This is a genomic window from Halovivax cerinus (assembly GCF_024498195.1).
Lineage (GTDB): Archaea > Halobacteriota > Halobacteria > Halobacteriales > Natrialbaceae > Halovivax > Halovivax cerinus.
In genome coordinates, this window is sequence record NZ_CP101824.1 from 1142172 (window position 1) to 1198214 (window position 56043).

At 66.2% G+C, this 56043-nt stretch carries 55 protein-coding genes and 1 pseudogene (2 of these 56 running past the window's edge); 23 read left to right on the forward strand and 33 right to left on the reverse strand.

What is annotated here, in order from left to right; translation table 11 throughout:
• The 3 genes from NO366_RS05315 to NO366_RS05325 all read right to left on the reverse strand — a co-directional run.
• A protein-coding gene (locus NO366_RS05315; protein WP_256533292.1) for a universal stress protein crosses the window boundary here: on the reverse strand, nucleotides 1-312 show its 5' portion. 117 nt of this gene lie to the left of the window's left edge; the window shows 312 of its 429 coding nt (coding positions 1-312); its start codon is at nucleotides 310-312; the stop codon falls past the left edge of the window.
• An 88-nt stretch (nucleotides 313-400) separates the two neighbouring features.
• Nucleotides 401-1579: an inorganic phosphate transporter gene (locus NO366_RS05320; RefSeq protein WP_256533293.1), complete on the reverse strand. Its 1179-nt coding sequence runs from the start codon at nucleotides 1577-1579 to the stop codon at nucleotides 401-403.
• 139 nt (nucleotides 1580-1718) lie between these two features.
• A complete protein-coding gene (locus tag NO366_RS05325) occupies nucleotides 1719-2747 on the reverse strand; it encodes an SLC13 family permease (RefSeq protein ID WP_256533294.1) in 1029 nt (342 codons plus the stop codon).
• Between the two features lie 107 nt (nucleotides 2748-2854).
• Between NO366_RS05325 and hisA the strand changes: the two genes are divergently transcribed.
• Entirely contained in the window at nucleotides 2855-3586 is a 732-nt protein-coding gene (gene hisA / locus NO366_RS05330; RefSeq protein WP_256533295.1) for a 1-(5-phosphoribosyl)-5-[(5-phosphoribosylamino)methylideneamino]imidazole-4-carboxamide isomerase, read from the forward strand.
• Between the two features lie 264 nt (nucleotides 3587-3850).
• On the opposite strand, the gene NO366_RS05335 is transcribed toward hisA, so the two are convergent.
• On the reverse strand, nucleotides 3851-4114 hold the full coding sequence (locus tag NO366_RS05335; RefSeq protein ID WP_256533296.1) for a DUF8028 family protein: 264 nt from the start codon (nucleotides 4112-4114) through the stop codon (nucleotides 3851-3853).
• Between the two features lie 311 nt (nucleotides 4115-4425).
• Here NO366_RS05335 and hisB point away from each other — a divergent pair, with 311 nt between their 5' ends.
• Nucleotides 4426-5016: an imidazoleglycerol-phosphate dehydratase HisB gene (gene hisB / locus NO366_RS05340; RefSeq protein WP_256533297.1), complete on the forward strand. Its 591-nt coding sequence runs from the start codon at nucleotides 4426-4428 to the stop codon at nucleotides 5014-5016.
• Nucleotides 5017-5353: 337 nt separating this feature from the next.
• Here the strand turns inward: hisB and infB are convergent, their stop codons facing one another.
• On the reverse strand, nucleotides 5354-7159 hold the full coding sequence (gene infB, locus NO366_RS05345) for a translation initiation factor IF-2 (RefSeq protein WP_256533298.1): 1806 nt from the start codon (nucleotides 7157-7159) through the stop codon (nucleotides 5354-5356).
• 261 nt (nucleotides 7160-7420) lie between these two features.
• On the opposite strand from infB, the gene NO366_RS05350 reads away from it, so the two are divergent.
• Nucleotides 7421-7666 (forward strand): PRC-barrel domain-containing protein, encoded by a 246-nt coding sequence (locus tag NO366_RS05350; protein ID WP_256533299.1) that lies wholly within the window; start codon nucleotides 7421-7423, stop codon nucleotides 7664-7666.
• A gap of 24 nt (nucleotides 7667-7690) precedes the next feature.
• On the forward strand, nucleotides 7691-8149 hold the full coding sequence (locus tag NO366_RS05355; RefSeq protein ID WP_256533300.1) for an NOB1 family endonuclease: 459 nt from the start codon (nucleotides 7691-7693) through the stop codon (nucleotides 8147-8149).
• A gap of 72 nt (nucleotides 8150-8221) precedes the next feature.
• Here the strand turns inward: NO366_RS05355 and NO366_RS05360 are convergent, their stop codons facing one another.
• The 3 genes from NO366_RS05360 to NO366_RS05370 form a co-directional block, all read right to left on the reverse strand.
• Entirely contained in the window at nucleotides 8222-8722 is a 501-nt protein-coding gene (locus tag NO366_RS05360) for a hypothetical protein (RefSeq protein ID WP_256533301.1), read from the reverse strand.
• Nucleotides 8723-8832: 110 nt separating this feature from the next.
• Nucleotides 8833-10179 carry a CPBP family intramembrane glutamic endopeptidase gene (locus NO366_RS05365; protein ID WP_256533302.1) on the reverse strand — a complete coding sequence of 449 codons (1347 nt, stop codon included), beginning with the start codon at nucleotides 10177-10179 and terminating at the stop codon, nucleotides 8833-8835.
• Nucleotides 10180-10253: 74 nt separating this feature from the next.
• Entirely contained in the window at nucleotides 10254-11564 is a 1311-nt protein-coding gene (locus tag NO366_RS05370) for a glucose-6-phosphate isomerase (protein ID WP_256533303.1), read from the reverse strand.
• An 87-nt stretch (nucleotides 11565-11651) separates the two neighbouring features.
• Between NO366_RS05370 and NO366_RS05375 the strand changes: the two genes are divergently transcribed.
• Entirely contained in the window at nucleotides 11652-12143 is a 492-nt protein-coding gene (locus NO366_RS05375; protein ID WP_256533304.1) for a DUF5812 family protein, read from the forward strand.
• Between the two features lie 25 nt (nucleotides 12144-12168).
• Here NO366_RS05375 and NO366_RS05380 read toward each other — a convergent pair whose 3' ends face one another.
• Nucleotides 12169-12603: a DUF7968 family protein gene (locus tag NO366_RS05380; RefSeq protein WP_256533305.1), complete on the reverse strand. Its 435-nt coding sequence runs from the start codon at nucleotides 12601-12603 to the stop codon at nucleotides 12169-12171.
• A gap of 203 nt (nucleotides 12604-12806) precedes the next feature.
• On the opposite strand from NO366_RS05380, the gene NO366_RS05385 reads away from it, so the two are divergent.
• The 3 genes from NO366_RS05385 (at nucleotide 12807) to NO366_RS05395 (ending at nucleotide 15765) form a co-directional block, all read left to right on the forward strand.
• Nucleotides 12807-13745, forward strand: a complete 939-nt coding sequence (locus tag NO366_RS05385; protein ID WP_256533306.1) for a protein translocase subunit SecF — start codon at nucleotides 12807-12809, stop codon at nucleotides 13743-13745.
• Nucleotides 13742-15418, forward strand: a complete 1677-nt coding sequence (locus NO366_RS05390) for an MMPL family transporter (RefSeq protein WP_256533307.1) — start codon at nucleotides 13742-13744, stop codon at nucleotides 15416-15418. The genes NO366_RS05385 and NO366_RS05390 overlap by 4 nt, the downstream gene beginning before the upstream one ends.
• Before the next feature lie 191 nt (nucleotides 15419-15609).
• Nucleotides 15610-15765, forward strand: a complete 156-nt coding sequence (locus NO366_RS05395; protein WP_256533308.1) for a hypothetical protein — start codon at nucleotides 15610-15612, stop codon at nucleotides 15763-15765.
• A 32-nt stretch (nucleotides 15766-15797) separates the two neighbouring features.
• On the opposite strand, the gene truA is transcribed toward NO366_RS05395, so the two are convergent.
• The gene (gene truA / locus NO366_RS05400; RefSeq protein WP_256533309.1) at nucleotides 15798-16745 is read right to left on the reverse strand and encodes a tRNA pseudouridine(38-40) synthase TruA; all 948 of its coding nucleotides are present in this window, start codon (nucleotides 16743-16745) and stop codon (nucleotides 15798-15800) included.
• A gap of 137 nt (nucleotides 16746-16882) precedes the next feature.
• Here truA and NO366_RS05405 point away from each other — a divergent pair, with 137 nt between their 5' ends.
• On the forward strand, nucleotides 16883-18403 hold the full coding sequence (locus NO366_RS05405; protein ID WP_256533310.1) for a sulfatase family protein: 1521 nt from the start codon (nucleotides 16883-16885) through the stop codon (nucleotides 18401-18403).
• A gap of 108 nt (nucleotides 18404-18511) precedes the next feature.
• Here the strand turns inward: NO366_RS05405 and NO366_RS05410 are convergent, their stop codons facing one another.
• The gene (locus NO366_RS05410; RefSeq protein ID WP_256533311.1) at nucleotides 18512-18838 is read right to left on the reverse strand and encodes a hypothetical protein; all 327 of its coding nucleotides are present in this window, start codon (nucleotides 18836-18838) and stop codon (nucleotides 18512-18514) included.
• A 412-nt stretch (nucleotides 18839-19250) separates the two neighbouring features.
• On the opposite strand from NO366_RS05410, the gene NO366_RS05415 reads away from it, so the two are divergent.
• The gene (locus NO366_RS05415) at nucleotides 19251-19526 is read left to right on the forward strand and encodes a PadR family transcriptional regulator (protein WP_256533312.1); all 276 of its coding nucleotides are present in this window, start codon (nucleotides 19251-19253) and stop codon (nucleotides 19524-19526) included.
• Nucleotides 19527-19823: 297 nt separating this feature from the next.
• On the opposite strand, the gene NO366_RS05420 is transcribed toward NO366_RS05415, so the two are convergent.
• From NO366_RS05420 to NO366_RS05430, 3 genes are all read right to left on the reverse strand, one after another.
• Nucleotides 19824-21731: a hydantoinase B/oxoprolinase family protein gene (locus tag NO366_RS05420; protein WP_256533313.1), complete on the reverse strand. Its 1908-nt coding sequence runs from the start codon at nucleotides 21729-21731 to the stop codon at nucleotides 19824-19826.
• A complete protein-coding gene (locus NO366_RS05425; RefSeq protein WP_256533314.1) occupies nucleotides 21728-23794 on the reverse strand; it encodes a hydantoinase/oxoprolinase family protein in 2067 nt (688 codons plus the stop codon). The genes NO366_RS05420 and NO366_RS05425 overlap by 4 nt, the downstream gene beginning before the upstream one ends.
• A gap of 214 nt (nucleotides 23795-24008) precedes the next feature.
• Complete coding sequence (locus NO366_RS05430) at nucleotides 24009-25478, reverse strand: sulfatase family protein (protein ID WP_256533315.1); 1470 nt, start codon at nucleotides 25476-25478, stop codon at nucleotides 24009-24011.
• A 247-nt stretch (nucleotides 25479-25725) separates the two neighbouring features.
• Between NO366_RS05430 and NO366_RS05435 the strand changes: the two genes are divergently transcribed.
• A complete protein-coding gene (locus NO366_RS05435; protein ID WP_256533316.1) occupies nucleotides 25726-25935 on the forward strand; it encodes a hypothetical protein in 210 nt (69 codons plus the stop codon).
• 60 nt (nucleotides 25936-25995) lie between these two features.
• Here the strand turns inward: NO366_RS05435 and hisS are convergent, their stop codons facing one another.
• On the reverse strand, nucleotides 25996-27294 hold the full coding sequence (gene hisS, locus NO366_RS05440; RefSeq protein ID WP_256533317.1) for a histidine--tRNA ligase: 1299 nt from the start codon (nucleotides 27292-27294) through the stop codon (nucleotides 25996-25998).
• A gap of 244 nt (nucleotides 27295-27538) precedes the next feature.
• Between hisS and NO366_RS05445 the strand changes: the two genes are divergently transcribed.
• On the forward strand, nucleotides 27539-28573 hold the full coding sequence (locus NO366_RS05445; protein ID WP_256533318.1) for a sensor histidine kinase: 1035 nt from the start codon (nucleotides 27539-27541) through the stop codon (nucleotides 28571-28573).
• Between the two features lie 13 nt (nucleotides 28574-28586).
• Here the strand turns inward: NO366_RS05445 and NO366_RS05450 are convergent, their stop codons facing one another.
• Both NO366_RS05450 and NO366_RS05455 read right to left on the reverse strand, forming a co-directional pair.
• On the reverse strand, nucleotides 28587-29105 hold the full coding sequence (locus NO366_RS05450; protein WP_256533319.1) for a DUF8154 family protein: 519 nt from the start codon (nucleotides 29103-29105) through the stop codon (nucleotides 28587-28589).
• A complete protein-coding gene (locus tag NO366_RS05455; protein WP_256533320.1) occupies nucleotides 29095-29784 on the reverse strand; it encodes a nucleotidyltransferase domain-containing protein in 690 nt (229 codons plus the stop codon). The genes NO366_RS05450 and NO366_RS05455 overlap by 11 nt, the downstream gene beginning before the upstream one ends.
• A 66-nt stretch (nucleotides 29785-29850) precedes the next feature.
• On the opposite strand from NO366_RS05455, the gene NO366_RS05460 reads away from it, so the two are divergent.
• Nucleotides 29851-29973, forward strand: coding sequence for an ATP-binding protein (locus NO366_RS05460; protein WP_256533321.1), 123 nt, complete (start codon nucleotides 29851-29853; stop codon nucleotides 29971-29973).
• A 405-nt stretch (nucleotides 29974-30378) separates the two neighbouring features.
• On the forward strand, nucleotides 30379-31620 hold the full coding sequence (locus NO366_RS05465) for an ABC transporter substrate-binding protein (RefSeq protein ID WP_256533322.1): 1242 nt from the start codon (nucleotides 30379-30381) through the stop codon (nucleotides 31618-31620).
• Between the two features lie 6 nt (nucleotides 31621-31626).
• Here the strand turns inward: NO366_RS05465 and NO366_RS05470 are convergent, their stop codons facing one another.
• From NO366_RS05470 to NO366_RS05505, 8 genes are all read right to left on the reverse strand, one after another.
• Complete coding sequence (locus NO366_RS05470) at nucleotides 31627-32331, reverse strand: ABC transporter ATP-binding protein (RefSeq protein ID WP_256533323.1); 705 nt, start codon at nucleotides 32329-32331, stop codon at nucleotides 31627-31629.
• A complete protein-coding gene (locus NO366_RS05475) occupies nucleotides 32328-33170 on the reverse strand; it encodes an ABC transporter ATP-binding protein (RefSeq protein ID WP_256533324.1) in 843 nt (280 codons plus the stop codon). The genes NO366_RS05470 and NO366_RS05475 overlap by 4 nt, the downstream gene beginning before the upstream one ends.
• Entirely contained in the window at nucleotides 33160-34467 is a 1308-nt protein-coding gene (locus NO366_RS05480; RefSeq protein ID WP_256533325.1) for a branched-chain amino acid ABC transporter permease, read from the reverse strand. Before NO366_RS05480 ends, NO366_RS05475 begins: the two co-directional genes overlap by 11 nt.
• Nucleotides 34464-35564, reverse strand: a complete 1101-nt coding sequence (locus NO366_RS05485; RefSeq protein WP_256533326.1) for a branched-chain amino acid ABC transporter permease — start codon at nucleotides 35562-35564, stop codon at nucleotides 34464-34466. Before NO366_RS05485 ends, NO366_RS05480 begins: the two co-directional genes overlap by 4 nt.
• A 368-nt stretch (nucleotides 35565-35932) precedes the next feature.
• Entirely contained in the window at nucleotides 35933-36322 is a 390-nt protein-coding gene (locus NO366_RS05490) for a hypothetical protein (protein ID WP_256533327.1), read from the reverse strand.
• 262 nt (nucleotides 36323-36584) lie between these two features.
• On the reverse strand, nucleotides 36585-37178 hold the full coding sequence (locus NO366_RS05495) for a DUF7411 family protein (RefSeq protein ID WP_256533328.1): 594 nt from the start codon (nucleotides 37176-37178) through the stop codon (nucleotides 36585-36587).
• Complete coding sequence (locus tag NO366_RS05500) at nucleotides 37178-37525, reverse strand: DNA-binding protein (protein WP_256533329.1); 348 nt, start codon at nucleotides 37523-37525, stop codon at nucleotides 37178-37180. The genes NO366_RS05495 and NO366_RS05500 overlap by 1 nt, the downstream gene beginning before the upstream one ends.
• 90 nt (nucleotides 37526-37615) lie before the next feature.
• Nucleotides 37616-38071 carry a 30S ribosomal protein S19e gene (locus tag NO366_RS05505; protein ID WP_256533330.1) on the reverse strand — a complete coding sequence of 152 codons (456 nt, stop codon included), beginning with the start codon at nucleotides 38069-38071 and terminating at the stop codon, nucleotides 37616-37618.
• 270 nt (nucleotides 38072-38341) lie between these two features.
• On the opposite strand from NO366_RS05505, the gene thiL reads away from it, so the two are divergent.
• A complete protein-coding gene (gene thiL / locus NO366_RS05510) occupies nucleotides 38342-39280 on the forward strand; it encodes a thiamine-phosphate kinase (protein ID WP_256534003.1) in 939 nt (312 codons plus the stop codon).
• 27 nt (nucleotides 39281-39307) lie between these two features.
• Here the strand turns inward: thiL and NO366_RS05515 are convergent, their stop codons facing one another.
• From NO366_RS05515 to NO366_RS05530, 4 genes are all read right to left on the reverse strand, one after another.
• Entirely contained in the window at nucleotides 39308-40426 is a 1119-nt protein-coding gene (locus tag NO366_RS05515; RefSeq protein ID WP_256533331.1) for a site-2 protease family protein, read from the reverse strand.
• A 184-nt stretch (nucleotides 40427-40610) separates the two neighbouring features.
• Nucleotides 40611-40850, reverse strand: a complete 240-nt coding sequence (locus NO366_RS05520; RefSeq protein WP_256533332.1) for a DUF7123 family protein — start codon at nucleotides 40848-40850, stop codon at nucleotides 40611-40613.
• A 516-nt stretch (nucleotides 40851-41366) separates the two neighbouring features.
• Nucleotides 41367-43154 (reverse strand): NosD domain-containing protein, encoded by a 1788-nt coding sequence (locus NO366_RS05525; RefSeq protein WP_256533333.1) that lies wholly within the window; start codon nucleotides 43152-43154, stop codon nucleotides 41367-41369.
• Between the two features lie 366 nt (nucleotides 43155-43520).
• On the reverse strand, nucleotides 43521-44348 hold the full coding sequence (locus NO366_RS05530; protein ID WP_256533334.1) for a molybdopterin synthase: 828 nt from the start codon (nucleotides 44346-44348) through the stop codon (nucleotides 43521-43523).
• A gap of 1012 nt (nucleotides 44349-45360) precedes the next feature.
• Between NO366_RS05530 and NO366_RS05540 the strand changes: the two genes are divergently transcribed.
• Nucleotides 45361-45963, forward strand: a complete 603-nt coding sequence (locus NO366_RS05540) for a TIGR00296 family protein (protein WP_256533335.1) — start codon at nucleotides 45361-45363, stop codon at nucleotides 45961-45963.
• A gap of 494 nt (nucleotides 45964-46457) precedes the next feature.
• On the opposite strand, the gene NO366_RS05545 is transcribed toward NO366_RS05540, so the two are convergent.
• The gene (locus tag NO366_RS05545; protein ID WP_256533336.1) at nucleotides 46458-47645 is read right to left on the reverse strand and encodes a nicotinate phosphoribosyltransferase; all 1188 of its coding nucleotides are present in this window, start codon (nucleotides 47643-47645) and stop codon (nucleotides 46458-46460) included.
• A 105-nt stretch (nucleotides 47646-47750) separates the two neighbouring features.
• Nucleotides 47751-49433: an Hvo_1808 family surface protein gene (locus NO366_RS05550; RefSeq protein WP_256533337.1), complete on the reverse strand. Its 1683-nt coding sequence runs from the start codon at nucleotides 49431-49433 to the stop codon at nucleotides 47751-47753.
• A gap of 236 nt (nucleotides 49434-49669) precedes the next feature.
• On the opposite strand from NO366_RS05550, the gene NO366_RS05555 reads away from it, so the two are divergent.
• Nucleotides 49670-50242, forward strand: coding sequence for a cysteine hydrolase family protein (locus tag NO366_RS05555; RefSeq protein WP_256533338.1), 573 nt, complete (start codon nucleotides 49670-49672; stop codon nucleotides 50240-50242).
• Nucleotides 50243-50391: 149 nt separating this feature from the next.
• Entirely contained in the window at nucleotides 50392-51345 is a 954-nt protein-coding gene (locus NO366_RS05560) for a dimethylarginine dimethylaminohydrolase family protein (RefSeq protein WP_256533339.1), read from the forward strand.
• A gap of 43 nt (nucleotides 51346-51388) precedes the next feature.
• On the opposite strand, the gene NO366_RS05565 is transcribed toward NO366_RS05560, so the two are convergent.
• Nucleotides 51389-51853: a PaaI family thioesterase gene (locus NO366_RS05565; RefSeq protein WP_256533340.1), complete on the reverse strand. Its 465-nt coding sequence runs from the start codon at nucleotides 51851-51853 to the stop codon at nucleotides 51389-51391.
• A gap of 103 nt (nucleotides 51854-51956) precedes the next feature.
• On the reverse strand, nucleotides 51957-52211 hold the full coding sequence (locus NO366_RS05570) for a hypothetical protein (protein WP_256533341.1): 255 nt from the start codon (nucleotides 52209-52211) through the stop codon (nucleotides 51957-51959).
• Between the two features lie 523 nt (nucleotides 52212-52734).
• On the opposite strand from NO366_RS05570, the gene NO366_RS05575 reads away from it, so the two are divergent.
• The 5 genes and pseudogenes from NO366_RS05575 to NO366_RS18620 form a co-directional block, all read left to right on the forward strand.
• Complete coding sequence (locus NO366_RS05575; RefSeq protein WP_256531445.1) at nucleotides 52735-53595, forward strand: IS5 family transposase; 861 nt, start codon at nucleotides 52735-52737, stop codon at nucleotides 53593-53595.
• Nucleotides 53596-53810: 215 nt separating this feature from the next.
• A pseudogene (locus NO366_RS18550) lies at nucleotides 53811-54545 on the forward strand (eCIS core domain-containing protein); the annotation flags it as partial.
• A gap of 392 nt (nucleotides 54546-54937) precedes the next feature.
• Complete coding sequence (locus NO366_RS05585; protein WP_256533343.1) at nucleotides 54938-55501, forward strand: hypothetical protein; 564 nt, start codon at nucleotides 54938-54940, stop codon at nucleotides 55499-55501.
• Between the two features lie 11 nt (nucleotides 55502-55512).
• Nucleotides 55513-55788: a hypothetical protein gene (locus NO366_RS05590; RefSeq protein WP_256533344.1), complete on the forward strand. Its 276-nt coding sequence runs from the start codon at nucleotides 55513-55515 to the stop codon at nucleotides 55786-55788.
• A gap of 22 nt (nucleotides 55789-55810) precedes the next feature.
• Nucleotides 55811-56043, forward strand: partial view of an HNH/ENDO VII family nuclease gene (locus NO366_RS18620; RefSeq protein ID WP_382274552.1) — the 5' portion only. It continues 52 nt past the right edge of the window; 233 of the gene's 285 nt are visible here — the first part of the coding sequence; the start codon lies at nucleotides 55811-55813; its stop codon lies beyond the right edge, outside the window.

Here is a 56043-nt window from a genome sequence, read left to right on the forward strand (position 1 = left end):
GACGTCGTAGTCGTCCGCGTCGCGAACGATGACTCGCGCCGGATGGCCCAGGCCGACGACGGTGTCGATCTCTCGGTCGTGTTCGGCCGCGATGGTGCGGGCGCGCTCGAGTACGGGGTCGGCGTGTTCCCGCGACGCTTCGTCAAGATCGGTTTCCAGTGCGAGACTGACTGCGTCGCCCATCAGCATCGATGGCACGCCGACGACCGTGAGGACGGTCACGTCGGCGTCGGGATGCGTGTCGAGCGCGTACTCGAGGGCTCGCTCGGCCATCTCGGAGTCGTCCATCGGGACGAGGACGCGACCACTCATGCGAGACACAACGTCGAGCCGATCAATAAGTGCGGGGGTCAGACCTGCCGCGTTCCGGATCGGACGGTGCCACTGTCGCGTGATCGGCTCACGCGACGCCGGGGGCGAGTACGAAGAAGCCGTAGGCCAGAGCGGTCGACATCGTCGGTCCGATTATCCACATCGAGATGTACTTGATGATGGCGCCCGGGTTGAACAGGTCGCGCGCGTCTAGCACCTCGCTCCGCTCGGCTTCGCCGATCGGGCGCGGTTCGGCGCCCGCCGTCTCCTCGGCGGTGAGCGCTCCCATCGCGATCTCCGCCTCTCCTGCCCCGCCTGCGACCGCCTCGCGGACGGTAACCGGTCGGGTCGCCCGGCCCCAGCCGAGCCCGACGATCGTCATGACCGACCCCATCACGAGGCTGATCGGGATGCCCATCGACGAGAGGACGGTCGTGATCGTCGAGGCCGTGACCATGACGATCAGCGCTGCGAGCAGGGGAATGTCGCTCAGCTCGCCCCCCACGGACTCCATCGTTCGGCGGGCGATCGTAAAGCCACCCAGCCCGATCGCCAGCGTCGCGATCAGGATCGCCTGGTTCTCCGGCAGGGCGTCGGACGCGACGAGCGGAGCGACGGCGTTTGGCACGTTGCTGGCGCCCGCGCTGAAGGCCATATAACAGCCGACGACGAAGACGACGACCGTGCTGACGAACTCGCGTTGCGTCGTGTTCGGTCCGAGCGCCGGCGTCGGTACCCCGCCGTCGCGTCGGTCGAACGTGAGCAGCGGTCCCGGCGAATTCTCGATGCCCACCCGTCGGTTCAACTCGGGGTAGACGTACCGGCCCATCACCGCGCCGACCCAGAAGCCGATGATCGGCGTGACGATCCACCACGAGAGGATCCAGGCGATCGTCTCGTAGTTTAGCGTTCCCGTCGCCAGTCCGAGCCCGGCGATCGCCCCTACCGTCGTCATCGACGTCGGCACCGGGACGCCGAAGACGTTCGCGACGAGGATGCCGAGACCGATGAAGAAGAGGACGGCGACGCCCGCCGTGAGCGAGAGTTCACCAGTGACGATGCCCCCGGAGAGCGTGTCCATCACCTCCCGACCGACGGTCCACCCCCCGAGGAAGACGAAGACCGTCATCAGTGCCGCCGCCGTCGTCTTCTTCAACAACCCGGCGCCGACCGCTGGCCCCCACGCGATTCCGGTCGAGGAGCCACCGATGTTGAACCCGACGAAGAGCGAGGCGATCACACCGACGATCACCACCGTCTCTACCATACTACCGGGAAATGCCGTCCGCCCTGATGTAGGTATTGCCTTTTCCACAGGCGTCCGCTCCTCGTCGTCAGCAGTCTGGCCGCTACCTGTCGTCCCCAGCCCGGCCGATAATCGCGGCGAGGCGCTCGGCCCGTCGCGGTTACACGTCCCAGATCACCACGATTCCGAGCGTCGTCACGACGGCGAGCACCACCTGCAGCGGGGCGCCAACCCGTGCGAAGTCGCCAAATCGATAGCCGCCGGGACCGTAGACCATCAGGTTCGTCTGGTAGCCGACGGGCGAGAGAAGTGGCGTCGAGCAGGCGAAGACGACCGCGAGGTCGAAGTCGTAGGGATCCGCACCCAGGCGAACGGCCACGTCGAACCCGATCGGGATCATGAGGACGGCACTCGCGTTGTTCGAGCGCAGTTCCGTCAGCAACGCCGTACAGAGATACAGCAGGCCGAGGACGAGGACGACGTGCAAATCGCCGACGGCGGCCACCGCGTACCCGGCCAGAAAGGCCGCGGCGCCGGTCACCTCCAGCGCGATACCGAGCGGGATGAGCCCCGCGAGCAGGACGATCACGCTCCAGTCGACGCCGTCCCAGAGTTCGCGGGGCTCGAGGATGCCGGCGGCGACCATCGCGCCGGCACCGGCGATCGCCGTCACGAGGATCGGCTGGACGTCGAGAGCTGCGAGTCCGACGACGCCGGCGACGATTCCGAGCGCGAGGGGGAGCTTCTCACGCCGGTAGGTCGACCGGGTGAACTCCTGGGCGACGATGACGTTTCGGTTCCGTCCGAGGCGATCGAGCGCGTCGTAACTCGCCTGGACGAGCAGGGTGTCGCCACCGCGAAGCGGGCGCAGGTCAATCCGCGTGTTGAACACGTCCGGCCCGAGTCGCAGAGCGAGCACCGTCGCACCGTACCGCTGTCGGAAACTCGTCGATTCGAGCGTCTCTCCGACGAGATCGCCGTCGGGGGCGACGATCACGCCGAGTGCGGTGACGTCGAGTGGCACCGGCTGGGTGACGAAAAGGACGACTGCGACCACGACGATCGCGACGACGACGAGCATCGCCGGCGACAGGGGCGACGGATCGACGGGCTGTGCGGCGAGCGGTCGGGCGTCTACCACCACCGTCCGGGGATCGGGTGCCGCCACCGTCTGCAAACCAGGGCCCATCACAGTCCGCGGACGATGGACGGCCGTGGTCCGTCAGGTGCGTGACTGCGGCGATCCGCCGATCGCGGACCAGCACCCTTACTTCGGCGCCGCTCGCCTCCGTACGTATGGACAGTTTCTCCACGTTCGAGGTGATCCCCGCGGTCGATATACAGGACGGCGAGGTCGTGCAACTCGTCCAGGGCGAGCGCGGCACAGGGAAGCGCTACGGCGACCCCGTCGAGGCGGCCGAACGCTGGATCGACGCGGGCGCCCGGTCGCTGCACCTCGTCGACCTGGACGGTGCCTTCGAGGGCGAACGGGCGAACGCCGAGACCATCGAGACGCTCGTCGACGCCGTCTCCGTCCCCGTCCAGCTCGGCGGCGGTATCCGCACCGCAGCGGAAGCCATCTCACTACTCGACCGCGGTGTCGACCGGGTCATCCTCGGAACGGCTGCCGTCGAGAACCCCGATATCGTCCGCGAGATCAGCGAGACGCACCCCGACTCGGTCGTGGTGAGCCTCGACGCGAAGGACGGCGAAGTCGTCGTCGAAGGCTGGACCGAGGGGACGGGCCTGACTCCGACCGCAGCGGCCGAGCGCTACGCTGAACTGGGTGCCGCCGCGATCCTCTTTACGAACGTCGACGTCGAGGGCCGACTCGACGGCATCGCCGCGGCGCCCGTCCGCGAACTCGTCGCGACGACGGACCTGCCGGTGATCGCCAGCGGTGGCGTCGCGACCCTCGACGACGTCGGGACGCTCCGGGAGGCCGGTGCGGCCGCTGCGGTCGTCGGCAGCGCACTCTACGAGGGGCGGTTCTCGCTCACCGAGGCGTACGAGTACGTAGACGTGTGACCCCGTAGACGAGTGGCGCTGGCTGGTGGCCGAGTGTCGCGTGACGCTCGGGTGGAGCCGAAAGTCGACTACCGAGGCTGGTGACGAAAATTAGGCGTCGACACGACTCGAGCACCGAAGTTGGTGACGGCGCTCTGGCGCCGAATCTGGAGATAGCGCCCGAGAACCGACGAACACCGACGAGTGAGGGGGAACGCCTCCCGAGTGAGGTGTGGGGCCCAGACGAGCGCGGCCTCGTGGTACGAAACCCGCACGTCCCCGGCGTCACCGCTGTTTGTGGCCGTGGCCGACGTACAGGGCGGCGACGTTGAGCGCGAGGAGCCCGACGAACGTGAGCGTCGCGGAGGCGGTCTCGAGCCCGTTGGCCAGCAGGCCGATCTGGGCGAAGGGGAGTCCGATCGCACCCCAGAACGAGAGAGCCTGCAGGGGTGATTTGACGGTGCGAACGATCGGCGACAGCACGGCATCGAGTTCGCGACCGATCCGGACCAGCGTGCCAGGGACGAGGTGGGAGGACTTCGACGGCATTGTGATCAGTGCTCGTGAGAACCACGTGTGCTGTACCGTCATATAGACCGACCAATATTGGGGTGGTTTCGCGAAGCTTCACCGTTTTATCCGTCCGTTACTATATTTTTTAACGCCTTTAGAACCGACGAGACCTTTCAAAACGGATTTTGTGCCACCCTCTGCCGGTCAACCCCGAGTATCGCGCGCTCCACACGCTCTCGCGATCGCGCCCGGCTCGCTCCAGCCGCGTCGTCTCCGGGCGGCCGGGCGAGCGGGCGGGAGGTGGCGCGAACGGAATCGCCTTGTACGAGCGGGCCCGTGTCTCGGGCATGAGCGATCGATCCGCGACGGTCTCGCGGGAGACGGCCGAGACGACGATCGAGTGTTCGTTCGCGATAGACGGCGCGGGCGAGGCCGAGGTCGAGACGGGCATCGGCTTCTTCGACCACATGCTCTCCGCAGTCGCGACCCACGGTCTGTTCGACCTCTCGGTCGTGTGCGATGGTGACCTCCACGTCGACGACCACCACACCGTCGAGGACGTCGGCCTCTGCCTCGGCGCCGCGATAGACGAGGCGCTCGGCGACCGTACGGGAATCGTCCGCTTCGCCGACCGCCGGATTCCACTCGACGAGGCCGTCGCGAGCGTCGTCGTCGACGTCAGCGGCCGCCCGCTCTTTCGCTTCGACGGCGAGTTCTCCCAGGCGTCGGTCGGCGACCTGACGAGCCACATGGCGCGACACTTCTGGCGCTCGGTGGCGACCGAGGCCGGCCTCACGATGCACGCCGAAATCGATGGCGAGAACGCCCACCACGAGATCGAGGCGCTGTTCAAGGCCGCCGCCCGCACGCTCGACGACGCGACACAGATCGACGACCGGCGCGCCGACGCGACGCCGAGTACGAAAGGCGAACTGTAGGGAGCACTCGCGACCGACGAACCGAACCGCACAAATCCTTGCCACGTTACCCGCGTTTCGCGCCGTCGGACCAGGGCGGACGGGTGGGTGTGATACTACTTGACGTATGGGTCCAAAACGGCTGCCGGTGGCCGTCGACGGACTGGTGGGGACGTGGACGACACACCCCGACCGAGTTCACGATAGCGCCCGATCGACGTTCACGATAGTGCTCGACCGGTGTTTACGACGGCGCTCGACGGGCTCTTCCGTCGATACGTGTCACGAGGGGCACCGGAACCGCTTCTGACGCCGGGTGCAAGTGGCGGCGAGGGGGCGACGCCTGCAGAAACCGGCGTCACTTCCCCCAGAAGGGGTCGCGCTTGCGGTGGTTGTCGAGGTACATGTTGAGCGCTTCGCGCTCGTCGCCGGGGATCTCCTCGGCGAGTTCCTGCTCGAGAATCTTGGCGTGTTTCTCGGGGAGTTCGACCCAGAGTTCTTCGTCTTCGTGGATCTGGCGACCGACGGTGGGGCCGTCGATGGCGACGGAGACGCGGGTGCCGGCGCGGGCCTCGTCGACGTCCTCGCCCTGCTCCTGGATGCCCTTGATCTGGCCGACGCGGGTGGTGTCGTTGCCCTCGAAGCGGACGACGTGTTCGTTGTTCTGGAGGGTTCCCGAATTGACCTCGACGCCGACGACGGCGGGGTCGTTCTGGCGGAAGACGTGGTCGGGGAGGATCCGGAAGCGGGCCGGGCGGGTGATGTTCTCGAGGACGGTGTCCTGCTGGGCGCGTTCGAGTTCCTCGACGAAGTCCTCGTAGCCCTCGACGAGCTGGTAGATGACGTCGTCGGTGAAGACGCGGACGTCGTCGATCTCGGCGCGTTCTTCGGCGTCGTCGAGGACGTCGACGTTGAACCCGAGGATGACCCGCTGTTTGTGCTCGTCGGCGGTGGAGGCGACGGAGACGTCGCGCGGGGCGACGTCGCCGACTTCGGCGCGGACGATGGGAATCTCGGCCTCGCCGAGTGCGTCGGCCATGGCTTCTAAGCTGCCGAGCGTGTCGGCCTTGACGACGACACCCTGTTCGTCGGTGTCGACGGCGATCTCGGCGAGTTCGGCTTCGACTTCCTCGATCACGTCGTCGAGGGCGCGATCGCGGACGACGCGGACAGGGGCGCCGGCCATGGCGTCGTCGAGGTCGGGTGCGGCGACCTTGATCCCGGCGGCGGCGTCGACCTGTTCGACCTGTTCGAAGCGGCTCTCGGTCCGGATCTCGGCCAGGGGCCGGGGCTGGAGGAGGGCGCGGACGTCGGTGACGATTGGTTCGGTCGTGCCCCCGACGACGATCGTGTCGTCGGTGCGGATCGTCCCGTCGTAGAGGACGATATCGACCGTCGTCCCGAACCCCTTCTCTTCTTTGACCTCGAGGACGGTGCCGACGCCGGGGCCGGCGACGTCGATCTCCATCTCCTCTTTCATGTAGCGCTGGGAGAGGCCCATCATCACCGTCAGGAGGTCGGGGACGCCCTCGCCGGTCATCGCGGAGACGGGGACGACGCCGATGTTGCGCTGGAAGTGCTGGACTCGCCAGTAGAGGTCGGCGGAGAAGCCCTCGTCGGAGAGCTCGCCGATGATCTCGTAGAGGCGTTCGTCGAGGTCGCCCCGGACGCGGTCTGACTGTTCGTCGTAGGTTGGCTTGATCGGAGCGTCGTCGGTCGGGTTCCAGCCGGGGACGGTGTCGATCTTGTTCGCGGCGACGATGAACGGAGTCTGGGAGCGCTGGAGGATGTCGAGCGCCTCGATCGTCTGGGGCTGGAAGCCGTCGTTGACGTCGACGACGAGGATCGCGATGTCGGCGAGGTTGCCCCCGCGCGAGCGCAGGGTGGTGAACGAGTGGTGGCCGGGCGTGTCGATGAAGAGGAGGCCGGGGAGGTCGAAGTCGTCCGGATCGACGAGGTCGCCCGCGATGGCGGAGATGACGTCTAGCGGGACGGCCGTCGCCCCGATGTGCTGGGTGATAGCGCCCGCCTCTCCCTCGATGACGGCCGAGCCACGGATCTGATCGAGCAGGCTCGTCTTGCCGTGATCGACGTGGCCGAGCACGGCGACGATCGGTGTCCGGAGCGAGGCGTTTTCGGGGGAGTCAGTGTCTGAATCCGACATGCAAACCACCAGAGAAGGCTCTTGGTCGAGAGTCCCCGGGCCGACAGTTAAACCCATCGTCACGGCCCGGCTTCGACCGTCGCGGGAGGGCCTCGACGCCGTCTCGCGGCGTGTGCTCCGGACCCGACGCACTCGCCGGGTCTGGTAGCACGCTCGGTCGAGGATCCGGGGTGGGAGCGGGTGCGCTCTCGCGTCGCCGTCGTCAGACGCTCGTCTTTCAGAACCCGAATGTTAATAGCCGACGGGCGCAACGTTGTCGCCATGAGCGACATACTCGCCGAAAACCTCTCGGGCAAGTCCGTCATGGGCGCGGACGGGACCGAACTCGGGTTGCTCTACAACATCACGATGGACATCTCCTCGGGCGAACTCCACGACCTGATCGTCGAACCGGACGAGGAACTGCCGGGTCGCGTCGTCGACTTCGACCGGAACGAGGACGGTCGCTTCCGGATCCCGGTCTCCCGGGTACAGGCCGTGAAAGATTACATCGTCGTCGAACGCTAATTTCTTTGCACTCGATCTAGCCCAATGTACGTTCTCGACTCGTCGGCGTTCATCCACGACTTTCACACCACCGAACAGACCGCGACGATCCCGCTCGTCCGCGAGGAACTCGAAGACGAGAGCGCCTACCGCTACGACGCCATGGAGGGCTCCGGGATGCACATCCACATTCCCGACGAAGACACCATCGAGACGGTCCGCCGGGCGGCGCGCGAGTCCGGCGACCTGGACGTGCTCTCCGACACCGACGTTCGCCTCGTCGCAGCCACGTTCGAACTCGACGGTACGCTCGTCACCGACGATTACGCGATGCAGAACGTCGCCGAGAAGCTCTCGATGACCGTCGAGTTCATCGCTCGCGACGGGATCGACGAGCAACGCGACTGGCACTTTCAGTGTCGCGGTTGCGGGCGCGAGTTCGACGAGCAGAAAGACCGCTGTCCGATCTGCGGCAGCGAACTGACGCGGAAGAATCCGTCCTGAACTCCCCCGATTCGTCCTCTCGTAGCCATCCTTCTAGCGGTGAAAACGAATCACGCCCGCGACGACGTGGGGTCACACAATCACCTGGATGGCGAGGAGCACGGCCGGAACGGCGAGCATGATGAGCGCACTGATGACCGATCGATCTCGTCGAGAGCCCGCCGCGGCGTAGAACCCGGCGAAGACAATCGCCAGTCCGAGAAACCGCAACAGTACCATCAGGCGAGCCTGCGCAGTACCGGACAGGAGTGACGCTGAAATCGAGACCGTTCCCATAGTCTCGAAGGTGAGATACCAGCCGTAATTCGCAATTCTCTGGGCGAAGATCCCCCAAACGGTAACGAGAACGAGTTCTGGGATTGAAGCTACCGGGTACGTGTAACTGTATGCGAGTACCCCGATCACAACGGGAACTACCGAAACGCGTCCCAGTTCGGTTGTGATGCCTGTCGACGGCATGAGGAAGAACGCTCGGGCAGCCAGCCAGAGCACGGCGATGGCGCTCAACAACCCAGCAACTGATATCCTGTCCCATGTAGCGAACGATGAACGCGTCACTGGCAGTGCGGGCATACTATACGATCACCTAATGGTGATAAGCATCTTTTGGATTATCAAATCTATATAAATAATATAGTATGCGTATATGTGGGAATTCTGTGCCTATAACTAACGATCTGCTCTCAACCGGCCATCGAGAGGTACTGCGAGTAGTACGTGTACGCGTTGTAGAGCCCGTGGACCAGCGCGGGAACCAGGAGGTTTCCGGTGCGAGCGTACAGCGTTCCGAGGGCGAGCGAGAGCACGAAGACGATCCCGAGGCTCACGAGCAACCCGCCGACTGGGCCGCCGCCGTAGGCGAACAGGTGTGCGCTTGCGAATATCACACTGGCGACCACGATCGCACCGGGGGTGGAGAAGTAGCCCGTGAGCCCCTTCTGGATCACGTTCCGGTAGAGCAACTCCTCGAACGGGCCGATGACGAGTATCGACGCGACGGCGAGCACGAGCAGGAGTTCCGGCGCGCTCCGGGCCCGCTCGAAGCTGCTGTGGCCGGCGCTCTCGGTCCCGGTCGTGCCGAGGATGACGCCGATCACGATCGCGATGCCGCCGAGCGCGACGACGCCGCCGACGACGTAGCCGAGATCCCGCAGCGACGGGACACGGACGTCGACGTACGAGCGGCCGCGATCGGTCAGGGCGAGGTACGCGCCCGCGACCGTTCCGGTTCCGAGGACGGTCGCTACCTGGGTCAGCACCGACCGACTCGTGGCCGGTTGGTCCGTGATCACCACGCCGGCGATGAGGACGAGTCCGATCGCGAGCAGGTTCGCCCACGCGATGATCGAGACGTAGCCGACGGCACCGACCAGCCAGAACCCGGCGGCGGCACCGCCTCGACGGCGGAGCTGCCGCCCCGAGAGCCCCGCGTACATCGCGCCCGCGGCGGCGATCGAGAGTGCCGCGCCGACGAGCGAGACGAGCAAGGCCGGGGTGCCAGCGACGGGTGGAACGCCAAACGGCGTCGTGTACCCGTGGGTGAGTCCGTACACCGAGAGGACGGCGACGGCGGCGCTCGCGACGCCGACGATCGACCCGAGCACCGATCGCGAGAGGTGGCCGTGGCGGCCGACGAAGACGGTGCCGAGCGCGAGGGCGGCGATTCCCCCGACGACGAGCGTGAACGGGTCGGTCGTCCCGGACCGAAGCACCCTGGCGGCGCCCAGCAGGGTGAGCGTCGTCGTGAAGAGCGCGAGGAGGACGGACGCGTCGCCGGTGGCCTCGGCCAGCGCCGCGGCCGCGCCGGGGTCGTCGGTGTCCTGGCTCGCGTCGTCGGCGGCTCGATCGGCAGCGTCCGCGGCTGCGTCGCGTCCGCCGGGGCCGGCGCTCCCGTCGGCGGCCGTCGAATCGGCGTCTTCCGCGACCCGGTCGGCGTCGGGTTCCGTGTCCTCGGCGTTCGGCGTCCACCCGTCGCCGCCGTCCGGTTCGACCGTGTCGGTTTCGTCGGTCGAGTCGCTCCCGCCGGTCATTGGTGGGGTTTGGGCGACGACGGTAATGGGCCTGTGGATTTCAGGCCGGAGCGGAATCAGTCGCGCCGCCTGGGCTATCGCTCGACACGAAGCGCCGACTTCTCGGCCACCGCCTGCGCCTCCTCGAAGTCGCCGCCTCCGAGGAGGCCACGGGTCGCCTTCTTGGCCCACTCGACGGCGGGCTGGTCGAAGGTGTTCACGCCGGCGAGTTCGCCGGCCATCACGCAGGCGGCCTCCAGGCCGTAGAGCAGGCCGCCGAGTTCGAACGCGTCGACGCGCTCGATCTCGATGCGAACCGTCGGGCGGCCGGCTGCGGCGAGGCTCGCCTCGGTCGCGCGGAACTCGGCGTCGAGCAGGTCCGCGAGCGAGCCGTCGCCGAGGTAGGCGAGGTCGTCGACGTCGGTCGGCGGGATCGACTGGCTCGCCCGCTCTCGCGGCGTGACGAACGTCACCTGCGTGTTCCGTGGCCCCGCCCGGTAGAGCTGGAGCTGTGAGTGCTGGTCGGTCGCGCCGAGCGCGCGAACGGGCGTCTGGCCCAGTCCATCCTTGCCGAGGCTCTCGGCCCAGAGCTGGGCGAACCACTCGGCAGTCGTCTCCAGGGACTCGGCGTAGGGCATGAACGCGTTGACCTGCGCGCCGCGTGCGGCGAGGGCGTGACAGGTCGCGCCGTAGGCGTAGGCGGGACACTCGTAGAGCGAACCCGTGAGCGTCTCGGCTTCGGCGGCGGCGCCGTCGAGGAGGGCCTCGAGGTCGAGGTCGGCCGCCGCGGCAGCGACGAGCCCGACCGCCGAGAGCGCCGAATAGCGACCGGGAACGCCGTCGGGGACGTCGAGTGCGGGCAGGTCGTGTGCGTCTGCGAGGTCGCGAAGCGGGCCGGACTCGCCCGTCGTGACGATGGTCCGCTCGGTCCAGTCGACGCCCGCCGACTCGAACGCGTCGCGGACGACGAGGAAGTTCGCCAGCGTCTCCGCGGTCGTTCCGGAGCGGGAGACGACGTTGATCGCCGTCCGTTCCAGGGGTAGCGCGTCGAGGGCCTCTCGAACCCAGGTCGGGTCGACGTTGTCGAGGAAGACCGTCTCCAGGTCTGCATCGAGCGCGTCGACGATCGTCGCCGCGCCCAGCGCGCTTCCCCCGATGCCGACGGTGATCAGCGCCTCGATATCCCCGCCGTCGGGGCCGGTGATCGGCTCGACGGCCGCCCGGATCTCGTCCGGGTTCGTTCGGTCTGGCAGGTTCAACGCCGCGTAGCCGTGTTCGTCGTCCCCCCGCCCGACCGCGATTCGTTCGTGCGCCGTGGCCACTCGCTCGTCGAGCCGGTCGAGTGCATCCCGGGAGACGCCCGGGGAGGCGACCGACGCGAGCGCGTTACCGATGTCGACGTCCATGCTCGAACCCCCGGGAGCCGACGTCAAAGGCGTTCCGTCACGTCACGAGTCGAAACTGCGAAAGGCGTCGAGCCCCTCGTGTCGCCGATGACCGACCCGACGGAATCGGAGCCAGTGGCGGGTACGTTCGTCGTCACCCACGCCGACGAAGACAGTGCCGTCCTTCGGGACGTCGAGACGGCGCGGGTGCACACGCTGTCGGCGAACCCCGACCTGGAGGCGCACGAGGTAATCGAGGCGACCGTCGCGCCGGAGCCGCCGCTCTCGGTCACCTGGACGATCGACGAACTCGACGCACGCAGGACGGTCGACGTACTCGACAGTGACCTCTCGCCGACGACGCACGAGCGGGAGATCGCCGCCGACCAGGCCGTCGGCGACCTGGAGCGGGTCGAACGGGCCGGGACGGGCGAACTCCACGTCCTCTCCGTCCCGCCGGACGAGACCGAGAACGCGGCCGCCGACGTGCTCGACGACCTCGAGACGGTCGCCCGGGCCGCACGACTCGACGCGGTCAGGGTCGAAGTCCGCCGTGATTCGGACGAGGGTGTTCTAAGCGTGCGGTACCTGCCCGACTGACCGACCCGCCGGCGGTCGAACTGGTTCAGTCCGACCGGTCTGTGGCCGTTCCGGAGTGCGCCGGCCCGCCGGCGCTCTGGACGGTCCAGCTCCCCTGGATATCGCAGGCCTCGCGGACCGTGTACTCGATCTCGGTGTCCGCGTCGATGCGGGAACCGCCGTCGACGTCTTCGACCCGAAGCGGGACGTCGAGACTGCTCCCGCAGCAGCCCACGCCGACGAACTCCTCCCAGGCGTCGCCCTCCCTGGCGACGTCACGCGTCTTCCGCAGGAACGCGCGGAACGACGGCTTCTCCACCTGAAACCGGCCCCACGACGAGAGGTCGGCGGGGTAGGAGACGACGACCCGGTCAGCGCGGGCGCGCGTATCACCCACACCATCGAGCGAGTCGTCGGTCACGCTGTCCCCATCGTCGAGCGAGTCGTCGCTCGGGATCGATCGACTGGTGTGCTGGCTCATACGGTCCGTAGGGGGTCGACGGGCAAAACCGTGCCGCCGAATCGGGCACTACCGTCCTCTCTGATCGATGCAAAACCGTACCCTTCCCGACCACCGCGACGGTGGCGTCGACGCCGTCCTCGACGGGCCGAACGCGGGTGCGCCGCGGACCCGACTCCGATTGAGAAGGTTTACGTTGCGGCCATTGGTAGCCGGAAGCATCTATGGTCTCACTCGAGGTGCCGGAGCTGGCGTACGAGGCGTACACGAACCGCCAGCTCGTCGCCGTTCCCCTCGCGATCCTCGCCGTCGCGGTGGCGGTCCTGGGGATCACGTTCGCGCTGACGGGAACGCCGCTCGCACTCGGCATCGAGTTCACGGGCGGTGCGGAACTGACGATCGCGACCACGGCCGATCAGGACGAGGTCGTCAACGCGTTCGACCAGGAACCGACGTCGGTCCAGCCGGTACAGGACGAAGGTCAGTACATCGTCCAGTTCGCCGGCGGCGAACTGGACGGGTTCGCTGACGGTGATAAGTCGGCGGTGCTTCAGTCGCTCGTCGACCAGGCGGAAGATTCCTCGCTCGAACCGTCGGACACCGCCGAGACGACCGCGGACGGTGAGACGACGATCGTGATCGGCGACTCGGTAACGTCGCCGTCGTTCGGGGCACAGATCCAGCAGACGGCGCTCCTCGGCCTGTTCGCCGCTTTCCTGGGGATGAGCGCCATCACGTTCGGGCTATTCCGGACGTTCGTCCCGTCGCTGGCCGTGGTCGCATCGGCGTTCTCGGACCTCGTCATCCCGCTCGCGTTCATGAGTCTCTTCGGCATCGACCTCACCCTCGGGACCGTCGCCGCGCTCTTGATGATCATCGGCTACTCCGTCGACTCGGACATCCTGCTCAACAACCACGTCATCCGTCGGAGCGGCTCGTTCTACGAGAGCGTCCACCGCTCGATGCGGACGGGGATCACGATGACGCTGACCTCGACGGTCGCGATGCTCGTCATGGCCGCCGCCGCGTGGTTCTTCGGCATCACGATCATGCGAGACATCGGATTGATCCTCGCCGTCGGGCTCACGGCCGACATCATGAACACGTACTTGCTCAACGTGAGCTTGCTCCGCTGGTACAAGTTCGAGGGGGTAGGCCGATGAGCGCCCGCGAGTTCGTCGCCAACTGGTGGCGCCTGGCAGTCCTCGTCCTCCTGGTGACCGTCGCGGTCTACGCGCTGTTCGTCCCGGGGGGGATGTTCGGCTCGACCGACGCCGTTCCCGGTAGCGACAACGCGAGTGCAAACGCGACCGAGGACGAGTCGTTCCACAACCTCGTCTTCGGCCTCCAGCTTGACGGCGGCGCCCGCATCAGCGCACCGATCGTCGGAATGACCGTCGAAGACGTCACACTGGACCACGGCGGGACGCCGGATCAGGCGGGTACCGATCTCGAAACGTCCGTCCGAGAGTCACTCCGGACCGAGTACGAGACCGTCGAGGCGGCGGACGTCGAGGTGCGTTACGACCAGGAGGACGACGACTACTCCGTCGAGGTGTTCGACGCCAACGTCTCGCAGGCGTCGTTCGCCGAGGCACTCTCGGCGCAGGGCCACGACGTCTCCGAGGACGACGTCGAGGACGGGGTGACGCCGGCGACGCGCGAGCGGATGGTCGAGGTCATCCAGAACAAACTCAACGAAGCCGGCCTCTCTGGCGGACAGGCGTACACGACCCAGACCGGCGGTGGGTACTACATCGTCGCCGAGGCGCCCGGCTACGGCTCGGAGGAGCTCCGGGCACTGCTCGAAGAGCGCGGCACCGTCGAGGTCCGCGCGTACGTCCCCGACGGCAACGGGAGCCAGCGAAACATCACGGTGCTCCAGCAGGAGGACTTCGACACGATCTCCGGGGCGCAGTGGGACAACCAGAACGGCCACCACGTCGACGTCAGCGTCCACGCCGACGGGACCGCCGAGGAGTACGAATCCCGGATGAACGACATCGGCTTCACGACCGAGGGTGCCGGGCAGAAGTGTTCCGTTCCGCGTACCGCGGACGGCTCCTACGACTTCTCCGCAGCCCAGGGTGAGCAGTGGTGCCTGCTCACCGTCTCCGATCAGGAGGTCGTGAGCGCGCTGAGCCTCAACCCGAACCTCGCTCAGTCGATGGAGAACGAACAGTGGCACACCGATCCGCAGTACGTGATGGTGATCGGCGGCGAGGAGGACGACCAGGAGGCCTACCAGCAGACGCGCGAGATCTCGATCAACCTGCGGGCCGGCGCCCTGCCCGCGCCGCTTGACTTCGGAGAGGCACAGATCATGTCCGTCGCGCCGACGCTGGCGGATCAGTTCAAGAGCAACTCGCTGCTCGTCGGCATCCTGGCGGTGTTCGCCGTCAGCGGGATGGTCTACCTCCGCTATCGCAACCCGATCGTCGCCCTCCCGATGATCGTGACGGCGCTCTCGGAGGTCGTGATCCTCCTCGGCGTGGCCGCCGCGGCGGAGATGGCGCTCACGCTCGCACACGTCGCCGGATTCATCGCCGTCGTCGGGACGGGGGTGGACGACCTCGTCATCATCGCAGACGAGGTGATGGACCAGGGCCGCGTCAGCCAGGGCCGGGTCTTCGACTCGCGCTTCCGCAAGGCGTTCTGGACCATCGCCGCCGCCGCGGCGACGACGATCATCGCCATGAGCCCGCTGGCCGTGATGCCCCTGAGCGACATCAAGGGGTTCGCCATCATCACCATCCTCGGCGTGCTCGTCGGCGTCTTCGTCACGCGCCCGGCCTACGGGAACATATTGCGGAAGCTCCTGACGAGCGAGGAGTGACGAACCGCCGCTGGCCGGACGTCGGGTGACGTCGGCCCCCCTCCGGATTATCGCTTCGTCTCACAGCACCCGGAGACGGTCGCCCTCGTCCGCAGTCTCTCCGGCCGTCCGCCGTCGAGACGTGATTCGACGTGTCCAGATCCCGTCGACTGGCCCGTCATTTTTGTACACGGCTGGTCTCCGTTGGCGTAATGGGACGCAACTCGCTGAAGCCGCCGGACCGCGATCCACACACGGGGATCGACCACCCGATCCCGTCGGGAAACGCTCGTCGCTGGGCAGCAATCCTGTTGCTGGTCCTCTTCGCTCTCACGACTATCGGGGGCCTCCTCTTCGCGTTTCTGTAGGCCCTCCGATACCACATCGACCAGGGTGGCGCTCACCGAACGCCGTCTCGAAGTCGTTCGGCGACGCGTGCGCCGGTCGCGTGGTCGCGTCGCGTTCGCTCGAAGACGGCGCGGGCGCTCCTCGCCGCCTCCGCGTCGACGGCGAAGTCGACGTCGGGATAGGTCACGTCCGCGAGAACGAGTGGGTCCGGCGGCGCCGGCGGGATCCCCTCGTGTCCCGGAACCGGCTCCGGGTCCAGCACCCGATCGATCGTCTCGACCGATGCCTCGCCCGTCCCAACCCGGTGGACCAGGGTGACGAGCCGGCGGACGAGCTGGCGGGCGAAGCCGCCCGCCCGGACGGTGAGGACGACGAACTCGCCGTCGCGCTCGGCCGCGAGCGAGAGCGTGCGCTCTGTCCCCTCGTCGTCCGGCGTGAGGTTGTGGTAGTCGTGGGTGCCGGAGAGCGCGTCCGTCGCCTCGCGGAGGCGATCGTCGTCGACCCGCCGTTCGTCGACGTCGGTTGGGGCGACGGTTTCGGCGATGGTGGTCGGTCCGCTCCGACCCGTCGACGAGTCGGACTTCTCTTCGCCCTCGGCTTCGGCCGGCGCGTACAGGTGGTAGGTGTAGGTTCGCGCCGTCGCGTCGTGGGTCGCGTGGAACGAGTTGGCGACGTCGGCGCTGGCCCACGCCCGAACGTCGGCGGGGAGTTCGGCGTTGAGCGCGCGCGGGGTGAGCCACTCGGGGGCGCAGAACGCGACGGTCTGGGCGAGCGCGGAGACGCCGGCGTCGGTGCGCCCCGCGGCGGCGTAGCCCAGGGGGCGGTCCGGGACGGGTTCGTCGAGCGAGTCGCCACCGGCCGCGGCCGACGCTCCCGCGGGCCGGTAGGCGTCGAGCGACCGGAGGGCGTCGAAGAGGGCGTCCTCGACGGTATCGACGTCGGGCTGGCGCTGGAAGCCGCGGTAGTCGCGACCGTCGTAGGCGAGCCGATAGGCGCGCATCACGGGCCGGTTCCGTCGGGAACGGGTTAGCTCCGTCGGGTCTGGACGTCCCGTCGGCTCCGCGGTAGGGAGAGCCTATACCACCTGCGTACGCCGGGGCCGCGACCTTCCCCGATACCGCCGCAGGTAGAGGTACCATGACGACGCACGGCGATTCGGCGGACGACGGGAAGCGCCATGGCGACCAGCGGTCGGGCCTGCGAGAAACCGAGCGGCCGAACGTCTGTCTGGTCGTGCTCGACACCGCGCGCGCGGTCGACGTCGACGCGGAGACGATGCCGACGCTTTCCGACATCGGCGGGGAGGGGACGCGATTCGAGCGCGCCTATTCGACGGCTCCGTGGACGGTTCCCTCGCACGCCTCGCTGTTTACGGGGACGTACACGAGCGAACACGGGACCCACGGCGGACATCAGGTGCTCGACGACGGGCTGCGGACGCTCCCGGAGGCCTTCGCGGACGCGGGGTACGAGACGGTCGGCGTCTCGAACAACACCTGGATCACCGAGGAGTTCGGCTTCGATCGCGGATTCGACGAGCTCCGCCGCGGGTGGCAGTTCCACCAGTCGGACACCGACATGGGGGCCGTCGTCCGCGGGGAGTGCCTCTCCGAGAAGGTGACTGCCGCCCGCGAACGCCTCTTTTCCGGCAACCCGCTGGTGAACCTCGCGAACGTCGTCTACAGCGAGTTCGTCCAGCCAGCGGGCGACGACGGCGCGGCTCGAAGCATCGACTGGATCGACTCGTGGCTCCGCCGGCGGTCGACCGACGACCCGTTCTTCTGTTTCTGTAATATAATCGAGCCGCACGTCGTCTACGATCCGCCCCGGTCGAACGCCGAGGCGTTCCTCCCGCCGGACGTCTCGCACGAGGCCGCCCGCGATATCCGCCAGGATCCGCGGGCGTTCGACTGCGAGGACTACAGACTCGACGACGGGGACTTTGCGGCCCTCAGAGGGCTGTATCGCGGCTCGCTCGCCTACGCCGACGCCCAGCTGTCGCGCCTTCGTGCCTCGCTCGAAGCGGCCGGCGAGTGGGAGAACACCATCCTCGTGATCTGCGGCGATCACGGCGAGCACGTCGGCGAGCACGACTTCTTCGGCCACCAGTACAATCTGTACGACACCCTCCTGCACGTGCCGCTGGTGATCAACGGCGGCCCGTTCGCGAACGGTGAGACGCGGACCGACTTCGTTCAGCTCCTGGACCTCCCCGAGACGCTGCTGGACGCGACCGGGGTCTCTGACTCCCGCCTCCGGGCACAGGGGGCCGGCCGATCGCTCCACCCTGGCGCCGACGAGCCGCAGCGAGAGGCCGTCTTCGCCGAGTACGTCGCGCCCCAGCCGTCGATCGAGCGCCTCGAAGCGCGCTTCGGCGCGGTCCCCGATCGCGTCCGCGCGTTCGACCGCCGGCTCCGGGCGATTCGGACGGCCGAGTACAAGTACGTCGAGGGGTCGGACGGCTTCCGTCGGCTCCACCACCTGCCGACGGATCCCGGCGAGCGTGTGGACGTCGCCGATCGTCGTCCGTCGGTGGTCGCCGACCTCTCGGGCCGGCTGGACGAGCGATTACCGGGATTCGATCGACCGGTCCGCACGGACGCCGTCGAAATGAGTGACGGGACGAAACGCCGGCTGGCCGACCTGGGGTATCGCTGAACCGATCACCACCTGCGTCGGTGTCGACGACGCGTTCAGTTCGGTGTCGCCGCTGTCTAGTCGGTAGTAGGTTCGCAGAAGGCGCGCCGTGGAGACGAAACTCGTGGATTACCGCGCCACGCCGTAATCGACGTGGACGGTGGGGGTGCTCGACGATTCCGGTGCGGAGACGCCGTTCCAGTCGACGAGGTTGACGGTCGCCAGCTCGCCGGAGAAGCGCAGACGTGTGACACCGACCTCGATCGTTCCCTCGGCTGCGGATCCGCAGACGACGGTGCCGTCGGCGACGGGATCGTCCGCCACGGCCTCGATCTCGCCGTCGACGGTGACCTCGAAGGACGAGGGGACGCCGCGGCCGACGATCGTCACGAGATTTGGAAGCGGTTCGTCTGCGGTCGACTGTCGACCGGTCCGTACCGGTGTGTCGCGTGCCATATCGGGAAACGCGGGGGACCCACCATAAGTCTTCTAGTCGAGACCGACGAACGTACACAAAAACGAGAATATGTGTACATTATACAAATATTTTCGCGAAACTCTCTGCTTCTGTACAATTTATCGTCGGCCCCCTCGCTCGTGTCGGTCCCGGTGAGCCGTCCGAACCCCCTGTCTGTCGACTGGCTGTCCATCGGGAGCGACCTGTCGCCACGTATCGAGGCGGGACGTGGCTGATTCCGACGGGAGCGTCCGTCTTCGGTGCCCGCGCTCCCGACCCGACAGGTGTCACGCTCCGCCGCCGAAACCGTGGGGCCGGATCGCAGACGCTATCGGTGCGGTATGGTGAGCCTAGAATGCGTACGCCAAGAGTAACAACGGTCTGTCGGATGGAGTGTCTCTTCGGTTGTCGATGCACGAACTCACCGGGTTTCAACGCGACCTGCTGTACGTTATCGCCGCGGCCGACCAGCCGTCCGGTCAGGACGTCAAAGCCGAGATCGAGGGCTACTACAGCGCCGACATCAACCACGGTCGGCTCTATCCGAACCTCGATACCCTCGTCAATCGGGGGCTGGTCGAGAAAGGCCAGCTCGACCGACGGACGAACTACTACGACATCACGACGGAGGGCGAGCAACTGATCCAGGAACGGCGCGAGTGGGAATCACAGTACGTCGATACGTGACCGGCCGGCGGGGACTCGTGTGCCCGCTCGGTCACCTCGTCACTGCCGACGGCCCCTGACAGCGACGCGACTGGCCGTTCGTCACTGTCTGGTTCGTGGTGTCGACGGCCCCTCGCCGGGACCGTCGACCCACTCCCGACCGGCTGGTCGGCTTCGTCGTTACCCGGAACCCGTTCGTCCCCGTTCGGCTGGCCTCGCCGTCACGCGATCTCCTCACAGTCGTCGCCGGTCGGCCACCATCTTCTACGGGGGGCATCGTCAGCGGATCGGTGCGTGTGGTGTTCCCGGATCACGCGCTCAGTGGGAATGCCCCGACTCGTCGTCCTCGATCGTCGCATCGGCACGGGCCACGGCGCGTTCGACGAGATCGGCGCCGTACGTTCGCCGTGCGGCGTCGACCGAAACCAGCCCGTCGGCGAGGTCGCGTCGAATCGCTCCCGTGTCGCGATCGGCGGGATCTCCGTACCCGCCACCGCCCGGCGTCCGGATGCTGACGACGTCGCCGGCCGCCAGAGTCCGGGTGCACTTGCCGGGGAGTCGCTCGCCCGCGTCGTCGCCCGCTCCGTCGTCGTGGGCGTCGCACTCGCAATTCGCAGTTCGGTACAGCACGTCCTCACCGGGCGCACCGCTTTCACCGCCAGCGACGCCGTACGGGGCGTGCGTTCGTCGGTCGGCGAGCAGGCTGAACGCCGCCCCGGTCGGCCCTGTGGCCCGGACGCGGATGTCTCGCCGAAGGCCGAGGCCGCCCCGGTACTCGCCCGCGCCGCCGGTGTCGGGCCGGTAGGCGTAGCGCTCGACGGAGAGCGGATAGGCGGTCTCCAGCACCTCCGCCGGCGTGTTCATCGTGTTCGACATGTGGACGTGGACGCCGTCCATCCCGTCACCGCCCGCGTGCGCGCCGAAGCCGCCCCCGCCAGTCTCGTAGAAGGCGTAGGGATCGTCCGTCCGCGGGTCGACGCCGCCGAACGTGACGTTGTTCATCGTCCCCTGGCCTGCCGCAAGGGCCCGTTCCGGGTCCACGTCGGCGAGAGCACCCAGGACGACGTCCGTCACGCGCTGGGAGGTCTCCAGGTTACCGCCGACGACAGCGGCTGGGGGCTCGGCGTCGACGACGGACCCCTCGGGCGTCTCTATCTCGATCGGCCGGTACGCGCCCGCGTTCGCGGGGATCTCGGGATCGGTCACGCAGCGAACGGCGTAGTAGGTCGCCGACGCCGTGACCGCGAAGACGGCGTTGATCGGTCCCTCGGTCTGGGCGTCCGTCCCGTCGAAGTCGACGGTGAGGGCGTCGCCGTCGATCGTCACGGTCGCCTCGATCCGGACGTCCTTGCTGGCACGACCGTCGTCGTCCAGGCTGTCCGCGTAGCTGTAGGTGCCGTCGGGCAGGTCCGCGATGGCTGCACGCATGCGCGTTTCCGCGTAGTCCTGGACGTCGCCGGCCGCGTTTCGCAGGGTAGTGACGCCGCGCTCGGTCGCGAGATCGAGCAGCCGCGTTCGACCGGTCTCGTTGGCCGCGTACTGGGCGCGGAGGTCTCCGCGGCGCTCGTCCGGTGTGCGGACGTTAGAGAGAATCAGGTCCACCGTGTCGGCGACGATCTCTCCCGCGTCGTAGAGCTTCACCGGCGGGATCCGGAGCCCCTCCTGGTAGATCTCGGTCGAGTCGGCCGCGACGCTGCCCGCCCGCGAGCCCCCGACGTCGGCGTGGTGGGCGCGGTTGGCGGCGAAACCGAGGAGTTCCTGGTCGTCGTCTGGAGCGACACCGCCCGCCCCCTCCCGCTCGACGAAAATCGGCGTCACGAGCGTGAGGTCTGGCAGGTGGGCGCCGCCGCGGAAGGGATCGTTGAGGACGATCGCGTCGCCGGGCGAGAGCGTCTCCGGCGGGAAGCGCTCCAGCGCGGCCGCGACGGAGAAGGGCATCGCGCCCAGGTGGACGGGCATCGTCTCGGCCTGGCTCAGCATCTCGCCGTCGGCGTCGAACAGTGCGCACGAGCAGTCCTTGCGCTCCGTGATGTTCGGCGAGTAGCCCGTTCGAACCAGATTGGCGTTCATCTCCTCGGCCACGGCCGCGAACGCGTTGCGAAGCACTTCTAGCGTGATCGGGTCGATGGCGTCGCGATCGGCCCCGCTCCGTTCACCGTCACCGCCGTTTCGTCCACCGTCATCTCCGGTGCCACCGGCCGCCCTCGAATCGGGTTCGTCGCTCACGCTCCCACCTCCATGACGATCGTGCCGTACTCGTCGACGGTCGCACACCAGTCGGGACGGACGACCACCGTGCTCTCTGCCCCCTCGACGATCGCGGGTCCGTCGAGTTCGTCCCCCGCGACGAGTCCCTGGCGGTCGTACACCGGCGTCTCGCGGGTCGTCCCGCCGAAGACGACCGACCGCGTCTCACGAATCGGGTCTCCCTCGTTCGCACCGGGGCCATCGGCCGCCGAGAGCGCCGGCGGTTCGACGACGGCCCGGGCGCGCGCCCGGACGGTGACCAGTTCGACGGGTTCGTCGGGCGACGCGTGGCCGTACCGTCGCTCGTGGGCCGCGTGGAACGCCTCGACGGCGGTGGCGAGCGTCTCGCCCGTGACGGGTTCGTCGGGCAGGTCGACCGTGAGGTCGAACGTCTGGCCGACGTAGCGCAGGTCGAGCGATCGGTCGACGAGGATCCGATCGGTTGTGCCAAGCTGCGCTCGTCCCTCGGCCTCGAAGTCGGCGAGGGCGTCCTCGATCGCCCCCGGGTCGACGTCCGCGAGCGGGCGGACCATCGACGCGCTCCGCTCGACGAGCCGATCGCTGACGAGCAGCCCGAGCGCGGAGAGTACGCCCGCCGTCCGGGGAACGAGCACCCGCGGAACCGACAGCGACTCGGCGAGCGCCGCCGCGTGGGCCGGCCCAGCGCCGCCGTAGGCGACCAGTCCGAAGTCGCGTGGATCGTGCCCCGCTTCGACGGTCACGACGCGTAGCGCCCGCTCCATGGTGGCGTTCGCGACGTCGAGGATGCCCTCGGCTGCCTCGTCGATCGAGAGACCGAGCGGCTCGGCGACGTGTTCGGCCACCGCGGCTTCGACGGCGTCGCGGTCGACGCCACCGTGCCCCTCGCCGTCCTCCCGACCATCGTCCAGAAAGCGCGAGGGGTCGAGCCGCCCGCACAGGACTTGCGCGTCCGTCACGGTCGGTTTCGAACCGCCGCGACCGTAGCAGACCGGGCCCGGCGCTGCGCCGGCCGAGCGGGGGCCGACGCGGAGGGCACCGCCGTCGTCGACCCACGCGATCGACCCGCCGCCCGCCCCGATGGTGTGAACGTCGACCGACGGCACGGCGACGGGGTACGCGCCGATCTCCAGGCCGGTGTCGACGGCGGGCTCGCCGTCCCGTACCAGTGAGACGTCACAGGAGGTCCCGCCCATGTCCATCGTGATGACGTCGGCCTGGCCGCGGAGATCGGCGACGTGGGCCGCGCCCTGCACGCCTGCGGCCGGCCCCGAGAGCAGGGTATCGACCGGGCGGGTTCGGGCGCGGTCGGCACCGATCGTTCCGCCGTTCGACTGCATGATCCGCAGCGCCGGTTCGATGCCCCGGTCGCCGACGGCCCCTTCCAGTCGCCCGACGTAGGCGTCCATGACGGGTTTGAGTGCCGCGTTGAGCGCCGTGACGAGCGTTCGTTCGTACTCCCTGATCTCCGGGCGAACGTCGCTCGACAGCGAGAGGGAGACGCCCCCCAGTTCGTCGTCGAGAATCTCCCCGACCCGGCGCTCGTGTGCGTCGTTCTCGAACGAGAAGAGTAGCGAGACCGCGACGCTCTCGATCTCGTCCGGGAACTCGTCGGCGATCGCGCGAACGGACGCCTCGTCGAGCGGCGTCCGCACCCGACCGCGCTCGTCGAGGCGCTCGGTCACTTCGAAGCGGCGGCGTCGGGGGACGACCGGCTCGGGTTTCGTTTCGGTGTAGTCGTAGATGTCTGGGCGGTCCTGTCGCCCGATCGAGAGCGCGTCGCGAAAGCCCTCGGTCGTTACCAGCGCGACGTCCGCCCAGTCGCGTTCGAGGACGGCGTTCGTCGCTACGGTCGTCCCGTGGGCCAGATCGGCGACGTCCTCGAAGGCGTAGCCGCCCGCCACACGACTCAGTTCGAGCCCCTCGACGACGCCCTCGTCCGGCGCGTCGGGCGTCGACGGGGTTTTCGTGACGGTGAGTTCGCCGTCGCGGACCGCCACCACGTCGGTGAACGTCCCGCCGACGTCGACGCCAACCCGGACCCCCGTCGATGAATCCCTCATGGGCCTCCTTGCAGCGACCGATCCATAACGGTTGGCGAGGCGGCAGGCGTGGCTCGACGGCAGCTCGGACCGCCCCGGGAACGGGGTCGTCGCACGAATCGCTCCGAGAACGGGGCCGTCGCACGAATCGATCCGAGAACGGGGCCGTCGCACGAATCGATCCGAGAACGTGCCGCTCGGCGGAACCGCCCCGGCCGGCGGTCCGTCCGAACCGCTACGAGACCGTCTTCGGCACCCACTTGTGGTATGGGTCGTCGGTCGCGTTCATCCAGGCGACGAGCCGGTCGGCCAGATCGTGGCGGACGTCGGCGTAGTCCGGGTGGTCGATCAGGTTCTGGAGCTGGGCCGGATCGGCCTCGCGGTCGTACAGTTCGTTCACGTCGGGGCCGTTGTAGACGAACGTGTACCGGTCCGTGCGGACCAGCCGCTGGGTGTAGAGGCCGAACTCCTCGCCCGAGTACTGGCCGAAGGTGGAATCGGGCCAGGCGTGGGGTCGCCGGCCGGCGAGCAGTGGGACGAGACTCCGGGCGTGGAACGAGTCGGGGACCGGGACGTCGGCGAGTTCACAGAACGTCGCGGCGAGGTCGTGGAGGTGGACAGGCGCCTCGCAGGTCGTCCCCGGCTCGACCTCGCCGGGCCACCGAACCTGCAGTGGGATCCGGTAGGTGTCGTCGTACATAAGCGGGCCCTTGTTGAACTGACGGTGGCCGCCGACGAAGTCGCCGTGGTCCGACGCGTGGACGACGACCGTCTCGTCGGCGAGTCCGACCTCGTCTAGCGCGTCTACGACGCGTCCCAGCTCGTCGTCGATGAGCGAGACGAACCCCCAGTACGTCGCGAGTACCTCCGTCCAGGTCTCTCGGTCGAAGCCCGCGACGCCGCGGTAGCCGAGGAACTGCTGGTGCGCGCGGGGTTTCCCGTCGAACGTTTCCGCGTAGCTCGCCGGTAGATCGACGTCGTCGGGGTCGTACATCGAGGCGTAGGGCTCCGGGATCACGTAGGGGTGGTGCGGGCCGTAGAAATCCGCGCGGTGGAAGAACGGGCGGTCGGTGTCAGCGCCGCCGTCTCCGGACCGGTCGACGTCGCCCTCAGCGTGGGCTTCGATCGCCTCGATCGTCCGGTCGGCGATGAAGTGCGCCCGCGTCGCCTCGACGGGGACTGGCGTCGTCGCCGCGACGAGCGTGCCGTCCGTACCGGCGGTGTAGATCGCGTCCGAGAACTCGATCTCGCCGGGCGGGAGGCCGCGTTCCTCGCGGTAGCGCGCGAAGGCGTCGTCCAGCGCGTCGTCGTGGTGGTCGTCGCTGCCGCCGCGGTAGGAGAAGCCGAATTTCGCGGGCGTCGCCTCGTGCCCGACGTGCCACTTCCCGGTGTAGGTGAGTTCGTAGCCCGCCTCGGCGAGGCGCTGGGAGAACGTCGGGATCTCGGGGTCCAGGTTCGACCGGATCGCGTCGGCCTCGTGGTGGTTGTTCAGCATGCCGTGGCCGTGGGGAAACTGGCCGGTGAGCAGTGAGGCCCGCGCGCTCGTACAGATGCTCGTCGGTGTCGTCGCGTTCGTAAACCGCACTCCCTCGGCGGCGAGGCGGTCCATCGCGGGCGTCTCGACGGGCGGTCCTTCGGGCGCGGAGACGTCGTAGCGTTCCTGGTCGGTGAGCGCGAGCAGGACGTTCGGCGGCGTGTCGGCCATCGGGCGGCGTACACCGACGGTGGTGATAATGGTGGGGTAGCCTCGAATCGTGGATCTTCCCCGGTCCCGGTCACCACCCGGATACGCCGGCGGTCGTCGCGGCGGTTCCCCCGTTGCCGGCCCGGCGCCATCGGCCGGGCGATCTCTCGGAGGAATTAGGTGGTTTCCGTGCGAGAGAGCGACTAAAATGCGTGTCCCAGTACAGCCGTCGACTGACCGTCGATGGCGGACGAGGTGGAGGTAAGCCGTGACCACTGCCTACTGTGCGGTCTGTGGCTGGTCCCGTGAAACGGGGCCGGAGACGACCCGATCCGACCTGAACCGGGCGATGATCGACCACCACGTCGAGACGGGTCACACCCCGATCGAGACGGACGAGGAGCGTCCGGTGAGCGACGAGGCAGCTGGCGCCGACGAGCCGGACGTCGAGTGGACGCCGGTCGAGCGGGATTTCTGATCGAACCGCGCTTTCGGCCGTCGAACGGTGGGTACGCGGTTCGCCGACTGCGACCGCCGGTCACTCGAAGTCGCCGATCGTGGGTCGATCGCGGTCGCCAGGGAAGTCCTCGACGGGCGCCGTGACCTGGTCGCCGCTGGCCATGTCCTTAACTGTCACTTCGTCGTTCGCCAGGTCCTGCTCGCCGACGATGACGACCGTCTCGGCGTTGATCGAGTCGGCGTAGTTCATCTGTGCGCCGAACGAGCGTCCGGCGACGTCGGACTCCACGACGTGTCCCCGTTCGCGGAGGTCGCGGGCGATCCGGGCGGCCGTGGGATGGGTGTCGCCGACCTGCAGGACGTAGTAGTCGGTCGCGAGCGCCTCCTCGGGCCAGACACCGGCGCGCTGACAGAGCAGCGAGAGGGTGGCGTAGCCGGGGGCGACGCCGACCGCGGGCGTGGGTTGGCCGCCGTAGGACTCGATGAGGTCGTCGTAGCGCCCGCCGCCGAAGATCGACCGGGAGACCTCGCCCGTCGAGTCGAAGCACTCGAAGACGACGCCGGTGTAGTAGTCGAGCCCGCGCGCGGTGTCCAGCGAGACGGTGCAGTACTCGCGCACACCGAAGTCCTCGGCGGCCTCGAGGACCGCCTGGAGGTTGTCGACGGCCCCGGTGACGCCCTCGGTGTCGGCGTATTCGACGACGGCATCCAGGTCGTTGCTCGCGATCAGGTCCGCGAACTCCGCGGCCTGGCCGTCCGATAGCCCCGCGTCGACGAGACGATCGAGGTACTCGGCCCGGTCGACCTTGTCGGACTTGTCGACCGCGCGGATGGCGTCGCGAACGTCGACATCGGCGTCGTAGCTCTCGAGAAGTCCGCCGAGAATGTCGCGGTGGGAGACCCGAAAGTCGAAGTGCTCGCCGGTCAGTCCCAACCCGGTTAGCGCGTCGGCCGCCCAGGCCAGGATCTCGGCGTCGGCCTCGGGTTCGCTGGAGCCGAAGATGTCGACGTTGGTCTGGTAGAACTCGCGCTGGCGGCCCTGCTGAACCTGTTCGTAGCGCCAGAAGGGGCGCGTCGAGAACCACTTGATGGGCTTCGAGAGGGCCTGCTGCTTGGCGACGACCAGTCGCGCGACGGTCGGCGTGAGTTCTGGCACCATCGTGACGTGCCGGCCGCCCTGGTCCTCGAAGGCGTACAGTTCCTCGACGATGTCGTCGCCACTCTTGTCAGTCCAGATCTCCGCGCGTTCGAGCGAGGGCGTCCCGATCTCGCGAAAGCCGTAGCGCCGGGCGGTCGTCTCGAGCGTGTCGATGGCCTCCCGGCGGGCCCCCATCTCCTCCGGATAGAAGTCCCGGAAACCCTTGATGCGGTCGTACATAGCGGCCCGTTCGCGCGGGGCGTACTTTGATGTGTTCACTTTGGAGTGACCAACGGGTGGCACCGTCGTTCGTGGTGGTGCTCTCTCAATACGAAACGTACCGCCACGGCGGCTTCGAACAACCAATAGTCATACTTGATACGGTCGCCGGAACTAATTCCAGTCACCGTTCGTGGTTGGTTCGAACGAGGGGAGACTGAGCACAGCCCGGACCTTGATTTAGTCCCGGAACGTGTCGGGGCCTGTGACCGCGACGGTCGAGGAGGACGACTGGGTCGCGACGCTCGCCGAGCGGTTGCCCTTCTCGCCGTTGACTGCACTCGGTTTGCTTCTCGCGGCGACGATCACCGTCCGTGTCGTCGCCGAGAACGTCTCCTCGCGGGCGATCTTCGAGAGCATCGGCCCGCTGTTCGCGGCGACCGCGGTCGTCGTGGTCGATCGCTACCTCGTCACGAGGGGCGTCACACCGCGCGACCGACTCAGCGTCTTCGCGTTCGGCCTGGGCGGGTTCCTGGCGGCCGCGCTCGTGACGGCGCTGCACCTGCTCGTCCTCAGCCTGGAGGGACTCGGCCCGCGAAATCCGTTGTACCTCACCCTGTTGTCCGGAACCGTCGGCGTCGCCGCGGGCTGCGTCGCCGGCTGGTACGAGATTCAACAACGGGCGGCCGTCCGCGAGGCCCGCCGCCAGCGCGAACGCTTAGACCAGTTCGCCTCGTTCGTCAGCCACGATCTCCGAAACCCGCTGTCGGTCGCCGACGGCCGGCTGCAGGAGGCCTTTCGGACCGGCGACGCCGAGCACCTCCGGGCCGTCGACGAGAGCCTCGATCGGATGGACGAACTCATCGAAGAAACCCTCTCGGTCGCGCGCAGCGGCTCCGAGGTGATCGACCCCGAACCCGTCCCGCTGGTCGACCTCGCCGCGTCCGCCTGGGACGCCGTCGACACCGCCGACGCCAGCCTCGAGGTCCACGGCGATCGGACGCTCCACGTCGAGGAGGAACGTGTCCGGAGGCTCTTCGAGAACTGCTTTCGCAACGCCGTCGAACACGGCGACGCTGATACGGTCCGCGTCGGCCCGCTGCGAACCGGCTTCTACGTCGAAGACGACGGGACGGGGATCCCCGAGGACGTGCGCGACTCGGTGTTCGAACAGGGCGTCTCGTCGAGCCAGGACGGCTCGGGGCTGGGACTCGCCATCGTTCGGGCCGTCGCCGACGCGCACGGCTGGGAGCCACGCGTGTCAGAAAGTGAGGAGGGCGGGGCTCGCTTCGAGTTCTGACGTGCTGGCCCAATCAGATTCCGCCGTCTGCCGACTCCTCACAGCTACACCTAGAATGCGCATCTGCGAATCCCACGACGTACGAGTGTACCACTTCGGCTAACTCGTACATTCCAATCGCCAAATCTCGACCCGGTCGGTCGATATCGTAGTATATCCGGGCGCGGTGTTCCGACCGGAACGCGTCGATCCGGGCCGGAACGCTCGTGTTCGAGAATACGCCACGTCGTTCGATGTCCTCGAACACGTCCTCGTGTTTCCGGAAATCGGCCGACGATGCGGCCGTTTGGTCGACGAGATAGAACTGGAACGACCGTTCGATCGCATTGAACGACAGTTCCACGATACTGACGTGGTTGTTCGTGCCACGGCGTAATTGTCGGCACGTCCCCAGCATCGCACATGCTTTTCCCAGCTGGATGTCGGCATCCGTTTGCTGCCACGACAACGACTCCTGGACCGGACCGGTCTGACCGTCAGCTACCAGCGACTCGACGCGCTCGACGGCGTCGACGACGTCGTCAAGCCCCACGCGACACCACCTCCGCTTTCACCCCGTCGAGAGCCGGGGCGTCGTGGAGTGTGATCCCATCCACGAGCACGTCACGGATGCGATCGTGTCTCGCGGCTCCGTCGCGCGTCTCGACGACGATGTGTGGCTGGTACCGATCACCGCCGAATCGCTCTGTGGCAATCTCCTCCTCGATTCCGTGTGCCGCTCGCTGTGCGGCCATTCGGCCGTCCTCGACGACGACGAAGACGTCGATGTCGCTCGCTCGATCGGCGCTCCCACGTGCGACACTCCCGAACAGCACGATTGCGGCGTCATCACCGACGCGGTCGAGGAGCCGCTGGCGTATCGCTCGCACCGGATCGTGGTACTCGGATTGTGGGATCGTGGTCACTGGATCGTCGCTTCGAACCAGCTTTTCCGGATCGATCCGCACGGCGTTCGATCGCCCATCGCGGTCGACGTGTACGGCGCCGAGGCCTTCGAGAGAACGTACGGCGGCGTTGACGTTCGACATCCCTTTCCCGGTGAGCCTGTGGAGCTCGCGATTCGAGAAGGCGGAGTCGGGGTTACTCGCGAGCACGTGCAGGATCTCGGTCGTTGCACTGTGTCGAAACGCCTCTCGGTCTCCGAGCGGGAGCGGAAGACAGATGCGGGTCCCGTGGCCGTCACCTGAAGAATGAACCGTATTTCCGTCCATGAACGGTTTTACGGTTCAATATGTCTTAACTATTCCGCCACGAGCATCGTAGTCGGATCCCGGACGGTGGTCGAACCAAGGAACACGTTGCGGGTGAACCTCGCCATCGTTCGGGCCGTCGCCGACGCGCACGGCTGGGATCCGACCGTGACCGAGAGTGAGGCGGGCGGGGCGCGATTCGAGTTCTGAGTGGGAGGGACGAATATCGGTCCCGGCACAAAATAGGCGTGAGGGCCTCACACCCGTCGGTAGTCCCCCCGGACCGCGTCCGTACGACGTCCCCGGACCGACGTCCGACGGGGTTCGACGTCGACCGCCGAAGACTCTCTGAGTGACCCCCGAAAGCCCTGCTGGCCGTCGTCGAAACGGTACGGCTTCGGACGCTTCGGACTGTTCGTGCAGGTCGAAACCGTATCGACGTGTCGACCGCCAGTCCGAATTCGCGCGTTCGCGACATCGGTTTGTCGACCGGCGACGTCGTCCACACCGGCCCAGAATCTACGTTTAAATCTGACATATGATTCGTAGAACACCTCGAAGTGTCTCTTACCGGGCAAAAATACTTTATCACGTGATGTTCATAAACTGATTGGTATGCATTCGCACACTAATCGGCGCTCGTTCATCTCGGCCGCAGGAACGGCCGGCGCGCTCGCACTCGCGGGGTGTCTGGAAGGAGGGAACGAAACCGGTGGCGACCGAACGATCAAGATGGGGATGGTAGTTGCGGAGACCGGAAGCCTGTCGTCGGTCGGTGTCCCGCTCCGCGACGTCGGTCATCTCCCCCGAATTCAGATAAACGACGCCGATACGTCCACGAGCGCCGAGGTGAGCGTCCAGGATTCACAGACGGACCCCCAGCAGAGTATCAGCGCGGCACAGTCGCTGGCGAACTCGGGATTTCCAGCGGTGGTCGGGCCACTCCTCTCCGAGGCGACCATTCAGGTCACGAACGAAATATACAAACCCCGACAGATCGTCTGCTGTACGCCGGGTAGCACGTCTCCACGACTGACGTCGCTGGACGACGACGATTTCGTGTACCGTACGATCTCGAGCGATGCGTTCCAGGGGCGCGCCCTGGCACAGACTGCCAGCGATCGGGTCGGCGCCAGTAGCGCGTCGGTCGTGTACGTCAACGACGCCTACGGGCAGGCGTTGAACGAGACGTTCAGCGAGACCTTCGAGTCGAACGGCGGGACCATCGAAGCGCAGGTCGCCGTCGGACAGCAAGAACAGTCCTACGTCTCGCAACTCGAGAAGGCCATGAGCAACGACCCGGACGCACTGTTCGTCGTCGCGTTCCCCGCCGGTGGGTCCCAGTTGCTGCGGGACTTTTACTCGAATTACAGTCGGGACACGCCGATCGTCGTTCCGGACAGCATGCGGGATCCAGAGCTCCCCGGAAACGTCGGCGAACCCCTGACCAACATCACCGGCGTTTCGTCGGTCGCGGCCGGACCGGGCAAGGACTTCGTCGCGGACCTGTACAGCGAAGAGTACGATGCGGACACGCCACCGTTCTACTCGTACATGTACGACGCGAGCGCCATCCTGATGCTCGCGAACGCGGCTGCAGGGGCCAACGATGGGTCCGAGATCAAAGCGCAGATGCAACCCGTCGCCAATCCCGATGGTGAAGTCGTCTCGCCGGAGAACTTCGCCGAGGGCGTACAGATGGCTGCCGACGGGACGACGGTTCAGTACCGTGGCGCCTCGAGTAACGTCGACTTCGACGAGAACGGCGACATGAAACGCGTCAATTACGCCGTGTTCGTCTACAACGAGGACGGCTCGGTCGAGGACGTCGATACGATCGAGTACGCGGCCGACTGAGCGGAGTTATCCGCCGAGGAACTCCCGGCGGACGTCCTCGTCGTCGAGGAGGGCGTCTCCCTCGTCCACGTATCGATTTTGCCCCTGGGCGAGTACGTATCCGCGATCACAGCGTCTGAGCGCCGTTTTTGCGTTCTGTTCGACCATCAGTATCGACGTCCCCGTCGCGTTGATCTCGTCGATCTTGTCGAACATCTCGTCGACCAGGTCGGGCGCGAGACCGGCCGAGGGCTCGTCGAGCAACAACAGTTCCGGCTCTAGCATCAACGCCCGCCCCATCGCGAGCATCTGCTGTTGCCCGCCGCTCATCGTCCCTGCGCGCTGGTCTCGCCGCTCCCTGAGGATCGGGAAGCGATCGTACACCGCGTCGAGCGCGCTAGAGGGGACGCTATCGAGGATGTACGCACCCATTCGCAGGTTCTCTTCGACCGAGAGCGACGGGAAGACGTTCTCGTTCTGTGGGACGTAGCTCAGCCCCTTCCGAATGATGTCCTCCGGATTGTCGTCCGTGATGTCGACGCCGTCGAAGCGGACGGAACCGCCCATGTGGTCCGTCAGGCCGAAGACTGACTTCATCGCCGTACTCTTTCCGGCGCCGTTCGGCCCGACGATCGTGACGTACTCCCCCGCATCCACGGTGAGATCGACGTCGTCGAGTATCTGCAGGTCACCGTACCCGGCATCGAGCTCCTCGACGGTCAGGAGACTCATACGTCACCTCCGAGGTACGCTTCGATGACCTGCTCGTTCGTACGGACCGTCTCCGGTGGCCCTTCGACGAGGACGTCCCCCTGATTCATCACGATGACGCGGTCACAGTGTGTCATGATAACGTCCATATCGTGTTCGACCAGCAGGAACGTGTGTCCGTCCGCGCGGAGGTCCTCGATTCGCTCGAGGAGTCGTTTTTCGAGTGTCGGGTTGACCCCGGCGAGCGGTTCGTCGAGTAACAATACGTCGGGGTCGGCGAGCAACGCCCGTGCCAGTTCCAGCAGTTTCCGTTGCCCGCCCGACAGGGTACCGGCGTACTCGTCGGCCAGGTGCGAGAGTTCGAATCGATCCAGCGTCTCCCAGACCGTCTCCCGGAGCTCACGCTCGCTGGCTGCAACGCTCCGTCGGCCTCGCGATCCGGGCAGCACGGCCCGCCACATTCCCTCACCGAGCTGATGTTGTGGCGCGAGCATCAGGTTCTCGAGGACCGTCATCTCCTCGAGTTCGCGCGCGATCTGGAACGTTCGGACGAGCCCCGCCTGTGCGATCTCGTGTGGCGCGTGGCCGGTTATCGGTCGGCCGTCGAGCTCGACAGTTCCACCGTCGGGGGTGTGGAATCCCGTGATACAGTCGAACGTCGTCGATTTCCCCGCTCCGTTCGGCCCGATCATTCCGGTCAACGTTCCCGCTTCGACGCTGAAGCTCGCCCCGTCGACCGCCCGTATCCCCTCGAAGCTCTTCTGCAGTCCCTCGACACGGAGTGGTGGCGTCCCCTCGGCCGTCTGCGTGTTCGGCTGCCTGTCCGTGTCTGCGGTGGTGTCGCTCTCGCTACTGCTCATCGGTCCCACCTCTGGCGAGCGAGACGGTCGACGCCGTCTCTTTTCGATGTCCCAGCAGTCCCTGGGGCCGGTTCTGTATCAGGTAAATCAGGACGGCCCCGACCAGCATGAATCGAAGCGCCGCGATGTGGTCGAACAGGAAGGCCAGCAGCGGAAACGGATCGGCGCTCGCGAGTGGAATCACGGCGTCGATGACCGTCGTCGGCGCCCGTCCGAAGTCGGCGAACGCCTCGACGGTGTTTGCGAGCAGCGGTGGCCCTCGAAACAGGAGACCCGCGAACAACGCCCCGCCGAGGACGCTTCCCGTGTTAGATCCCGCGCCACCGATTATGAGGGCGATGAAGATGTAGAACGTCTGTTGTGGGAGATAGTTCGCAGGACTGGTGAACCCCTGGCTCCCCTGCCACAGGATCCCCGTCAGCCCCATCAGGGCGCACCCGACCACGAAGGCGGTGATCTTGAACCGGTTCGTGTCCTTGCCGAGCGCTTCGGCGACCATCTCGTCCTCGCGAATCGCCTTCAACACCCGTCCGAACGGCGAGTTGGCGAGCCTGGCCAGATAGACGTAAAAGAGGCCGACGAACCCGACGACGACGAGTGTGTAGGCCCAGCTCAGGGCCACCGCGTTCGGAATTCCGACGCTACTGGCGACACCGAAGAGGGCGTCTCCGAGGATGGTCGCCCCCTCGGCGGGGGAGTCTGGATTTACGTAGAACAGCGCGTCGACCGGGTTCTGCGGTAACGAGAGGCCGTTCGCGCCACCGGTTCCCGTCGTGACGCCGAACACGTCCACACGTGCGAACGTCTGGGAGTTGACGGTGAGTCTGACGATTTCTCCCAGTCCGACGGTGATGATGGCGAGGTAATCGTCGCGGACACGAAGTGCCGGGACCGCCGCCACGAACCCGAGCAGTGCGGCGATGGCGATCCCGCCGAGAACGCCCACGACCAGCGGAAGCCCGAATCCGCCGACTCCGGTGTCGGGATTGACCGGGCGCGTGAGAATCGCCATCGTGTACACGCCGACCGCCATGAATCCGGCGACGCCCACGTTGAACAGTCCCGCGTATCCCCACTGGAGATTGAGCGCGAGCGCGGCCAGCGCGTAGACCGCCGCGAAGAACGTGATGCCCTGGAGACCGCTAACGAGTCCCGTGAGTGTGACGCCGACCAGCAGGCTTAGCGCCGTAAAGCCCACGTAGAGCGCGCCCATTACGGCGGCGACCAGCGCAGCGTCGCCCCCGGGAACCTCCTCGGTGAACCACTCGATTCGTGATGGATGTGTACCGTCGGTCATGTCGACGACCTCCCTGAAAAGATCCCGCGCGGACGTACGATCAAGACGAGGATCATCACCAGGAACGCGGTGACGTTGACGAAGCCCGCCGGTAACCAGATCAGCGAGAGCCGACTGGCCACGCCGATGACGAGGCCGCCGACGATCGCCCCGTAGACGGAACCGATCCCCCCGAGGATGACCGCCGCGAACACCAGCAGGAGGATGTTCCAGCCGATATCGAACGAGATCGAACCCCGCCAGAGGACGAGCAAGTACCCCGAGACGCCAGTCAATCCGGCGCCGATCAGCCACGTATCGCGGACGACTCGTTCCGTCGGGATCCCAGTGACCCGAGCGAGCGACTCGCTATCGGCCATCGCGCGCATCGCGATTCCGAGTTTCGTTCGCTGGAGCAGGAGGTGGAGGCCCACGACCAGTGCGATGGCGGCCACGATGAGCGTCAGTTCGTGGGCGCTCGCCGACACGCCGACGGCGGGAAGTGAGACGTCGGGACCGCTCCCGGTCGTTAAACCCGCCTGTTCCGTTCCGAACACCAAAACGAGGGCGTATCGGAGAATAAACGCGACCCCGATGCTGGCGATCAGCAGTGCTATTCCGTCCTGTTCGCGCATCGGCCGATAGACGATTCGATCGAGCGCCAGAGCGAGGCACATTGTGACGACGGCAGCGAATCCGGCACCGACGACGATCGCGGCGGGTGCGGTCGCGACGTTCACCCCGGCGGATCCAGCGTTCACTTCGCTACTCCCGAACCCGAGAAGGAGCAGTCCAGAGAGTTCGAGCGTCCCGATGCCCGCGACGACGAACGTCGCGACCCAGCCACCGAACGCCCCGACGGTCAGGTATTCGCCGTGTGCGAAGTTCGCGAACCCCAGGATGCTGTACGTGAGCGTCAACCCGACGCCGGCGAGGCCGATGACCAGTCCGATGATGACTCCTTGCCAGAGATAGACACCGACGGTCCCCGCCGAAAGCTGTCCGCGCACGATATCGGCCGCAATGAGGCCGAGTATCAGGACGATCCCGAGGGCCACGGCCGTTTTCGTGGTCCGGCCTCGGACGCCGATCCAGCGCTGCATCGCAGCCTGTATCATAAATCCATCAATATTGTAATTCCTATCATTTTTCCGTCTTACGCCCCCATATTGCGATATAGTGCTTAAATATCTAACCCAGAATGTAGAATTTCCTGACATCGAAATCTCCCTACCTCGAGCCACTTCGTGGTGATTTTCGGTCTCAATACGGACCGCTCCCGGTTCGCGGAGCACAACCGGTACCCCCTCGAGGCATAGTAATGCGAGATTGATGGGTTTGTGAAGACGCGGTGGTACTTCTCAGGTTAGCCAGAGATGTACCGGGCCGCCGCCGACACCCACTGCTGGGAACCGACCGTGAGCGAGAGTGAGGTAGACGGGGCGTGAGTCGAGTTCTGAGCGGCTCGGTGCGCTCCTCGTCGATGCTACCCTTCGCACTCCATCTCCCGGAGAACCCTGCACTTGTCGGTCAGCGAGGTAGGCATCTCGGCTCTCGCCTGCAACAGCGTGTCCACGACGAACGCCGGTTCCGCGAAGTTCGGGCCCCGTTCGACGACAAACGCGTCCCGGTCCCAGTCGACGTATCCGCCATCGGAGAGGACGGGGAGATGGTGGTGCCGTAACTGGACGGCCAGCGTGTCGGGGTCGACCGTCTGGTTGGGGGAGACGGCCGCGTCAGGCAAGGGGAGGCCCTGTTCCGGGGGTGCTTCGAGTAACGAGATGATGACCTCCCGCCTCGGCTCGGCGGAGAGGGCATCGTACAGTCGGTCCCACCGTTCTGCCCACGCCCGCTCACCTGGCGTGTCGGGGGTCATACCCCTTCCATCGGCGACCACTCACTTATACTTGCTAGTGTGTGACTCACGTGGATTGTGTGGCGAGCCGAAATCGGACCGCACCGATCGGCCACGGCGTCCAACACGTCGGTGGGGGAGTCGACCCACGTCCGGCGACGTATTGGGCACCTCGTCGGTGGACTGCGAAGAATTCGATCGAGAAAACCGGGTCGCGAGAACCGGAGACGGGGTCGCGCGGCCGATCCGCGGTCGAACCAGCGGCTACCCCGCGAGATTTATCCTACCGCCGACCGGTAACGTGCGTCTGATCGTGATCGGGGAAGCACTCCGCGACGGCGTCCTGTCCGCCCTCGGCGGCGATCACGGCCCGCAACTCGGCCTCGTAGTCCGCGCGGTGAATCTCCTCGCTCGGCCCCACGGTCACGTCGAGCGTCGAGTCGACCAGTCGATCGACCGCGCCGCGACCGAAGCCCGACAGCGGGGCGACGTAGTCGACGTCGTGGCGATCTTCGAGACTCTGGGCCTGCGCACGCGAAACCGTCGGGACGCGGTCGTCGCGGCGTGTGCCGTCTGCGATGGCGTCGAAGTCGTCCGCGCCAGCCAGCGCCTCCAGCGCCTCCCGGTGGACGTGCTGGATACCGTTTCGGGGGAAGCCGTCCTCGCGGATTCGGGTGGCGGCGTCCTCGGCGACCGACTCGTCGAGTTCGATTCGACGGAACGGCAAGTCGAGTTCCGCGGCCGCGCGCTCGGCGTGTCGCCAGTCGTCCGTGATGCCGAAGTGGGCGGTAGCGAGCGTCACGTCGTAGAAGTTCTCCAGGAGCAACGCGGCGAGCGTCGAGTCCTTGCCGCCGCTGTACAGCAGTCCCAGTCGCATTAGCGTCGGCGGATGTCGAAGCTCTTGGATTCGGGCTTCAGTTCGTTCAGCAACTGCTTCATCTTCTCGTCGTCGATCTTGCCCTGGATGCGCCCGCTCCGGGCGAGCGCGATGACCTGCTGTTCGACCTGCTGGCCGAATCCCTCTTTGCTCATCTTCACCGTGTTGAGTCGCTTGCGCGCGTCGTCGGTGAGGTGCTGTCGCAGTACGGCCTTCTTCTGGGCTTCGGCCTGTTGCTGGGCGGCCTGCTGGGCCTCCGCGTTCGAACCCTGCGAGTCGGCCTGGTCTTTCAACTCCTGCATGCGTTCCTTTCGGAGTTCGTCGAGTTCGTCGTCCCCGTTGCTCATACGTGTGCGGTTGGGTCGCTGCGGGGAAAATGATTACGGAGGCGACCGAGCCGGTCGGGGCGCTGTGGCACCCGACCGCCGGAACCGGCCTCAGGCGTAGCGTTCGAGTTCCGGTCGGTCCAGGTCCGAGAGGACTTCACCTGCGGTGTCGTCGAGCAGGCTGCGACCCTCGGCGGTGATACGCCGACCCTGGCCTTCGGCGGTCTCGACGTATCCGGCGTCCTCCAGCTGCTGGAGGATCGTTCGGATGACGTTCTTCGAGCCGTCGGCGCGCTTGTCGGGGGCGACGCGGTAGCGGTTCGAACCGCGCTTCGAGCCGCCGTACTCCGTCGAGAGCCGCTCGACGCCGACGGGGCCGGTGTCGGCGACCTTGCGAAGGAGGCTGGCCGCGCGGGTCGCCCAGAAGTCCTCCTGTTCGGGGGGCAGTTCGTTCCCGACGCCGCCTTTCGCGAACGGCGCCCAGTCGGGTTCGTCGAGTTCGTCGTCGAGGTCCGCGGCGAGCGCCTCGATGAGGGCGTCGACCGGGACGTCGTACATCGTAGCCATTGCAGGTGCGTATCCAGCGCCCGCATAAAACAACATCGGTGTCGTCCGGGCGCGTGCGCCGCGTCCCCACGCCTCGGCCGCTCGTGCCCACGACCGCCCGGTTCGCCTCGCCAGGGAGCGCGGTGAACCACCGTCCGCTGCGCCGCCAGGGGGACCTGCGGATGTATGCGCTTTCGCCGCTCCGACGCCTTCTTCCCGCCACCCGTTCCCTTCGGCGTCGAACCCGCCGTCTCCGGTTCGCTTTTCTCGCGGGCCGCCCAAACCGCTCCCATGAACGAGCGGGCGGCACTCACGCTCCTCGGCGACGAACTCGCCCACGCGGGTGACGACGCGGCCGTCGTCGGCGGGCAGGTCCTGACGACGGACATGCTCCACGAGACGACGGACTTCCCCGAGGGGACCACGCGCTACACGGCTGGCTGGCGGGCGGTCGGTGCCTCGCTGTCGGACGTGGCGGCGATGGGTGCGGAAGCGACGGCAGCGGTAGCCGTCTACGCCGCGCCGGCATTCGATGACGACGACCTGCTCGCGTTCGTCGCGGGTGCCCAGGACGTCTGCGAGCGCGTCGGCGCGCGCTACGTCGGCGGCGATCTGGACCACCACGCGGAGTTCACCGTGGCCACCACCGCGCTCGGCCGGGTGCCGGACGGATCCGGCGCGACGGACTCCGGGACCGATGACGCTTCACCGCTGCCCGACGTCGGTCCCGTCCGCCGCAGCGGTGCACGGCCGGGCGACGTCGTCTGCGTCACGGGTTCGCTCGGCCGGAGCGCCGCCGCCCTCGAACGCTTCGACCGGGGCGAGGACGACCGGGCGAACGACCTGTTTCGCTTCGATCCCCGGGTCGCGACGGGTCTCGCCGTCGCTCCGCACGCGAGCGCGATGATGGATTCGAGCGACGGCCTGGCCCGATCGCTGCACCAGCTCGCCGACGCCTCGGACTGTGGCTTCGCGATCGAGTCCGACCGGGTGCCGATCCACGACGAACTCGCGGCGGTCGCTGCGACCGAACCGGCCGACGACGTTCTCGAGGCGGCGATCACGTTCGGTGAGGACTTCGAGCTGGTGTTCACCGTCTCGCGGGACGACCTCCCGGACGTGCGCACAGCCGCACCGGTCGACGTCACGGTCGTCGGGGACGTCGTCGACGCCGACGTGACGATGGACGACCGGTCGCTGGCCGACGAGGGGTACGATCACGGTGGTTAACGGTCGAAGCGAGGGATAGAGACCGGTTCAGCCGACGAGTTCGATCGGCACGAGGGTGAAACACGTTGCGCCGAGGACGAACGTGAGGACGCCGAGCGCCAGTCTTCGCGGTCCGAGTCGCTCTTCGACGACGGGCTCTGCTGGCCCGGCGATCGCCAGGAGCGTCGTCAGGACACCCCAGAGGATCCAGACCGAGGCGCCTTGCCCCGTGGTGTCTGTGAGGACGTAGAGGTAGCCTGCGAGGCCGAGCAGGGCAGCGGGGACGAGCGCAGCGACGGTCTCCTGGGCGGGGCCGATCATCGCGCGGAGGATGTGGCCGCCGTCTAGCTGGCCGACCGGGATGAGGTTGAGGACCGTGACGAACATGCCGACCCAGCCCCCGATGACGACCGGGTTCACCATCGTCGTCGGGTCGCCGCGGTAGAGGGACTGGCCGAAGATCGCGGCGAGTCCCTCCAGCAAGACCGGGAAGCCGAGTTTCAGCTGAATCGCGTCGGGGCTCTCGACGACGGCTTCGGGCGCGTGGATCGGGTCCATGTGGAGGCCGACGGTGGTGACCGCGACCGTGGCGACGAACCCGGCGAGCGGGCCGGCGACGCCGATGTCGAACAGCGCCTTCCGGCTCGGCATTCGGCCGTTCATCTTGATCACGGCACCGAGCGTGCCGATCAGGGTCGGCACGGGGATGAAGTACGGAAGTGAGGCCTCGACGCGGTGGTACCGACTGGCGACGTAGTGTCCCATCTCGTGGACGCCGAGGACGAACAGGATCGCCGCGGAGAACGGCCACGCCTCGAGGATCGTGGCGGGCTCGGCGAACGGGTCGATGTGGTACCAGAACGAGCCGGCGAACAGCGTCGAGAGTACCGTCGCGACGAACAGGGCGAGGTGTCTCCACGGCACGCCGTCGATGCCGAGAGATTGCGGTTCGGCGACCAGTGCCACCTGCCCCCGGGTGCCGCGCAACTCGAGATCGTAGCCCGCGTCGTGAAACGCCGGCCAGAGTTCACGAGCGACGGCGTCCGGCGGGACGCGGGGCTGTCCGACGTAGACGAGTTTCTCCGTCGATTTGTGGACCTCGTTCACAGCGAACACCGACTCGATCGTCTCCAGTGACGGTCCGTCGGCGGGCGACTCGACTGCCATCGTCCGTCGTTGGTCGTCGGGCCGCATAAATCGCCTGTTGGCTCGCAGCGTTCGATCACCGCCGACGTCGCGGCGGTCCGTCGGAATCGACTGTGTCGTCACTCCTCGACTGGCGTTCGGAAAATGGGGTCGCGAATGCAGGGTTCGGGCGGGGACCCGGCGGTTCTCGCTCGGCGATTCCCGATCAGGCCGCCTCGACGCGCCACGTGGTCGCGCTCGTGTAGGACCACTTCTCGACCTCGAGGTCGTCGGCGGACTCCGAGAGTGTAACCATGAGCGCGCCGATCTCCTTCGGTGAGAGACCGACGTCGTCGGCGATGAACTTGCCTTTGAAGTACATCTCGCCGTCTTCGGCGCGTTCGCGCAGGTACTGCTTCAGGCGGCGACGCTTGGAATCGGTGGAGGGTGATGCAGTTGTGCTCATCGTCGTCTGGTCCAACCGGCCGGGATATGTTATAAAGGCAGGTTACTTCGACACGTTTCACTTTCGTTCACGCTACCGGCCGGTAATGAATCGATATCTGGATTCGAACGAACTATTCAGAACTCGCTAAGGGACAATTAGACGTTTTAGAAACGACTCTGACATTTTATTTCTACCAAAATAAGATCTCACAAAACACCGCGTCTGTTTGTCAAATAAAATGGAAGATTCTGGGAGATTGAATACTTTGGGGCTCTTCTCTCGCACGTCGCCCGCCGAAACGCGTCGGTAGTGACGCACTCGACGGATCGGTTGTGGACGCGAGTGGTGATCAGTAGCGCTGGGACGGCGTCGTGACTGTCGGTGGACACTGACAGCAGTTGGCCCGTGTCGAAAAGAGAACGCCGCGGTTCCCGAACCGTCGCTCACTACCGTCCACGTTCGCTGTCTCGATTCTGCTGTCCGAACGGTGGACGCGTGACGGATCGACGACCGGCGACTCGTCTCGTCGGCGGGTTACGGGTAGACGGTGCCGTTGACCTCTATCTCGTTCCCGCTGCCGCCGGAGACGGACGCCGGGGCGGTGCCGTTCCCGTTGGCGCTGTTCCCGGTACCGCGCGTATCGTCCGAGTTGTTCACCTGGAATCCGTGGTTTCCGTTGGTGTCGGCGGTGTTCTTGGAGAGGACGTTCCCGTCGGAATCGACGACGTGGACGCCGTCATCGCCGTTATCGCTGGTCGTGTTTCCTTTGATCGTGTTCTCGTCCGACTCGTCTACGTTGATGCCGTCTCTCTCGTTGTCGTTGGCCGTGTTGTTCTTGATCGCGTTCTCGTGGGAGTTGTCGAGGGTAATGCCATCTCCATCGTCGCCGTTGTTGTCGTCGCCGTTCTCGTTCGCGACGTTCTTTGCGATCGTGTTCTTGTTGGAGTCGTTGAGGTCGATACCGTCGTCGTCGTTCTCGCTCGCGTCGGACTTCTTGACTGTGTTCTTGTGCGAGTAGTCGAGGTCGATCCCGTCTTCGCCGTTACCGGTCGCCTCGACCTTCGCGATCGTGTTTTTCTTCGACCCGTCGAGATCGATGCCGTCGTCGCCATTGTCGCTCGCGCGGATCTTTTTGAGGGTGTTTTTGTGCGACAGCGTGAGCTGGACACCGTCGTCGTCGTTCTCCGTGGCGAGTACGTACGAGAGTGCGTTCTTCTTCGAGCCGAGCAGGTGAACGCCGTCGAACCCGTTCATCCGCGCTTCGAGACGCGTGATCTCGTTGCCCTTCGACAGGGCGAGAGCTAACCCGACGAAGTCGTTGTCGTTCATCTCGTTCTTCTTGATAGTGTTGTCGTCGGATTTCCAGAGGACGGCCCCGAAGGCGTTTCGCCAGGACCGGTTTTTGACGAGTGCGTTCCCGTCTGCTTTCACGAACAGGAACCCTACGCCGTAGTTGTCGGCCGGGTTGTTCCACGTGAGCGTGTTCCGGCTCGACTTGTGGAGGACGAACCCGAGCGCGTTGAAACACGCGACGTTGGACTTCAGGGTAGACTTGTCGGACCGGTAGAGGTAGTACCCGGCCAGCGCATCGTCGACCCGGTTGTCGTAGATCGTCCCGCCTTTCGTGTGCAAGAAGGCGATCCCGACGGTACAATCCTCGACGGTGAGGTTCTTGACCGTCACGTTGGAGAGTCGCTCTCGGGAGTCGCCCTTTTTCCCGTCTTTCTTACCACTGCCGTGTCCCTTCTTGTGGTGCTTCCCGTGGGAATGCGGTCGAGCGAGGACGCCGATCGACCCCACGTCCCACGGTTGTGGTCGCTCACCGTTCACGCCCAGAGCGCCGTCAGTGAACGACTCGAGTCCGATCGAGTCGTCGAGCGAGCCGTCGCCGAGTGAATCCATATCGAACGACCCGTCGTCGAGCGAGTCGAGGTCGATCGCGGACGGGTTCATACTCCCGTTTACGTTTCCGTCGCAGTAGATCGTGTGGCCGTTTCCGTCGAGCGTGACGTCGCTCGCGTGGATCTCGATGCAGGCGTGCGTGTGGCCGTGGTGACCGTGATGGCCATCGCACCCGCACCGCTCGCCGTTCCCGTTGGGATCGTAGTTCAGGTCGTCCTTCAGGACGTAGTGGCCGGGCTCGTCGATGACGTAGCCGCAGTGGTCGATCACTGTAACGCCCTTCTTCTTGCGGTGGTCCTTCTCTTCGTCTTCACCTGCGCTCACGGCACCGCTTCCGAGCGCGAGTGCGCCCGTGGCGGCGGCGCCACGGAGGTACCATCGTCGCCCGATGCTGGAATCGCCGGTGTCATCGTCTGACATGACGATTGAGGCCACCGTGACTGTCTATTTAGCTACGATGTAGGTATAATCGATCCGACCATTCGGGCTCCCGGTAAATACGCGAGTGACGGAGCGTACCGTATTCATTATCGTTCGGATCGCTGAAACGCGTATTTCGTTCGTACGGTACCCAGAATGGGCGGCTTACGGCCGGTACTGCGCTGAAAGGCCCGCCTACGAGGTCGAGCGCCCGTCGTCGTTCGACTGTATTCGGCGTGTACGGGGCGTTTGGCCGCAACTACCCTCCGTCGCGTTGCCCGGCGCCGCGGAACACGCGCCTGTCCCGAACGCAGGCCAGCGTGCCTCCTTCGACCGGTGTGCGATTCGAGCCGACGGCGGCGCGGGTCAGGATCGATCGTGCGCCCAGAACTCGTCGTCGACGGTCACTTCTTTCTTGAACAGCGGTACTTCGTCTTTCAGCCGGTCGATACCGTCCTCGACCGCCCGAAACGCCTCCCGCCGGTGCCCCGCGAGGATCACGACGAAGACGATGTCCTCGCCGTCGCGAACGACGCCGGTCCGGTGGTGGAGTTCGACCCCGAAGACGCCGTCGCGCGCGGCGAGATCGGTTTCGATGACCGACAGTCGCTCGTCCGCCACGCCATCGTACGTTTCGAACTCCAGGTGTGTGGTCCGAACATCATCGGAGGACTCTTTCGCGCGCACGCGCCCTGTGAACGTCGCGATCGCCCCGGCTCGCTCGGCCTCCGGAGCAGAGGTGACGCGATCGACGAGGGAACCGAGCGTCTCGTACGGTTCGCGCCCGTGGAGCGCTTCGAGTGCCGTCTCGACGTCCAGATCCCGGGGGTCTTCGAGAACGGCGAGCGGTTCGACCGCCGTCTCGATGGGCGTACCGAGTACGATTTGCGGGTGACGAAGCCCGTCGACGCCGACGACGACGGCGTACTCACACGTGGTCGCGAGGTCGTCGATCGCGTCGGCGACGGTCAGCCCCGTTCCGGTCGCCGCCCAGTCCCCGTCGGCACCGAGCTCGTAGGTGACGTCGCCGCCCCGTGGGCCGCCCTCGGAGACGCTCGCCGTCCCGTCGGCGATCGTCGCGTCGTACCGGACGATACCGACCCGTCCCGCCCGTTCGAGCCGTGCGACGACCCGGTCGACCGTCTGCGAGAGCGCGTCGGCCGGCGCATCGCCGGTGATACCGAGTACGTACATGGGTACTCCGTACCCGTCTTGGCGCTTGTAGCTGTCGTTGCCTCCTGCGGCTCGACCACGTGGCTACCGCTCGTCGGTTTCGATCGGGTGAGAGGAGTAAGCCCCCTTCTGTTCATCCCGGCATTTGGCTGAGCGTCCGCGCCCCCGCGGCGATGCCGCGGCGCGCCGAACTACCTGTGGCGCGGACTTGCACCGGTGGGGATTCGCCGTTCCATCGATCCTCGGCCGTCTGTGTGCGACCGGTCGCCTCTCCGGCGGCGGGTGCCGCCGTCGCGGTGCGGACACCGCGTTCGCGACCCGCGGGTTCGAACCGCGTGTGTGGCGGCGTTGCCGCCTCACGTGCCGTGGTTCTCACGCGAGCGGACTCGCGGCGTTCGCCGCTCGCCGCATCGCGGTTCTCGTGCCAGCGGCACGTCGAACCGCGCACGCTCCGAACCACGTGTACGGTCGCACGCCCTCTGCGGGTTACCTCCCCTTCCTCGCGGTCGGGTTCGCACGCGTCATCGGTCGGGCCGAGACGTGTCGTTTCTGTTCCAGAGCCGGCGGTCTCCCGCCCCGGACTTGCGTCCGGTCACCCGTTCGGCAGGTGGGGGGACTTTCCTCGCAGGCGCGGCGCATCTCGGGTGGCCACGGTTCGCGCGTGGCAGCGCGTGAGATGGGACCGCGTTGGCTGCGTCGCGCGTCTCGACGAGACGGACGACGCTACTGACGCAGCCCACCTCGCGGTGGGTCGCGTCCGACGCGACTGACGTCGCGCTGTTGGCGTGACCACGCTGGCGTACCATGGGCGCGGTCACGGTGCAGGGACGAACCGTGGCTTCGGGCGGTCCGTTCCCGATCTCCGGTGTACGGAGTCAGCGAGCGTCCCGTCACCGGGACGCACGTCGCGGCAGCCGGGCTCTCTCACCCGTTTCAGGCTAGGGGACGCGTACATTTATGTCCCACGATCGTGACTCCTACAGGGGCGTTCGAATGGAAGCGTTTTTGGGTGGTAATCCCTATGTACTCCTGTATGTCCCAGGGACAGGGAGTCGAGCTTTCCTACGAGGACGGTGCCCGCGCGGTCGAACTCGCGCGCGAAGCCGTCGAGGCGTTCGTCCAACACGGGCAGCGAGAGCATCCCGGAAGTATGCGCGAGGCCTTCTACGAGCGGACGGGTGCCTTCGTCCGCCTCGAGTCGACACGTGGTCGCGGCAGCCTCCGGGGCTGCGCTGGCGGGTATCGAACCGACGACCAGCTCGGCCACGTCATCGTCGACTCGGCCATCCAGGCCGCGAGCGAGGACTCCTGCGGCTCGGAGGTCACGCCCACCGAACTCGACAACCTCACGGTCTCGGTCTGTGCGGTCAGGAACGTCGTCCTGACGGACGATCCGCTCGCCGATCTCGAACTCGGCGTCCACGGTGTCGCCGTCGACGGCCGCGGCCAGGGCGGCTGGCTCTACCCGACCGTCCCCGTCGAGAACGGCTGGAGCGAACGCGAGTACCTGGACCGAACCTGCCGGAAGGCCGGCCTCCCGCCGACCGCCTGGCAGGACGACGACGTCGGCGTCACCCTCTTCGAAGGACACGTCTTCCGCGAGCGCGCGTCCGACGGGACGATCGAGGAACTCTAGGCGGGTTTTCGCGGCGGTACGCGATTCGGGGTTTCACGGGGCCAGTAGTCCGATCGAGCACGCTCGCCCGATCGTCGCGTGGAGCCGCCGATCGGGTTCGCCCGTCGATACACTCCGAGGGTGCCCCGACGATAGTACCCGGTCTCGATCACGTCACCGCGGGCACACCGTCCAGGTGCGGGGACGGACGACGCAGGACGATGGCGTCGCCGGCCACGCTGGAGTCCGTGATCGGTTCCTCCCGGACGCGACGCCGGACGGTCCACAGAATCTGGTTCGTTCAAGTCCCGCCGACGTGGCGCGGTACGTGCGCCCGGGATCCAGATAGCTCGGCGCGGCTGCGATCGGGAATCCGACGGCCAACGCGCCGAGCGTCGGGGTTCCCGCCGTGAGTACCACGGCATCCCGGAGACGCCGACGACACGGACTTCATCGATTCGGACGTGTACGAGCGTCGCCACGGCCGGCTGGCCGTCCACTCGACGACCACGTCGTCACTGGCGCCCATCGTTCCGTTCCTGTCCGTCCGGACCGTCTCCGAACCCGACCGCCTCGGCGTCGGCGAGACACCGATCGGTCGCCACGTCGAGATCGAACGTCCTGACGATCTCGCCGTCGCGAACGAGTGGTTCGAGCAGCGACTCGCCGTCGTCCGGTTCGTCGCGGTCGGCGAGCGAGACGTAGTGACCGCCGTCCGGTGTCCGGTAGACGTCCTTGACGCCGGACAGTTTGCCGCGCTTGGAGACGGCTTCACCGTCAACCGAGACGATGTCGAGGGCGAAGTCGACCGGGTCGGCGCTCGTGATGGCGCTGCCGACGCCGAAGCCGTCTGCGACGTCGCGCAGTTCGCGGAGCTGGGCGGGGCCGAGGCCACCGGAGCAGAAGAGGTCGACGTCGTCCCGGCCGCGTGCGTCGAGTTCCCAGCGAACCTCGCGGACGATGTGGCGGAAGTCGCCGCGCCGCGAGCCGGTGGTGTCGAGACGGACGCCGTCTAAGTCCTCGCCGAGCGTCTCCGCGGCAAGCAGACTCTCCGAAACCTCGTCCCAGAACGTGTCGGTGAGGGCGATTCGGGGGACGTCTTCGGGGACGGCCTCGTCGAATGCGCGCCAGGCGTCGGCCTGGTTGCCTTCGCCGAAGCAGAACATGAGGGCGTGGGGCATCGTCCCGCTCGCCTCCCGCCCGAGCGCGTCGCCGGCGGCGACGTGCGAGAAGCCGTCCAGGCCGGCCACGAGGGCTGCGCGTTCGACGACGGACGCGAGCGACGGGTGGAGGTGTCGAGCCCCGAAGGAGAGGACGGTCGAGTCCGGGGCGGCTCGTCGACACTCGAGGGCCGCCGTGGCGAACGCGCTCGGCTGCGAGAGCAGTCCTAGCAGCGATGTCTCGAGTTCGGCGAACTCACGATACCGGCCCTCGATGCGCATGACTGGTCCACCGTCGAAGAGCTGGCCGTCGGCGAGTGCGTCGACGTCGACCGACCGCCCGTCGAAGAGGCGCGCCGCCTCGGCCACGCCAGTGAACACCTCGAAGTCGCCGGTCGGGAACTGGTCGGCGGTCACCTCCGCGACGACGCGTGGGTTCTTCTCCGCGTGTGCGAGCGCCTCGTCCATCCGGAGGAAGTACGCGTCCGTGGCGCGGCCGTCGGCGATCGCGTCGTCGGGAATCGTGCCGAACGGAGTCGTCATGGTGGGAGATTCGTCTCGCCGGCGAAAAAACCACGCGTTTGCCGGGCGATCGACTTCCTCGTGACGGAACCGCCACCGGGCGATCGGTCGCGCCGCGGTGCCGTCTCAATCGATCCGTTTCGCGACGCCCGCCGCGCCGAGCAGGGCGACCAGCGCGACGATCGGCCCGAAACCGGGGATCGGTGCGCCGGCGCCCGGCTCGTCGTCCGTGGCAGTTCCGCCGTCGGCGGCCGTTCCGAACACCGCGTGCTCGATCGTGTGGTCGCCGTCGGGTGCCGCGCCCTCGCGGATCTCGGGTATCGCGTCCGTCGACGGCGCTCGTACGATCGTCACGGTGGTGCCGTCCTGTGCCAGAACGTACGCGCCGGGGTAGTCGGAGTCGATCCGGAGCGTGTTCTGCCGACCGTCGACGGGTTCGGCGTCGTGCAGCGAGAGCAGGTCCAGGTAGGCGTCGCGGAACGCTCGGGCGTCGGTCTCGGACGTCCACTCGGTCTGCCAGACGAACCCACTCTCCTCGGCGCTCCGGGCGTCGGTTGCGTAGACGACCATCTCGCCGCCGGCCCAGCCGTCGCTCTCCGGTTGCGCGTAGTGGATGTCCTCGATCCGGCCCTCCTGATCGGCGGTGAAGAACTCTCGGGTCGGAACCACGGACGGCACCGATCGTTCGCTCGCACCATCCGCGAACATGGACACGATGGTTCCCTCGCCCATCGTCAGCCGCGACACCGATCCGTTGACGGCGAGCGGGTGCCACTCGCCGCTCGATCGATCGTCGACGTCGACACCGACCGGATCGCGGTCGACGCCGGCGTGGATCACCTCGGAGGCGCTCGTCGGTGGCTCGTCGTACAGGGCGTCGACGGCGTCCCAGCCGCCCTGCTCGTAGACGGAGGCGACGAACTCGGGGCCCTCGTCGTACGGCATGTACATCGAGAAGTACTGCCCCCAGGAGGAAATGTCGGACCCCGACGAACTCGTTCCCGGTTCGAGGCAGGTCCACTCGGCGCCACAGCGCTCGGCGTAGCGCTGGTCGACGAACGAGGCCTCGCCCTCGACGAGTCCGTTGGTCGCGGCGTCGGCGTTCGTGGTCGACCGGTCGAACCCGTCGAGGCCGACGCGCTGGTCTTGCATCGCGTGGACCAGCTCGTGACCGAGCGTGATCTCGTCGACTTCCACGTCCTCCAGGTCGTCCGAGACGAGGACGATCTGGTCCGTCCCCGGTTCGTAGTAGCCGGCGACCGACCCGCCGTAGAGCTCTTTGTACGACTCGACGGCGTCGGTTTCCCGCGGGACCATGAAGAGTGCCTCGTAGCGGACGTTCTCGAGCACCGTCTCGTTCTCGGTGACGTTCCCGAACAGGTCGTCGGTCTCTCCCCGGAACTCGTCGCGCGTTATCACGTCCACGTCGGGGGTCCGATCGAACGTTCGATTGCGGATCGTCTCGACGCGGGCCATCGAGCGGTAGACGACTGCCTCGAGTTCCTCGTCCGGGACGTGGGCGCCCTCGCGGTCGTCCACCGGGAGCGGATCGTCGTACCAGTAGCCGGCGACGTAGCCGAGGGTGTCCTCTGTCGAGGGATCGGCCGGCCGGTCGTCGACCTGGGCGGGGAGCGTCGGCTCGTCGAGCGCGACCGGCCCGTTACTGGCGGCCGAACCGGCGGGCTGGTGGTGGCCTGGAGCGAGCGTCGGCGTCGCATCTCCTGCGGCGACGACCGGTGGCGCAGACAGCGGCACGACGAGTGCGACCGCGAGGAGGACGACGAGTAGATGGGTGCGAGTCGAGGACATCGGAATCGATACCGGCGGTTTGCTCGGCGGCGGCATAAGAACACGGGTCGCCCGACACCGCGATGGTGACTCTGCAATCGGTCGGCGATCTGTTGGTCGACGCACGAGGAGCTTGTCGACGGCGGTCGAACCGCCGAGGAACTTAGCGCGGCCGATCGGGGTGATCGCCCTGCGACACAGGCGCCTGCGGTCCGTTCGACGTGACAGTTATTGACCGACCGCACCTACACGCGCGTATGGACCTGCACCCGGACGAGACGGCCGTGGTCGTGGTCGACATGCAAACCGACTTCTGTCACCCCGACGGGGCGCTCTACGCGCCGGGCAGCGAGGACGTGATCGAGCCGATCGCCTCGCTGGTAGAGCGGGCAGACGACGCGGGCGCGCAGATCGTGTTCACCCGGGACGTTCACCCGCCCGAACAGTTCGACGAGGCGCACTACTACGACGAGTTCGACCAGTGGGGCGAACACGTCGTCGAGGGCTCGTGGGGTGCCGAATTCGTCGACGGGCTCCCGACCGACCGAGCGGATCACGTCGTCGAGAAACACACCTACGACGCCTTCCAGTTGACCGAGTTCGAGGGCTGGCTGCGCGCACGGGGCGTTCGTGACCTGCTCTTTTGCGGCACGCTCGCGAACGTCTGCGTCCTCCACACGGCGGGGAGTGCCGGGCTGCGGGACTTCCGGCCGATCCTGCTCGAAGACTGCATCGGCGCGATCGAGGATGCACACCACGAGTACGCTCTCGACCACGCCGAGTGGCTATTCGGCGAGGTCCACGCGAGTGACGAGGTCTCGTTCGTATAGATCGTCCGCGTCACTGGTCCCGTTCGTAACCCTCGTCCGCGTCACCGCCGTTCGCGTGACCGGCCGCGTCCTCGTCGCGGCGCAGTCGGGCGCAGGCGGCGACGCGCCGAGTCGAAATTGTTATTCTCATACCAGATGAGCGACGAACGATGGCCACGCCCCCGCCGACCGTCGTCGACGAAGGTGACTCGCTCCCGTTCGACCCGGCCGCGTGCCCGGATCGACCGGCGCACGACCGGATCCTCCTCGTCCGGCCGACGCACTTCGACGTCGCCTACGCGATCAACCCGTACATGGGTGGCGACGTGGATCGCGAGCGAGCGTTCGACCAGTGGCGTACCCTTCGGGACGCCTCCGACCGCTACGTCGACGTCACGGTCCTCGATCCGGACGACGGCTGGCGGCGATACGGAGCCGATGTCGTGGGGGCGGACGGGCTGTCGGATCCTGCTCGGCCGGCCGACCACCCCGATCTCGTCTTCGCGGCGAACCTCGGTCTCCCGACTGCGGACGGGACCGGCGTCGTCCTCGCGTCCATGGCGACCGACGAGCGCCGCGGCGAACCCGCGTACCTGGCCGCGTGGGCCGAACAGGCCGGCTACGAGGTCTCTAGTCCGCCGACCGGCGCGTTCGAGGGAACCGGCGACGCGCTCTGGCACCCCGACCGGCGCCTCCTCTGGGGTGGATACGGCGTTCGGACCGAGCGAGCGGTCTACGACGACCTGGCCGACCGACTCGACGTGCCGGTCCTCGCGCTCGAACTCACCGACGATCGGTACTACCACCTCGACGTCTGCCTGACGCCGCTCGACGCTGAGGCAGCCCTGATTCAGCCTGAGGCGTTCACCGTCGACGGACTGGCACGGCTCGACGAGGTGTTCGACACGATCCTCGAAATTCCCGTCGACGAATCGCTCGAGGGAATGGCCGGCAACGCCCACTGCGTCGACGGCCAACACGTCCTCTTGCCCGCCGGCAACCCGGAGACCGAGTCCGTCCTCCGTGACGCCGGCTACGAGCCCGTTCCGATCGACACGGGGGAGTTCGAGAAGGCCGGCGGCTCCGTGTTCTGTCTCTCACTCGAACTCGGAACGCCGACCTGACGCCCGTGGGCCGCCAGCCTCGCCACGACCCGGCCGCCGTCGCTCACTCCCGAAAGATCCGGTACGATCCCTGTCCGGAGGCGACCTCGCGTGTCTCGCCGTCCGGCGTCGTACTCTCGACGCTGATCTCGCTCACGCCGACCGTCGAGCCGACCCGAATCACGTCGGCCCTCGCCGACAGGTCGCCCGTCGCCGGCCGCAGGTAGTTCACGTTCAGGCTGATCGTCGCGACGCCGGTCTGGACGGGCCGGTCGAACTTCGTCCGCAGGACGAGGCCGCCGACGGTGTCGACCATCGTCGCCGCGACGCCGCCGTGGATGTCCGGCCGGCGGTCGGCACGTCCGCCGTTGGGGCGCGTGTTCGTCAGCTTCTCGTCGTAGGGGATACAGAGCGTCATCGTTCCGTCGTCGACGTGCTCGACGGTCATTCCCAGCCAGGAGAGGAACTCGTGGCTCTCGTCGATGTGGGCCTGCAGCGCGTCCCGCATCGCGTCGTACTCGTCGTTCATTACTCATCCGTCCGTCGGGCGCACTCTTGGATTCTGCGCTTGTCCGATTCGACACGTTGAACGGGGTTTGTTCGTCCCCGGGTCGCGAATCGGCGGCCTCTCGTCACCTGTCCAGCGACGAATCACCTCGGTAAGCGTGACGCTTGACCCGCCGGGAGAAATCAGAGAGGTTCATCGCCGCGGCGCAGTGTTCACAGCAGTACCGGACGCCGTCGGCGTACGTCTCCGAGAGCGGTGCCGGCGACTCGACGGTGACGCGGAAGAGGAACTGGGGCGCCACGTCTCGATTGCAGCGATAACACTCGCGTCCGCGCGGTTTGTACTCGGGTGCGTCGCTCGACGCGTCGGCGGCGGTCATCGACGATCACCGCGGGACGGTCGGCCGAACCAGTCGGTGACTCTCAGACTCACCGACGACCGACCTCCGAAATCGAAAGTCAGCGGCGGACAGTGTTCCAACTCTCGAAACCGAGAGCGGGCGAGACCTTTTTGTCGTAGAGGTGTGTATGCAATCATGGCTGACACAATCCCGCTAAGGATTTGGAAGCCACGTCCCGGGTGTCCTATCACCCGGGGCACTTTCGTACCCGTGCGGACGCAGCTTCCGTGCGGATGGTTGACGTGACGGGTAATATAGTTACCGATGGATAGGTGGAATCAACTCCTGGTGAGGCGTAGACAATCGGTGATGGGTGGGTCGAATCAACCCCCGCCGATCGGTGGCGGGGACACCTGGCTCCCCTATCCTCGATACCAGCAGGAGAAGAATTATTATACTCTAAAATGGCCTTGTTTAGATGCTCGTCACCAGCACGGAGCGCGCTTCACTAGTAAGTTCTAGGGTCCTAGCAAACGCTGCTACTTGTCGAATGTACTAGGAAATGAAGCGGGTAGCTTCGGTTGTGCCTACGAAGATTGCCCGCTTCACGAAGCAGGTTGTGTCGCTCTCACAAAAAGCCGTCGCTGGAGCGCCAAGACCGGCGTTTCAACCGGGTGAGGGCGGCTATGCCGACTGGGTAATCGTGACAATTCACGGTCTCAAAACCTACCTCGATTTGCCGTATCGACGGCTGCTCGACGTCCTTGCAGAAATGCCTCGAATCGGTCGAATTCTCGATTTAGAACCGGCTGAGTTGCCCGATTTTACCACCGTCTGTGCGCGCATGCAGCCGCTGAAAATGCCGATCTGGCGCGACTTTCTCCGCCTGTCGGCGCAGTTGCACGACACCGGCGACATTCAGGCGATCGACGCAACCGGAATGGATCGCATCGCGGCGAGTCAGCACTACGCCAAACGGACGAATTACACCTTTAGAGCGGTGAAAACGACGGCGTTGATCGACTGCGAAACTGGGGTGATTCTCGACATTCATTGCTCGATGAAACAACCTCACGACTCTCAGATCGCGTGGCAACTGCTCACGCGGAACCTAGAGAAACTGACGATACTGACCGCGGACAAAGGTTACGACTGGGAACTACTTCGTCATAAATTGCGATCTGAGGGCGTTACACCGGTGATAAAGTACCGAGAATTCGGTTGGCACGGCATCGCAAACAATGTCTTGCTCGACGATACGACGTACCATCAACGATCGAATATCGAAGCGACGTTTTTCGCGCTCCGGCGAAAATACGGTGAGATCGTGCGAGCTCGAACCTGGTTCGGCCAGTTCCGCGAACTCGTCCTGAAATGTGCCGTCAGAAACGTCGAACTAGCGCTTGACGCTGCTACTGGCTGATTTCAGCCGTCTAAACAAGGCCCTCTAAAATAAAAATCAGAGCCGATGAGCAGCTGGCCCTGCTGCAGATCCCGACGCCGACGGTCCCCGGAGGCGAATCGTCGATGACCAGGCGCAAACGTCGCCGCTCACGCCGGTCGTCGACGTCGGACGAACGCGAGTCGAACGAAACGTCCCGATCGCGCCGGCGTGCCCGATCCGAGTCCGCCGACCCGATGGCACCCGGCCCGATTGGGGTGCCCGTGATAGGAGCCGGACAGCAGACGCTCGACGAACCAGTCTCGCTCGGCCCGGCGGCGAGCGAGCGCGCGTCCGAACTCATCGCCGAGTTCCAGAATCGACCCGACGAGATCCCCATCGACAACAACCGGCAGAACCTGGCGTCGCACAAGCGGAACTGGGACGCCCACGAGGCGACTAGCCCAGCGGGCGACGCCGGCGTGCCCGACTCCGTTCGTGACGTGATTTCCTCGTCGGGGCAGTCGCTCGACGCGTCCGTTCAGCGTGCAGTGGAGGACCAGATGGGCGACTCGTTCGGTGACGTCCGGATTCACGCGGGACCGAATGCGGCGAACGCCTGCGAGGACATCAACGCGCGGGCATTTACGGTCGCAAATCACATCGCGTTCAATTCTGGGGAGTACGATCCGGAAAGTCCGGAGGGCCAGCACCTGCTGGCGCACGAGTTAGCGCACGTGAGGCAGCAGCCGGGCGGCGCGAACGGAGTGAGGGCCGCCGGAGGAGCGAGCGGGAGGAACGGAGTGACGACACGCGAGCCGGGTGGGGCCCTCTCGATGATGCCGCAGGAGGGAGTGGAGCTGGAGATCGATCCCGATCCGCAACTGGAGCGCGAGGCGGAAGAGACCGCCGAGCGCGTCATGACTGGGGAGGAGGTAGGAATACAGCGGCTGAAAGACACCGAAATACATGTCCAGCGATTGAGTGAAGACGCAAACGAAACGCTTCGAGAACTCCAGGAAAAATACGAGTTCTCGACGCTTACCGAAGAAGACGTCCGTGAGATCATCGAAAATATCCCGTTCGACCTCGACGACCTCGACGAACCTGAACGGATCAGACAGCTCTTCCAAGAGGGTAGTCACCAGCAGGACTCTCACGCCGAACTGCTGATCGTAGTCAAGACGCTGTTCGAACACGTCCGGAAAGTCGAAGGCGAAACCGACCCACGGAGGAAGGGCTCTCTGTTACCGGTCGCGGGCGAAAACGAAGAGCAAGCGTTACTATCGCTTGCTGATGGGATAACCGTCGAAACGATTCACCACGAACTCGGGCACGCGTTGGCGGATTCCTATGGGTACGGGTTCAGAGCAAAGAGCCATACGTGACGGTTCGCGACCGCTACGATGTCAACAAGAACAACTTTCCGAATGTACCTGAATCAGAGTACGAGAGCCACCAATTGAAGCAACTTGAGGACCAGGAGGTTCCCGGAGCTGTCGAACAGCTCGTCGAAGCGGTCAACGAAAGTTGGGAACGAATGCAAGCGGCAGGCAAATCAGCCTCGGAGAACGTCCACATGTACACGTTCCATTCGTTCGATGATATCGACAACTACGCTGCAACCCACGCACACGAAGTTCTCGCTCACCTCCACGAGGGTATGCAATCCGACGATCTCGAACATCCTGCGAATTGGTTCTACCGGCACGGAGGCCTGTTACGAGCGTACGTGGAGGTTTTCGAACCATCGGAGACGAAGAAGGGATTGATCTCGTACCTCCACAAGCAGGATCCGGACGCGAGTCCGTTCCAGCACAACCCCTATCCGTCCGTAACACCAAACGAGAGAGAAATTCGCTTCTGGAAACGAGACGTGAAACACGATCTCGAACGGATGGACAAGTTTCAGCAAGGCCCTGAATACTACGAACACGAAAATTACTAGGTGTTGCTAACATGGGAAGATTCATTCGGCTCTTGGAAGATGGCGAGGAGGTCGGTGAGATCAACCTGGATACGAGCACCGGTACGTACTCCGGCTCGAACGAGTACATCGAGTATCTGGTAGAGAAGATCAATGACGGTATCACGAAGAGAGAGGTCGGCGAAGCTCCTGAAGACAGTCCGTTACGCTCCCAATGGACGACGACGAGGACGGGTGACGATCTGAAGGAGTACGTGCTGCGGAAGTTGGACGGAGAAGGAGTCTCGTACGACCTCGTCGAAGTGTAGTGCAGTATACCCTGTCCGTTCGGTGTGCCGCCACTGTTCGATACTGGCGACCCCAATCTACCATCTGATACGCAAAGTAGACGAGGTACCGCTCGATCAGGATGACTGGTGTAAGGGGCACAAGCCAGAGCGAGAGTATTGGTACTTGGTCGAGTACTATCTGAGGGGGATAATCACCCGTGAGGAGATCTTATCGGAGTATAGGAACCCAGATCACTACCAGCCTGAATGTCGACACGCGAGCAGTTCCGGACA

Coding starts and splice junctions, on each gene's coding strand:
- NO366_RS05320 (WP_256533293.1), bottom strand. CDS start 1,579: ATGGTAGAGACGGTGGTGATCGTCGGTGTGATCGCCTCGCTCTTCGTC.
- NO366_RS05325 (WP_256533294.1), bottom strand. CDS start 2,747: ATGGGCCCTGGTTTGCAGACGGTGGCGGCACCCGATCCCCGGACGGTG.
- hisA (WP_256533295.1), top strand. CDS start 2,855: ATGGACAGTTTCTCCACGTTCGAGGTGATCCCCGCGGTCGATATACAG.
- NO366_RS05335 (WP_256533296.1), bottom strand. CDS start 4,114: ATGCCGTCGAAGTCCTCCCACCTCGTCCCTGGCACGCTGGTCCGGATC.
- hisB (WP_256533297.1), top strand. CDS start 4,426: ATGAGCGATCGATCCGCGACGGTCTCGCGGGAGACGGCCGAGACGACG.
- infB (WP_256533298.1), bottom strand. CDS start 7,159: ATGTCGGATTCAGACACTGACTCCCCCGAAAACGCCTCGCTCCGGACA.
- NO366_RS05350 (WP_256533299.1), top strand. CDS start 7,421: ATGAGCGACATACTCGCCGAAAACCTCTCGGGCAAGTCCGTCATGGGC.
- NO366_RS05355 (WP_256533300.1), top strand. CDS start 7,691: ATGTACGTTCTCGACTCGTCGGCGTTCATCCACGACTTTCACACCACC.
- NO366_RS05360 (WP_256533301.1), bottom strand. CDS start 8,722: ATGCCCGCACTGCCAGTGACGCGTTCATCGTTCGCTACATGGGACAGG.
- NO366_RS05365 (WP_256533302.1), bottom strand. CDS start 10,179: ATGACCGGCGGGAGCGACTCGACCGACGAAACCGACACGGTCGAACCG.
- NO366_RS05370 (WP_256533303.1), bottom strand. CDS start 11,564: ATGGACGTCGACATCGGTAACGCGCTCGCGTCGGTCGCCTCCCCGGGC.
- NO366_RS05375 (WP_256533304.1), top strand. CDS start 11,652: ATGACCGACCCGACGGAATCGGAGCCAGTGGCGGGTACGTTCGTCGTC.
- NO366_RS05380 (WP_256533305.1), bottom strand. CDS start 12,603: ATGAGCCAGCACACCAGTCGATCGATCCCGAGCGACGACTCGCTCGAC.
- NO366_RS05385 (WP_256533306.1), top strand. CDS start 12,807: ATGGTCTCACTCGAGGTGCCGGAGCTGGCGTACGAGGCGTACACGAAC.
- NO366_RS05390 (WP_256533307.1), top strand. CDS start 13,742: ATGAGCGCCCGCGAGTTCGTCGCCAACTGGTGGCGCCTGGCAGTCCTC.
- NO366_RS05395 (WP_256533308.1), top strand. CDS start 15,610: ATGGGACGCAACTCGCTGAAGCCGCCGGACCGCGATCCACACACGGGG.
- truA (WP_256533309.1), bottom strand. CDS start 16,745: ATGCGCGCCTATCGGCTCGCCTACGACGGTCGCGACTACCGCGGCTTC.
- NO366_RS05405 (WP_256533310.1), top strand. CDS start 16,883: ATGACGACGCACGGCGATTCGGCGGACGACGGGAAGCGCCATGGCGAC.
- NO366_RS05410 (WP_256533311.1), bottom strand. CDS start 18,838: ATGGCACGCGACACACCGGTACGGACCGGTCGACAGTCGACCGCAGAC.
- NO366_RS05415 (WP_256533312.1), top strand. CDS start 19,251: ATGCACGAACTCACCGGGTTTCAACGCGACCTGCTGTACGTTATCGCC.
- NO366_RS05425 (WP_256533314.1), bottom strand. CDS start 23,794: ATGAGGGATTCATCGACGGGGGTCCGGGTTGGCGTCGACGTCGGCGGG.
- NO366_RS05430 (WP_256533315.1), bottom strand. CDS start 25,478: ATGGCCGACACGCCGCCGAACGTCCTGCTCGCGCTCACCGACCAGGAA.
- hisS (WP_256533317.1), bottom strand. CDS start 27,294: ATGTACGACCGCATCAAGGGTTTCCGGGACTTCTATCCGGAGGAGATG.
- NO366_RS05455 (WP_256533320.1), bottom strand. CDS start 29,784: ATGGACGGAAATACGGTTCATTCTTCAGGTGACGGCCACGGGACCCGC.
- NO366_RS05465 (WP_256533322.1), top strand. CDS start 30,379: ATGCATTCGCACACTAATCGGCGCTCGTTCATCTCGGCCGCAGGAACG.
- NO366_RS05470 (WP_256533323.1), bottom strand. CDS start 32,331: ATGAGTCTCCTGACCGTCGAGGAGCTCGATGCCGGGTACGGTGACCTG.
- NO366_RS05475 (WP_256533324.1), bottom strand. CDS start 33,170: ATGAGCAGTAGCGAGAGCGACACCACCGCAGACACGGACAGGCAGCCG.
- NO366_RS05480 (WP_256533325.1), bottom strand. CDS start 34,467: ATGACCGACGGTACACATCCATCACGAATCGAGTGGTTCACCGAGGAG.
- NO366_RS05485 (WP_256533326.1), bottom strand. CDS start 35,564: ATGATACAGGCTGCGATGCAGCGCTGGATCGGCGTCCGAGGCCGGACC.
- NO366_RS05490 (WP_256533327.1), bottom strand. CDS start 36,322: ATGACCCCCGACACGCCAGGTGAGCGGGCGTGGGCAGAACGGTGGGAC.
- NO366_RS05495 (WP_256533328.1), bottom strand. CDS start 37,178: ATGCGACTGGGACTGCTGTACAGCGGCGGCAAGGACTCGACGCTCGCC.
- NO366_RS05500 (WP_256533329.1), bottom strand. CDS start 37,525: ATGAGCAACGGGGACGACGAACTCGACGAACTCCGAAAGGAACGCATG.
- NO366_RS05505 (WP_256533330.1), bottom strand. CDS start 38,071: ATGGCTACGATGTACGACGTCCCGGTCGACGCCCTCATCGAGGCGCTC.
- thiL (WP_256534003.1), top strand. CDS start 38,342: ATGAACGAGCGGGCGGCACTCACGCTCCTCGGCGACGAACTCGCCCAC.
- NO366_RS05515 (WP_256533331.1), bottom strand. CDS start 40,426: ATGGCAGTCGAGTCGCCCGCCGACGGACCGTCACTGGAGACGATCGAG.
- NO366_RS05520 (WP_256533332.1), bottom strand. CDS start 40,850: ATGAGCACAACTGCATCACCCTCCACCGATTCCAAGCGTCGCCGCCTG.
- NO366_RS05525 (WP_256533333.1), bottom strand. CDS start 43,154: ATGTCAGACGATGACACCGGCGATTCCAGCATCGGGCGACGATGGTAC.
- NO366_RS05530 (WP_256533334.1), bottom strand. CDS start 44,348: ATGTACGTACTCGGTATCACCGGCGATGCGCCGGCCGACGCGCTCTCG.
- NO366_RS05540 (WP_256533335.1), top strand. CDS start 45,361: ATGTCCCAGGGACAGGGAGTCGAGCTTTCCTACGAGGACGGTGCCCGC.
- NO366_RS05545 (WP_256533336.1), bottom strand. CDS start 47,645: ATGACGACTCCGTTCGGCACGATTCCCGACGACGCGATCGCCGACGGC.
- NO366_RS05550 (WP_256533337.1), bottom strand. CDS start 49,433: ATGTCCTCGACTCGCACCCATCTACTCGTCGTCCTCCTCGCGGTCGCA.
- NO366_RS05555 (WP_256533338.1), top strand. CDS start 49,670: ATGGACCTGCACCCGGACGAGACGGCCGTGGTCGTGGTCGACATGCAA.
- NO366_RS05560 (WP_256533339.1), top strand. CDS start 50,392: ATGGCCACGCCCCCGCCGACCGTCGTCGACGAAGGTGACTCGCTCCCG.
- NO366_RS05565 (WP_256533340.1), bottom strand. CDS start 51,853: ATGAACGACGAGTACGACGCGATGCGGGACGCGCTGCAGGCCCACATC.
- NO366_RS05570 (WP_256533341.1), bottom strand. CDS start 52,211: ATGACCGCCGCCGACGCGTCGAGCGACGCACCCGAGTACAAACCGCGC.
- NO366_RS05575 (WP_256531445.1), top strand. CDS start 52,735: ATGAAGCGGGTAGCTTCGGTTGTGCCTACGAAGATTGCCCGCTTCACG.
- NO366_RS05590 (WP_256533344.1), top strand. CDS start 55,513: ATGGGAAGATTCATTCGGCTCTTGGAAGATGGCGAGGAGGTCGGTGAG.